Below are 57671 nucleotides of genomic sequence, written 5' to 3' on the forward strand. Positions count from 1 at the left end.
GATGGTGATGCCCGGCGACAACGTGTCTATAAGCGTTGAGCTGATCACGCCAATCGCGATGGAAAAAGAGCTTAGGTTCGCGATCCGCGAGGGCGGACGCACCGTGGGCGCGGGTGTGATAACGGAAGTTTTGGAGTAGGAAGATGCGGGACATAATTCACCTGCAATGCGTGGAGTGCAAGAGGAAGAACTACAGCGCGACGAAGAACAAGAAGACCAAGCCGGACAGGCTGGAGTTCTCGAAGTACTGCCGGTTCTGCGGAAAGCACACGGCGCACAAGGAGACCAAGTAAGTAAGGGGCATTAAAATCCCTTTTTGCAGGCCAGTAGCTCTAACGGCTAGAGCACCTCGCTCCAAACGAGGGGGTTGGGGGTTCGAATCCCTCCTGGCCTGCCAGTGAGATTTGATTTGGAAGAGTGAACAGGATGTTGGCTGATAAGATCGGGCAATTGACGCAGTTTTTCAAAGAGGTGCGCATAGAGACCAAGAAGGTGACCTTTCCGAGCAGGAAAGACACCTTGGTGACCACCTACGTGGTGATAGCGCTTGTGATAATCATAAGCATCTATCTGGGAATAGTGGACTTCGCGCTGTCCAAGCTGTTTGGCTTGGCGCTCAAGTAGGGCATATGGAGACAGAAGAAAAGCAGCAGGCCGGGGAAGACGCCGGCGTTCCGGCCGAGGCGGCCAATCCGGACATGAAGTGGTACATACTCCACACGTATTCCGGTTATGAGAAGAAGGTGATGGATCAACTGCGGAAGCGGATGAACCAGCATGGCCTGGGAGACAAGGTCGGCGAGATACTTGTTCCCGAGGAGGCCGTTGTCGAGATCAAGGGTGGAAAGAAGAAGACGAGCAAACGCAAGTTTTTTCCCGGTTACATAGTCATCCAGATGGTGATGGACGAGACCTCCTGGCACGTGGTCAAGGACACGCCCAGGATCACCGGGTTTTTGGGTGACGCGAATGCCCCGGTGCCGCTGTCGGCCGCCGAGGTGGACAGGCTCCGGGAGCAGCTTTCGGGCACGGCGGAAAAGCCTAAGCTCAAGTTCTCGTTCCAGGTGGGCGAATCGGTGCGGGTGAACGAAGGGCCGTTCGCGAATTTCACCGGGGTGCTGGACGAGGTGAATCCGGAGCGGGGCAAGGTAAAGGTCATGGTGAGCATCTTCGGCCGGGCCACTCCGGTGGAGCTGGAGTTCTCCCAGATAGAGAAAGTATAACTGGAATTTTATAGAGACGGGAGTCAGGTTTAAATGGCCAAGGAAGTCACAGGGAAAATAAAATTGCAGGTTCCGGCGGGGGCCGCCAATCCGGCGCCGCCGGTGGGCCCGGCTCTGGGCCAGCACGGCGTGAACATAATGGAGTTCTGCAAGCAGTTCAACGCCAGGACGCAGGGTCAGGAAGGGCTTATCATTCCGGTGATCATCAGCGTGTACTCGGACAGGAGCTTCACGTTCGAGCTCAAGTCCCCCCCGGCGGCGGTGCTGATAAAGAGGGCGGCCGGGATCGCGAAAGGGTCCGCCGAGCCCAACAAGAGCAAAGTGGGTAAAATCACCTGGGATCAGGTGCGGGAGATAGCCAGGACCAAGAAAGCCGATCTGTCGGCGGCCGATGAGGACGCGGCGATGAAATCGGTGGCGGGAACGGCCCGCTCTATGGGTGTGATTATCGAATGACCGCGCCGTTAATTGGAGTTTAACGAAATGCCAAGGAACAGTAAGAGATTCAGGGCCGCCGCCGCGAAGGTGGACAGGGAGAAGAAATATCCCCTGGCCGATGCCCTGGCGCTGGTGAAGGCGAACGCCGGCGCGAAGTTTGACGAGACGGTGGAGATCGCCGTCCGTCTGGGGGTGGACCCGGCCAAGGCGGACCAGATGGTGCGCGGGGCGGTGACCATGCCCAAGGGCACGGGGAAGAAACGCCGCGTGGCCGTGTTCGCCAAGGGAGAAAAGCTGAAGGAAGCGGAGGCCGCTGGCGCCGACACAGCCGGTGGCGACGATCTTGTGACCAAGGTGGCCGGGGGCTGGATGGACTTTGACATAGCGGTGGCCACTCCTGACATGATGGGGCAGGTGGGCAAGCTTGGCAAGGTGCTGGGGCCCAGGGGGCTTATGCCAAATCCAAAGTCCGGCACGGTGACTTTTGACATCGCCGGGGCGGTCAAGGAAATACGGGCGGGCAAGGTGGAGTTCCGGGTGGACAAGGCCGGCGTGCTTCACGCCCCCATTGGGAAGGCCAGTTTCGCCGCCGCGGACCTTTATGTGAACGCCCGTGCGTTGCTGGACACGATAAACAAGTTGAAGCCGTCCACTTCCAAGGGGACGTACGTTCGAAGCGTGGCTGTCAGCTCGACGATGGGGCCCGGTGTGCGCGTGGACGTCACCGAGGCTTCAGCGGGCCAGGCGGCTTGAAAGGGGGTGGCATAACATGGTGACCGAGGCGAAGAAAACTGAGGTTGAAGAGCTCCACAAGGCTTTCGATGAGGCCAAGGTGGCCCTTCTGGCCAATTTCTCCGGCGTTACGGTGGAGGATGTGGACGTTCTTAGGAGGAAACTGCGCGGGGCGAACACGCGGCTGAAGGTGGTGAAGAACACCTTGGCCAGGATCGCCGTGAAAGGGACCGGATGCGAGTCTGCCGGCGGGCTTTTCAAGGGGCCGGTGACGGTGGCGTTGGGCTATGGCGACGACATAAGCGCCACGGCGAAGGTGTTCCTGGATTTCGCGAAAGGCAAAGAGGAAAACCTCAAGATACTCGGCGGAGTGGTGGACGGTTCGTTTGTAGGCCCGGACGTGGTCAAGAAACTAGCCAGCCTGCCGCCCAAGCCGGTTGTCCAGGCGATGTTCCTCGGGTTGCTGCAGGCTCCGGCCCGCAATTTCCTGGGGGTTATGGAAGGCGCGGCTAGGAAGTTCCTGTACGCCGTGAACGCGATAGCGGAAAAGAAGAAAGAACAAGGCCAGGGCTGACAAGCTTGCGCCCGGGCTTTCAAGGAAATTTTAGAATCAGAACTAGGAGGATATAGGAAGATGCCAGCTACGAAGGACGATGTGAAGGAATTCATCAGGAACATGCCCGTTCACGAGCTTCTGGGCTTCGTGAAGGAGCTTGAGGAAGAATGGGGCGTTTCCGCCGCCGCTCCGGCCGCCGTGGCCGTTGCAGCCGGCGGGGCCGCCGGTGGCGCGGCAGCCGAGGCCGCTCCCACGGAGGTCAACGTTGTGCTTACCGCCGCTGGCGACAAGAAGATCCAGGTGATCAAGGTCGTACGCGAGCTGACCGGGCTTGGCCTCAAGGAAGCCAAGGACCTGGTGGACGGCGCTCCGAAAAACGTGAAGGAGAAGGTGTCGCCGGACGAAGCCAAGAAGATAAAGGAGGCGCTGGAGAAGGAAGGCGCCACCGTCGAGATAAAGTAGTTGACTCGAAGGTCTTTTGGCTGTCTTTTCGTGATCCGTTCATGCGGATGGGAGGCGCCTTGCCGGCGCTTCCCTTCCGTATCACTCAATAACGCGCGCGCGGCGCGGCTTTGATGCGCGCGATTGGGAGGTTTTATAGATAAATGGCGAAAGTCACCGGCTACAGGCGCGGTAAAGAACCCATCAAACGCAGGAATTTCTCCCGGATCCCCACGATAATGGAGATCCCGAACCTGCTGGAGATACAGACAAAATTTTACGAGAAGTTCCTGCAGAAGAACACGGCTCCGCAGAAGCGGCAGAGCGCCGGGCTGCAGGAGGTGTTCACCAGCGTATTCCCCATTTCCGACTACAACCAGACGGCGATGCTGGAGTTCAAGGGGTACGAACTGGGCATATGGGAATGCAAGTGCGGCGAGTACATGGACCTGGGCGGGCCCGGGGTGGTGTGCTCCACTTGCAAAAAAGAGGTCACGTACAAGGAGACCTACCGCAAGGAGGAGTGCCTCAAGCGCGGCCTGACGTACGCCGACCCGCTCAAGATCAAGGTGCAGCTCGTGGTCAAGGACCGCGATGAGGAGACAGGCGCCACCCACATAAGGGAGATCAAGGAGCAGAAGATATACCTGGGCGAAATCCCGCTGATGACGGACACGGGGACGTTCATCATAAACGGGACGGAGCGTGTGGCGGTGAGCCAGATGCACAGGTCGCCCGGGGCGTTTTTCACAAGCGAGAAGGGGAAAGGGCCCCAGTCTGGCCAGACGGCCTATTCGGCCAGGCTCATCCCGTACCGCGGCTCGTGGCTGGACTTCGAGTTCGACGTAAAGGACATCCTTTACGCGCGCATAGACAGGCGGCGCAAGTTCCCGGCCACCGTGCTGCTCAAGGCATTGGGGTACGACACTCCGGAGCTTCTGGGCTTTTTCTACCGGTTCATGGCGGTCAAGTACAACACCGGGACGGACGAATTTTCCACCCAGTTGAACCGCGACGCGCTTCCGATGGGCTTAAAGTCCCACGCGGACATCCATGACCCGAAGACCGGCGAGCTTATCGTGAAGGCCGGCCGCAAGCTGAACCGGAAGATCATGAAGGGGCTGGATGCGGCCAACGTCAAATCGCTCAAGCTCAGCGACGAGGAGCTGATCGGCCGTTTCATGGCCGAGGACATCGTCGACGAGCAGACCGGAGAGATACTCATCGAGATCAATTCGGCGATCAGCGCCGACACGCTCAAGATCATCCGGGACCGGAAGATCGAATCGGCGCAGATTCTGGTGGTGGACGAGCAGTTCCGGGACACCTCGATGCGCGACACGCTCATGCTCGACAAGATCGAGTCGCAGGACGAGGCGCTCAAGGAGATATACAAGAGGATGCGCCCCGGCGATCCGCCGACCGCGGACACCGCCAGGACGCTTTTTGACAACCTGTTCTTCAATCCGAAAAGGTACGACCTTTCGGAGGTGGGCCGCCACAAGCTCAACAGCAGGTTTGCCTTGGAACTGCCGCTTTCACAACGGCTGATAACCAAGGGGGACATCATCGGCACCGTGAAGGTGCTGTTCGACCTGCGGCGCGGCGCCGGTTCCGTGGACGACATCGACCACCTGGGCAACCGCCGGGTGCGCTCTGTTGGCGAGTCTGTTGAGAACCAGTTCCGGATCGGCCTTGTGCGGATGGAGAAAGCCATCGTCGAGCGGATGAACATGATGGACCTTACCACATGCATGCCGCACGACCTTATCAACTCCAAACCTGTGACCGCGGCGATAAAGGAGTTCTTCGGATCGTCGCAGCTGTCTCAGTTCATGGACCAGACAAATCCGCTGTCGTCGGTGACACACAAGCGCAGGCTTTCGGCCCTCGGGCCTGGCGGCCTTACGCGGGAACGGGCCGGATTCGAGGTGCGCGACGTGCATCCGAGCCATTACGGGCGCATATGCCCCATCGAGACCCCTGAAGGCCCGAACATAGGCCTTATCTCGTCGCTTTCGACTTTTGCGAGGGTGAACGACTTCGGGTTCATCGAGACGCCGTACCGCAAGGTGGAGAACGGAGTGGTGCAGGAAGATGTGCATTATCTTTCGGCCACGGACGAGGACAAGTATTCGATAGCTCAGGCCAACGCCCCGCTGGATGACAAGGGGAAGTTCCTGATAGACTTGGTCTCCGCCCGCAAGGGGGGTGACTACGTGCTGCTGCCTCCGGAGGAGGTGCAGTACATGGACGTTTCGCCCAAACAGCTTGTGTCGGTGGCGGCGTCGCTGATCCCGTTCCTTGAGAACGACGACGCGAACCGCGCGCTGATGGGCTCGAACATGCAGAGGCAGGCTGTGCCTCTGCTGCGGACGGAGACCCCGCTGGTGGGCACCGGCATGGAGGCCAAGGTTGCCAGGGACTCTGGCGCCGTGGTGTCCGCCCGGAACGCGGGCGAGGTGATAAGCGTGGATGCGTCCCGCGTGGTGGTTCGCGCCGAGGCGAAGGACCGGCACGAGTCCAAGGTGGACATTTACAGGCTGACCAAGTACAGCCGTTCCAACCAGAACACCTGCGTCAACCAGGTTCCGGTGGTGTCGCTGGGGCAGAAGATGCGCAAGGGGGACGTGATAGCCGACGGGCAGTCCACCGACCGGGGCGAGCTGGCCCTGGGGCGCAACGTGCTGGTGGCGTTCATGCCGTGGAACGGATACAACTTCGAGGACGCGATCATCGTCTCCGAGAAGGTGGTGAAAGAAGACATATACACCTCCATCCACATCGAGGAATTCGAGGTGGAGGCGAGGGACACCAGGCAGGGCAAAGAGGAGATCACCAGGGACATCCCGAACGTCTCCGAGGAGTCGCTCAAGAACCTGGACGAGTCCGGCATCATCCGGATAGGCGCCAAGGTGAAGACCGGGGACATCATGGTGGGCAAGGTCACCCCGAAAGGGGAGACGCTGCTGTCGCCGGAGGAAAAGCTTCTCAAGGCTATCTTCGGCGAAAAGGCAGGGGACGTGCGCGACACGTCGCTGACCGTGCCCCCCGGGAACGAAGGTACGGTGATCCACGTGAAGGTGTTCTCCAGGCGCGGCGCGGAGAAGGACACGCGCTCGGAGGCCATCGAGGCTGAGGACAAGGACCAGCTTGAAAAGGACATGGCCGAGGAGATCGAGATTGTCGGGCAGGAGAAGGACGAGAAGATCCGCTCCCTGCTTTTGAACAAGACCGCCTCCGCGGACGTGAAAAAAGGCTCCAAGGTCCTTGTGACCAAGAAGACCAAGCTTACCGCCGATATCCTCGCCGGGCTTGAGGGCAAGGACCTGTTGAAGGTGGAAGTGGACGCGGCCGGCGATATCGAGGATACGATCCGCCAGTTGGACGACGAGGCGAAGGAGGAGATAGATACCATCCGGGCCAAGTATGAGGACCGGATCACCAAATTCGCCCGCGGGGACGAGCTTCCGCCGGGGGTGATCAAGATGGTGAAGGTGTATGTGGCCATTAAGCGCAAGTTGCAAGTGGGCGACAAAATGGCCGGCCGCCACGGCAACAAGGGCGTGGTGTCGGTGATTGTGCCGGAGGAGGACATGCCGTTCATGGACGACGGCACGCCGATAGAGATCATCCTCAACCCGCTGGGCGTTCCTTCCCGTATGAACGTCGGGCAAATCATGGAGACCAACCTTGGGATGGCCGCCAAAAGGCTTGGCGACCATATGACGACCCCGGTTTTCGACGGGGCGCATGAGGGTGAGATAGCCGACCTTCTTGAAAAGTCCGGCTACCCGCGCAACGGCAAGATCAAGCTGACCGACGGGCGCTCAGGCGACAGGTTCGACCAGAGCGTGCTGGTGGGTTACATCTATATGTTGAAACTCCACCACCTGGTGGACGACAAGATCCACGCCCGGTCCACCGGCCCGTACTCGCTTGTGACCCAGCAGCCGCTGGGAGGCAAGGCGCAGTTCGGCGGACAGAGGCTCGGCGAAATGGAAGTGTGGGCGCTGGAGGCATATGGCGCGGCGTACACACTGCAGGAGATGCTCACGGTGAAGTCCGACGACGTGGAAGGGCGAAAGCGCATGTACGAGTCTATCGTGAAAGGCGACCATACGCTCCACCCCGGCCTGCCGGAGTCGTTCAACGTCCTTGTCAAGGAGCTTCAGGCCCTGGCGCTGGACGTGGAGCTTCTGCAGCATTCCGGATGAGGGCGGGCCTTTGGCCCGTTCTTTATCCGGCGGATCAGGATTGTTACAGAGAGCTTAAGAAACTTACAGCTTAGGAGATATGAAATTGGACACGTTCGGCAGCCCCTTTGGAGACAAGCCCAAAGACCCGATTTCGTTTAACGCCATCAGGGTCAGGCTGGCGTCGCCGGAGAAGATACGTTCGTGGTCGTTCGGCGAGGTCAAAAAGCCCGAGACGATAAACTACCGTACCTTCAAGCCGGAGCGGGACGGCCTTTTCTGCGCCAAGATATTCGGCCCGGTGAAAGACTGGGAGTGCAACTGCGGCAAGTACAAGCGGATGAAGTACAAGGGTGTGGTCTGCGAGAAGTGCGGAGTGGAAGTCACCCTGTCCAAAGTGCGCCGCGAGCGCATGGGTCATATAGAGCTTGCCAGCCCGGTGGCCCATATATGGTTTTTCAAGGGCCTTCCCTCGCGGATAGGCAACTTTCTGGACATAACCCTGCGCGACCTGGAGAGGGTGATCTACTTCGAGTCGTACGTGGTGATAGACCCGGGCGACACGGACTTGAAGTACAAGCAGCTTCTCACCGAGGATGCCTACCGCAAGGCGGCCGAGCAGCATGGTGAGACCGCATTCAGGGCCGGTATCGGCGCCGAGGCGATTGACGAGCTGATCAAGAGCATAAACATAGACGAACTGGCGGTGGAACTGCGCGAGGCGATCCGCGAGACCACGTCGCAGCAGACGCTTCGCAAGCTTGCCAAGAGGCTCAAGGTGGTGGAGGCGTTCCGCAAGTCCGGCAACAAGCCGGAGTGGATGATCCTCAAGGTTGTCCCGGTGATTCCGCCGGAGCTTCGGCCGCTCGTGCCGCTGGACGGCGGAAGGTTCGCCACCTCGGACCTTAACGACCTTTACAGGCGCGTGATCAACCGCAACAACCGCCTCAAGCGGATACAGGAGTTGAAGGCGCCGGACATAATAATCCGCAACGAAAAACGGATGCTGCAGGAGGCGGTTGCCGCCCTGTTTGACAACGGCCGCCGCGGCCGCACCCTCAAGGGGCCGAACAAGCGGCCGCTAAAATCCCTTTCGGACATGCTCAAGGGGAAGCAGGGGCGGTTCAGGCAGAACCTCCTTGGCAAACGCGTGGACTATTCGGGCCGCTCGGTGATCGTGGTGGGCCCGGAATTGAAGTTCAACCAGTGCGGGCTTCCGAAGAAAATGGCGGTGGAGCTTTTCAAGCCGTTCATATTCCACAAGCTCGAGGAAAAAGGATACGCCACCACGATAAAGGCGGCGAAAAAGATGGTGGAGCAGGAGCGCCAGGAAGTGTGGGAAGTGCTCGAAGAGGTGGTTGCCGACCATCCGGTGCTTCTCAACCGCGCGCCCACACTGCACAGGCTGGGCATACAGGCGTTCATGCCGCTTCTGGTGGAAGGAAAGGCCATAAGGCTCCATCCGCTGGTGTGCGCGGCGTTCAACGCGGACTTTGACGGCGACCAGATGGCGGTGCACGTGCCGCTTTCGCTGGAGGCCCAGACGGAGGCGAAGTTCTTCATGATGTCCATAAACAACATCATGTCGCCCGCTTCCGGCAAGCCGATCGCGGTGCCTTCGCAGGACATAGTTCTCGGCTGCTACTACCTTACAAAGGAGCGCGGCGGGTCCCTGGGCGAGAACAAGGCCTTCGCCGGGCCGTGGGAAGTGCGTTGCGCATATGACAACCGGGAACTGGCGCTAAACGCCAGGATACGGGTGCGCATAGACGGCAAGGTGTACGACACCACCACCGGGCGCGTTCTGATGTACGAGATACTTCCGGCGGGAGTGCCGTTTGACAAGGTGAACAGGCTGATGGTCAAAAAGGCGCTTCAGGACCTGGTGCAGGAAGTTTACAACAGCCAAGGGCGCGACGCCTGCGTGAAATTCCTGGACGACATGAAGGACCTGGGCTTTTCCATCGCCACCAAGGCGGGCATATCCATCTCGATGGACAATATGCTCATCCCGGCCAACAAGGAAGAGCTGGTGGAAAAGGCGCGCAGGGAAGTGGCCAAGGTGGACAACCAGTACCACGGCGGCCTTATCACCCACGGCGAACGCTACAACAAGATCATAGACATCTGGGCGCACGTCACCGAAGAGGTGTCGCGCGAGATGTTCAAGGAGCTTGAAAAGCAGGACGGCGCCATAGTCGCCGGCCAGGCGGTGAACATGGACTTCAACTCCATATACATCATGGCAGAGTCCGGCGCGCGCGGCAGCCAGCAGCAGATCCGCCAGCTGGCCGGAATGCGCGGCCTGATGGCCAAGCCCTCCGGCGAAATCATGGAGACCCCCATCACCGCCAACTTCCGCGAGGGGTTGTCGGTGCTGCAATACTTCATATCCACCCACGGCGCCCGCAAGGGCCTGGCCGACACGGCGCTCAAGACCGCCAACTCAGGCTACCTTACCCGCAGGCTCGTGGACGTGGCGCAGGACATCATTGTTCTCGAGCACGACTGCGGCACGCTCAACGGCATAGAGATATACGCCCTTGTAGAAGGCGGCAAGGTGATCCAGGAGCTGGGCGAACGCGTGCTGGGCAGGATAGCGCTCGGCGACGTGGTGGACCCGTTCAACAAAGAGGTGCTTCTCAAGGCCAACGACATGGTGGACGAGAAGGCGGTGGTGCTCCTCGAAGAGCGCGGCATCGAGCATATCAAGATACGCTCCGTGCTCACCTGCGAGGCGAAGGACGGCGTGTGCGCCCTTTGCTACGGGCGGAACCTGGCGTCTGGCCAGCTTGTGGAGAACGGCGAGGCGGTGGGTGTCATCGCGGCCCAGTCCATCGGCGAGCCGGGCACGCAGCTTACCATGCGGACCTTCCACATCGGCGGCACGGCGTCCAAAGTGGCGGAGCAGACGACGCTGCAGGCCAAGAAGGAAGGCGTTGTGCGATATGTGGACATAAAGAGCATAGCGCTCGGCGACGGCGGCCCGAAGGAATGGGTGGTGATGAGCCGCAACGGCGGCATTATCATCCAGAACGAGCAGGGGCGCGAGCTGGAGCGGCACAAGATAGTCTATTCGGCCCGCCTGAAGGTGGCCGACGGGGCGAAAGTGAAGGAAGGGGACACGCTGGCGGAATGGGATCCGTACACCATGTCCATCCTCACGGACACCGCCGGCCGGGTGGCCTTCGGCGACCTGATCGAGAATGTCACCATGCGCGAGGAGATCGACGACACCACCGGCCACGCCGAAAAAGTGGTGCTCGACCACCGCGACCCGACCAAGCAGCCCCGTGTGTCCATAAAGGACGACAAGGGAAAGACCATCGGCCGTTACATACTCCCGGCCGGGGCGCACATGGCGGTGCAGGAAGGCCAGATTGTCAAGGCCGGCGACGTGGTGGCCAAGATCCCGCGCGAGACGACCAAGACCAAGGACATCACCGGCGGCCTTCCCAGGGTGGCGGAGCTTTTCGAGGCGCGCAAGCCCCACGATCAGGCAACCATCACGGAAGTGTCCGGCAAGGTCTCCTTTGGCGGCATAGTCAAGGGCATGCGCAAGATCATCGTCACCACCGACACGGGGGAGGCGCACGAATACCTGCTGCCGCGCGGCAAGCACGTCAACGTCCACGAGGGGGACTATGTGCGGGCCGGCGAAGCGCTCATGGACGGCGCGTCCAACCCGCACGACATCCTGGCGGTGCTCGGCGAGAAGGAGCTCCAGAAATACCTGGTCAACGAAATCCAGGAGGTGTACCGCCTGCAGGGGGTGCAGATCAACGACAAGCACATCGAGGTGATCGTGCGGCAGATGCTGCGCCACCTTGTGATCGAGGACTCCGGGGACACGGACATGATGATCGGCGAGATGGCGGCAAAGGCCGTGTTCGCGGAGAAGAACAAGGCGGTGATCGCCGATGGCGGCAAGCCAGCCAAGGGCCGGCCGATCCTGCTTGGCATCACCAAGTCTTCGCTCTCCACGGAAAGTTTCATCTCCGCCGCGTCGTTCCAGGAGACGACAAGGGTGCTTACCGAAGTGGCGGTGTCCGGCAAGGTGGACACGCTCAAGGGGCTCAAGGAGAACGTCATCATGGGCCGCCTGATACCCGCCGGGACCGGCGCCAGGAGGCACTATGGGTACGGGCTTCGCATGACGGACCTGCCCAGGTTCAAGCGCAAGGAGGAGCCTGTGGCGGCCGCGGCCCCGATCATAGACGAGGACTTCGACGCCGAGGACGAGGCGCTGGAGGACACCGAGGACTAGACTTTGTAAAGTCCAGGTTCGATTTATGCTAAAAAGGCCGGTGAGCAAGTAGCCACCGGCCTTTCTTTTGGATTCGATCAGGCCACAGCGAGGCATATGGCGCGATTTGGGTGGATACAATCCAGGCTCGGTAAGGCGATGGAAGACGCCTTCATCAAAAAGCCGCAACATGAGCACACCGCGTTCCTAATCACCGCCGGAATCCTGGGGGCGGCCTGCGGCGCCACGGCGGTGCTGTTCGAGAGGATGATCGCCGAGTTCCGCTTCCTTTTTTTCGACGCCTCAGCCGCCCTGTTCACCGCCGATTCTTCGGTGTACCGCTACGCCGTCATCCCGCTGATACCCGCATTGGGCGGCCTTATCGTGGGGCTTATGACCTGGTGGTTCAAAATGGGGAACGAGACCGCATCCGCCGCCGAAGTAATGAAATGGGCGGCGGTGGACGGAGGGGTGGTCCGGCCCAGGACGGTGTGGTTCCGTACGCTTGCCACCTCCATATTCCTGGGCTCCGGAGGCTCCGGCGGAAGGGAAGGGCCAATCGCCCAGATCGCCGGCGCGTTGGGATCGGTGTTCGGCCAGGTGTTGCATGCGTCCACGGAGAGGCTGCGGGTGCTGGTGGGATGCGGGGCGGCGGCCGGCATAGCCGCTTCGTTCAATGCCCCCATAGCGGGCGTGATCTTCACCGTGGAGATCGTGCTGGGGGATTTTAACGTGGTCTCTTTCCTCCCCATAGTCATTAGCTCCGTGATGGCCACCACCACAAAGCACCTTCTGCTTGGGGGGGACATCCCCACATTCACCGCCCCCGCATACTCGCTGGTGTCGCCGTGGGAGATATTCCTTTATTTCCTGCTGGGCATTTTCTGCGGGCTTGCGGCAAGGCTGTATTTTGTCACCACATTCGCCGTGGAGGGCTTTTTCAAGACGAGGGTGAAGACCCATCCGGTATTCAAGCCGGCCATCGGCGGCTTTATCGTGGGGCTTATCGGCATATTCCTCCCCGAAGTGTTCGGCAACGGCTACCATGTGATAGACCAGATGCTGTACGGCAAGATGGCGATGAATCTGGCGCTGGTCCTTGTCTTCGCGAAGATCATCGCCACAGCCATTTCATTGGGCTCGGGGGGCTCTGGCGGCATATTCGCCCCGTCGCTGTTTATTGGCTGCATGACCGGCGGCGCCTTCGGCTATGTGGTGAACACCCTGGCGCCCGGTTCGGTGGCCTCCCCCGGCGCGTATGCCATGGTTGGCCTTGGCGCGGTGATGGCCGCGGTGGCCCACGCCCCCCTCACCAACATTTTGATGGGATACGAGCTTACCGGCAACTACCAGATCATCCTCCCTGTCATGACGTCGTGCATAATGGCCACTTTTGTGATGACCCGTTTTTCGGGAGAATCTTATTACACCGAAAAACTCAAACGGCGCGGAATCATGCTCTGGCGCGGGCGGGACCTGACGGTGATGGACCGCATCCGGGTGGGGGAGGTGATGACCGAAGGGGTGACTGCGGTGCCGGAAAACCTTCCGTTCAGGAAAATTATGGAGCTTATCACCACATCGCGGGACAGCTATTTCCCGGTGATCAACCCCTCGGGAGAACTTTCCGGCATCATATCCGTCCAGAACATACGGGGCATCCTGCTGGACTCGGCGGAGCTTGCGGACCTTGTCGTCGCCAAGGAAATCGCCACGGCAAACGTCATCACTGTCACCGTGGACAACAATCTCAACGAGGCCATGGAGCGGTTCGCGCTAAAGGACATAGAGCAGCTCCCGGTCGTGCGCCCAAACGAGCCGAAAAAGGTGATAGGGATGCTTCGCCGGGTGGACATCATGGCCGCGTACAAAAAAGAGGTGCTGAAAAAATCACAGGTGGAGGAGGTATAAGAACAATGACCGCCGCTTCTTTCCAGAAAGTTGTGTCATCCATTCCAGCCGCGCTCGCGCTTGTGGCCGCGCTTGCCCATGTGTCCTTCGCGCATGGCGGCAAACAGCACGATGAAGAAAAGAAAACGCCCGCCCCGGCCCAAAGCGTCAAGGCAGATGACACGCTAACGCAAATCAGTGAACGTTATGTGAAGGAGGTTTTGCCGGTCTTCAAGCGCGCCTGTTTTAACTGCCACTCGTCGCAGCCGGTGTTCCCGTGGTATTACGCCATCCCCGGCGTTAAGCAGCTTATCAACCATGATATCCGCGAAGCCCGGGAGCATATGGACATGACGGCCGGTTTCCCTTTCAAGGGGCATGGCAAACCGAAAGAGGATCTGGCGGCGATAATTAAATCGATGGAAAAAGGGACCATGCCGCCGTTGCGCTACCGGATATTGCACGGCAATGAAGCCCTAAGCCAGGCCGAAAGGGAAATCATAAAAAAATGGGCCGCCGACGGGCTGGCGCTTATGGAGCGGAAACGTTAACCTTTGTTAAGGACTTTTCCGGCGGCGCCGTAAACTTCGTCCACCGTCACCGACGCCATGCACCTGTGGTCCTCCGGGCAGACTCTCTCCCAGCAAGGGGCGCAATCGGCCTTGTGATAAATCACGGTCACGTTATCGCCCAGCGGCATGGTCTCCTCCGGCGATGTGGGGCCGAATATGGCCACCACGGGGACTCCGAGGGCGGAGGCAAGATGCATCGGCCCGGTGTCGTTTGTGATGTACAGCGACAGGCGGGACAGCGCCGCCGCCAGCGTGGCGAGCCCCGTCCTTCCCACGAGGGATAACGGGCGGGATTTTGCGTGGGCTTTTGTCCGCGCTTCCAACTCCTTGTCCGATGCGGCCCCTATCAATACCACGTCCGCCTGCCCGGATAGCCGGTCGATCAGCTCCGCGAATTTTTCAGCCGGCCACATTTTCGCCGAGCCGTAACTTGCGCCGAATCCTATCCCCACCAGAGGCTTTCCGGAAACCGGCAATAGCGAGGCCGCTTCATCATTTGCTTTGTCTGGAATCACAAGTTTTGCCGGGATAGCTTCCACTTTGGGGAAAAATGCTTTGACCAGGTTGGCGTAATAATCCTGCTGGTGGAGCGAATGTTTTGGCGGGCGCGGGGCGGCGTGGGTGAGGAGGATGGAGCGCAATTCACCCGCATACCCTATCCTCCGGGGTGAGCCCATCATCATGGAGCGCCAGGCGGAGTTGAACGAGTTTGGCAGTATAAGCGCCGTGTCATACCTCCCATTCCTTATTCCCCCAATCGCGCTTAAGTCATCCGATGGGTGCGTGGCGGCCACATCAGGCAGGAGCGAACCTAACTCCATGAATGCGGACTTCACCGCGATGGACATGGAAAGTTCCGGGAACGCTTTTTTCATTCCGTACAGGGCGGGCAGCGCCATGACGCAATCTCCCAGCCAGTTTGGCATCACCGCCAGCAGTTTTCGGGGTGCGGCCATGTCAGCCATTTGCGGCTGTCCCCATGCCGGTCTTATTTGTGGCGGAGCGGATTATCTCCATGTCGCGCTCAATTTCCTCAAGGTCGGCCACGCCGGGCCTGGTCTTCCAGCGTTTGTGTATCCATAGCCATTGCTCCGGCGCCTGGCGGATCGCCTCTTCCAATGTCCCGCTTATCCTTGTCATTGCAAGGCGGATGTCCGCGGACCTGTCTCCGGTGACGTTCAACTCCACCGGGGGATGTATCCTCACCGTGTATGTGTCCGCCGCGTCGTCCCGCGCGCAAAAGACCGGAAGCACCGGAGCCCCGGTCCGCATCCCCATCACCGCGGGAGTCATGAAAGTGGCGGCGGCCTTGCCGAAGAACGGGACGAAGATGTTGTTGAACCCCGCGTTCTGGTCTATGGCGATTGTCACCACATGGCCGGCCCGAAGGTGGCGCAGGATTTCCCCGGCGGAGTTTTCCTTTTTTATCACGCCAAGCCCCGTGGCGCACCGGTCGCGGTCTATCAGCCTGTCGAGCATGGGATTGTCCACGGTGCGGATCACCGACCACACAGGATATCCCATCACCGCCAATGCGCCGTTGGCCAATTCAAAATGGCCGAAATGCCCCGTGGCCAGGATCACACCTTTTCCCCTGGCGAACGCGTTGGTGAAATTCTCCAGCCCCTCGAACTTCACCAGCTTTGCAAGGCCCCCCCTGTCGAGCAGCGCAAACCGCCCCATCTCCAGAAGGAACCTTCCGAAATGGCGGAACACGCGGCGGAGAATATTTTCCAGTTCCCAGCGAGGCGCGTCCGGCCACAGGTTGCGGAGGTTTTCGATGGACGCATCAATCCTGTTGCGCGAAAGTTTTGTGATTTGCCACCCAAGCCAGCCCACCGCCGAACCGATGGCCAGCGCGGTCTTTCTGGATGCCGCGCGCGACAGGAAACTTAGCCCACGGACGAGTTGGTACGCCACAAAGTCCAGGGCGGCGTTCCTTTTTCGGCTCACGGCGTCATCCCCCGGCAAGCTTTGTGAAATTGCGCAGCAGCGCAAGCCCGGCATTCTGGCTTTTCTCCGGGTGGAACTGGGTGGCGAAAACATTCCCGCTTTCTATGGATGATGCGAACGTCTCGCCATACTCCGTCATCCCGGTCACGATGCCATCTTCCGGCACGGGGTAATATGAATGGACGAAGTAAAAATCGGTCCCGTCCGCGATCCCCTCGAAAAGTTTTCCTTTGTTGCGGAAGTTCACCTGGTTCCACCCCATGTGCGGGATTTTATGGCCGGGCGAAGGCTTAAAGCCGAACCTCACGCACCTGCCCCGGAATATCCCAAGCCCCTTGCACGAGCCGAATTCCTCGCTCTGCTCGAAAAGCATCTGGTAACCGACGCATATGCCAAGGAACGGCCTGCCGGAGGCGATGAAGTCCTTCACCGGTCCCGTCAACCCGTACTTTTCCAGGTTTCCCATGCACTCGGCGAAGGCGCCCACCCCGGGCAAAACAAGGGCCGTTGCGTCCTTGATGCCGGCTGGCGACCGGGATACGACGGCGGAAGCGCCCACCCGCTCGAAAGCTTTCTGGACGCTCCGCAGGTTCCCAACGTCGTAATCGGCGATGACTATCGGCATATTGTGCGCATTATTGGAAAAACGGCGCCGCCCGGCGGGCTACAGCGCGCCTTTTGTGGAGGGGATGGCCCCTTCAAGCCGGCTGTCCAGCCGCACGGCCTGGCCCAGCGCCCGCGCGATGGCCTTGAACATCGCTTCTACTATGTGATGCAGGTTCGTCCCCCTCCGCGCGTCCACGTGCATGGTCAGCCCCGCGCTGTTCACCAGCGCCCGGACGAATTCCTCGGCCAGCTCAGCGTCAAACTCGCCTACCTTGCCTTTAGGTATGCTCGCCTCGAACACGCAATAGGGGCGCCCCGAAACGTCCAGGCTCACCTCCACCAGCGATTCGTTCATCGGTATGGAGGCGAACCCATATCGGGTCATCCCTCGCTTGTCCCCCCAGGCCTGCGAAAGGGCCTGCCCCAGGGTGATGCCGATGTCCTCCACCGTGTGATGCCCGTCTATGTGCAGGTCTCCTTTCGCCTCCACCTTCATGTCTATGAGAGAGTGGCGCGAAAGATGGTCGAGCATGTGATCCAAAAAGGGCACGCCCGTGTTGATCGCCGACGTCCCGGCTCCGTCCAGGTCCAACTGGATGGATATGTCGGTCTCGTTTGTCTTCCTTTTAACCGATGCGGTCCGGCTCATTTTACCCTGCCAATTATTTACGTAAACTATATTAATAACACGTTATCACCGCATTGACAAACCCACACGCAACGCGTGCAAAAGGATGGCGTGGACTTCCTTTTCTTTGGAAAGAAAAGGAAGCGAAAAGAAACTTTATCTGCGCCGCCTGGGGGGGATGGAATCCCCCACAAGACGGCGCACACGGTTTTCTTTTGGTTCTTTTCTTTTTCCCAAAAGAAAAGAACGCCCCCGGCCCTCTTTTACGCATTGAATTATGGGGTGGAGGGTGGGATAATGCCGGAATTTTAACGGTGATCCAAATTGAGCAAGCTACCTGTTTTCGACTGGTTCTATCAGAAGGGCGACGTATTGATCACCGTTGACACGCGTTCGGCCGACGTGGCCGTGCCTGCGCACTTAAAAGACCGTGAATCGGTGGATTTCATCCTTGGCCAGGTTCCCACGCCCAAGCTCACCTGCGGCGGCAATGGTATATACTCCCCTATGCGATTCGGCGGCGCCATGTTCGACTGTTTTTTCCCGTGGGAATCCATCGTCCGCATCAGCGGGCACGACGCGGTGATCCAGTTCAAGATAAACACCGCCGCCCCCGGCCCCGTAGCCGCCGACGCCACGCAGGGCGTTGCCGGGGAAGTCCCCAGGAAAAAGGGAAGGCCGAACTTGCGGGTGGTCAAATAGCGGGTTTGCTATCTCCCTGAAACGGACTCCATCCTTTTCACAAACAGCTCCGCCTCTTCAAAACCTGTGAGCCGAAGTTCCGGTTTCTCGGCGCCGGATGAGTCTATAAATACGATGGTGGGGACACCGGCCACGTTATATCGCTTTTTCAATTCATCCATGCGCACGTCGCCGCCATGGGTGACGTCCGCCTTGAGCATTATGAAACCGGAAGAAAGCTCAATCACCCGCTTGTCCGTGAATGTGAAACGGTCCAGCTCCTTGCAGGGGAGGCACCACTCCGCGGAGAAGTCCACTATCACAGGTTTCCCGGCTGCGGCGGCGATGGCCTCGCTGGAAGCGGCGCGCCAATCAATGGCCGGGCCGGAGGTTGATTTTGCCGGATATGCGATATAGCCCCCCATCGCAATCAGGGCAACGCCCAGAGTCCATTTTGCTGTTTTAAGGCCAGCCCCGCCGGCCTTGACAGAGGATATCCACCCCAGGAAAACGCCGGTGCCGATGATGAACACGCCGATGGCGGGTTTGTACAAGGTTTTAGGGATAAGCGGTTCCAGGAAATAAATGGCCATGCCCAGCATGATAAATCCGAACACCTGCTTCACCCACACCATCCACACGCCGGAACGCGGCAGGGACGATAGTCCGCCGGAGAACAGCGCCAGCGCCACGAACGGCAAGCCCAGCCCCAGCGACAGCGCGAAGAACATGGTGAATCCCAATACAGGATCACCTTTTTCCCCCACGAACGTCAGAAGCCCCAGCACGAAAGGCCCGATGCACGGGGCGGCGATTATTCCCACCGTAAGCCCCATCATGAACGTCCCGCCAAGCCCCTCGCGGTTCTTCCCCCCCATGTCCATAAGGAAGGAAGGCATCCTTATCTCGTAAAAACCGAACATGGCGAAGGCCAGCCCCGCCATGACCCCGGCGATTAACAGCACCACGGCCCAATGCTGCAGGGCCCCGCCGAACAGGCCGCCTGTGAGCGCCGCGAACAGCCCAAGGGACGAATACATGGCCGACATGCCCAGAAGGTAGAGCAGCGCATGGACGAACAGTTTCCCTTTTTTCTTTTCGCTCTGCCCGCCGAAATAGGAGACCGTCACCGGGATGAGCGGATACACGCACGGCGTAAGGTTTAGCGCCAGCCCGCCGATGAACACGAAAAGGTAAGTGAGCGCCAGCCCGTGCTTTGCAAGATAGTCCTCGATCTGGTTCTTTGATCCTGTGGAGGCTCCATCCCCGGCGGATTGCTTAAAAAGCCCTTCGTTGGCGCTATATATATCCTCATTTAATGGCGCTCCCTGTTTGCCCGGTTCGGAGACTTTCAGCGGAACGGAGATTTGCACGTTGGAAGGCGCCAGGCAAGACTTGTCGTTGCACGCCTGGATCGTAAGCGTGGCGCGGACGGAATGTTCCCCGGCGGGAGCGTCCTGCGCGATCGCAAGGCTCGATCCGATATAAGTGTCCCCCTCGTAAACGGAAAGAGGCTCCGGTGAAAAGGAGAATTTGGCCATCTTCCCGGAGGGGTATATCACCCTGCCGGGGCTTATCTTGTCCGTCCCGGCCAAGGCGATGACAGTGGGGACCAACCCTTCCATCGAAGGAGTATGCGACTGGCCGTGCCAACCCTCCTTGAAACGCAGCCGGAACAGGACGGGGAAAGAAGAGCCCCGCTCGTGGCTTTCGCGCGCGGGGACGTATGAGAACTCCACCACGCTTTTGCTCGGCACAAGCTGCGCCCAACCGGCCTGGGCGGCCAGCGCAACGGCGAAGAGCGCCAGAAGAAACCTTTTCATCATGCTTCCGGAATTAAAAAAACAATTATCCCATGTGAAACGGCGTACCGCAAAAATAAGAGGGGCGGGGCGCCGCTTTTGTAGCGCCGGCATCTTGCCGGCAATTGCCACCGGGACGGTGGCGTTACACAGGAAAGTCCGTGGCGACCGCCCTTGCGGGCTACAACACCCCGGACAGCGATTCGTTCCCCTTGGGAGCGGTATTACGCTCACCGGGCAACTTGGCTCAAACACACCCAGCCAACGATTAAGCTGATATAATGCCCGCCAAGGCCGATCTTGATTGGTAGATAAAAACATAAATATTTCGAATCCGGCTATATGGGGCAGATGACAGATCACACAGCGGAAGTTTCTCCGGGCGGCAACGAGACGCCAAAAGTCCGCCCACGTATAGCCGTTGTGATTCCTTGCTACAAGGTGGGAGATATGGCGCTGGGGGTGATCGAAAGGATCGGCCCGGAGGTAAATTCAATCTATGTGGTGGACGACGCATGCCCGGAAAAAATCGGCCAGAGGGTCCAGGAAAAATGCCGCGATCCAAGGGTGCGGGTCCTATTCCACGATATCAACCAGGGGGTTGGCGGGGCGGTGATGACCGGATACGCAAAGGCCCTTGAAGAGGGCGCGGACATCATCGTGAAGCTCGACGGCGACGGGCAGATGGACCCGGCCATGATCCCGCGCCTTGTAAAGCCGCTTATAGACGAAGAGGCGGACTATTCCAAGGGGAACCGTTTTTTTTCATTGGAGGCGGCGCGCTCCATGCCCGCGGTGCGCTGGTTCGGCAACATCGGCCTGTCATTCCTGGCCAAGCTTTCGACAGGTTATTGGGACATATTCGACCCGGCCAACGGATTCACCGCCATAAACGCCACGGTACTGCGGCTTTTGCCCATGGAAAAAATAAGCCGCCGTTATTTTTTCGAGACCGACATGCTATTCCGGCTCAACACCATACAGGCCGTGGTGGCGGACATGCCCATGAACGCAAAATACGGCGACGAGAAGAGCGGCCTTAGCGTCACCTCCTCTTTCTTCGAGTTCTCCGCCCGGCATATCGCAAACCTGTTCAAGCGGATAATTTACAACTATTATCTGCGCGACTTTAACATCGCCTCGCTGGAACTTGCCGCCGGGCTTGCCATGGGCTCCTTCGGGACCGTTTTCGGGCTTTACCACTGGATCACAAGCGTGGCCAGGGGCGAGGCGGCCACGGCAGGCACCGTGATGCTTGCGGCGCTGCCTGTGATCCTGGGGGCGCAGTTGATCCTGGCTTTCCTCTCGTTTGACGTTAGCGCAAGGCCCGCATGGCCAATCTCAAAAAAGCTGAAGTGATTGCGGACGGCGCTTCCATGGGCCAGGAGACGGTGGAGTATGTCAAAGGGAGCCTTACGGACGAGGAGATCGGCAAAACGGTCTCATTGCTAAAGGTTGTCTGGCCGGACGCGGGCTTTACCCGGGAATATATAAACTGGCTGTATCGTGAAAATCCCTCCGGGCGGGCTGAAATATTCAATGCGTGGGACAAGGGGGAGATCGTCGCCCATTACGCGGCCATCCCGGTCAAGGCGCGCCTTTTCGGCGAGCTTGAAAAAGGGCTGCTGTCGCTGAATATCGCCGTGAGCCCCGCGCACAGGGCCAGGGGATACTTCAAGGCATTGGGATCTCGGACGTTTGAGAGCGCTTGTGAACGCGGTTTTGGTTTCGCCGCCGGTGTAGCCAACGCAAACAGCACCTTGCTTTTCAGAAGACAACTGCGCTTCCAACTGGTCTGCCCCCTTGACGTGAAGATCGGCGCTGGCCCAATCGCCCGATCTCCGGGGCGCGGCGGGGAGGAGCGGGACTATATCCAAAGCTGGGACGGGCAAACGCTCTCATGGCGTCTGCGCAGGCCGGGGGCAAAGTACAGGTGCATCAAACGAGTTGGATCCATGTCCGTATTCGCCCACACCGGCAAATACGGGATATGGGCCGTCATGAATGATATTGACCCCGCCGGAGTCGCGCCGCCGGAGGCAGGCCATTTGCGATGGAATCCGCTTAACGTATGGATAGGACTAAATCCTGAATACGACTGGGCGAAATCGGCGTATATAAATCTTCCGGAACGGTTCAAGCCGTCACCACTTAATTTGATTTTCAGGGATTTGACCGGGCGTGGCCGCGTCCTTGATCCGCAAAAGACCGTTTTTTCCCTTCTCGACTTTGACGCGTACTGACATGAGCGCCGGCAAGTCCGCGGCCCTGTTCTTCTTCCCCCATCAGGACGACGAGTACGGAGTCTTTCAGCAGATCGCCGATGATCTGCAATCAGGCCATCGTGTTTGTTGCGTCTATATTACCGATGGCGGCATGGTTATAAGTGAACGCCGCAACGCGGAGTCTCTGGCCGTGCTCAAGCGGTTGGGAGCGCAGCGGCAGGATGTCTTCTTCGCTGGCACGGAACTGGGTATCCCCGACGGCGGACTGCCGGAGCATCTGGAGACCGCCGCCGGATGGATACGCGGCTGGCTGACAGGCTTTGAGCGCGTGGCGGCGATATATGCGCCGGCATGGGAGGGGGGGCATCCCGATCACGACGCGCTTCATGCGTTAGTGGCTCATATCGCGCGGGAGCGGGGAATGCTGGAAATCGTCCGGCAGTATTCGCTATATAACAGCTATCAGCTCCCCGGCCCTCTGTTCAGGGTGTTTCTCCCGCTGCCGGAAAACGGCCAGGCCACAAGAACAAGGATTCCATGGAAAAACCGTTTCCGGTTCCTGCGCCTTTGCCTGTGCTATCCATCCCAGGCTAAAACATGGCTTGGGCTTTTCCCATGCGTCATGTTCCATTATCTGACCAAGGGCTCCCAACTGCTTCAGCCGGTCTCGGCCGGGCGGATCGGCCAGCGCCCCCACGAAGGGAGGCTGTACTACGAAAAGCGGAGTTTTTTCACATGGGAGAAAATGAGCGCATGCCTTGCCAACTGGCAGTCCGCCCAAGGAATTGGCGTGGACGCGCCCGGCGGTGGTAAAATCGGCAAATGAATATGCGCGCAAGGGCCGTCATGCTGGCCGTTTCAGGGGCATTATGCCTGGCCCTTTTCACCGCGGTTTTCCAGATGTATAACCATTCCATTTACTACCCAGACCAGAATGCGCGCGGTGATTTCTGGCGGGGGATATCGGAGTATGCGGCCGATCCTTCGACCGGGAAAATACCGTTTCAAATTCCCGGCCCGCAGGACCAATGGGCCGGCCCAGGGGCCAAAAAGATTGCGCTTCCAGTCCATTCCTTGGCCGGCGCGGAGCTTGTCATTAAACTTGCCGACACCCACCCCTCCCAACCTCCGGAGCTAATGGTGGAAGCCGATGGCCGCGTTTTGAGAATGTTTCAAACACCCGCCGGAAGCGGCCAGTCCGAAGGCAAGTGGCTTGAGGCCGGCGGAAAGTCCGCGTTCACGGTGCATGTCCCCGCCAACTTGCTCCGGCCCAACACCATAGTCCACTTAAGCTCGGCGAAAGGTTCATGGGCGGCCATCGAGTCCATCGAAATAAGCCCGGACGTCCCTTTGTGGAGCGTTATCGGCTCCTTGACGCTGCTGCTTGCGCTGCTTTACTCGCTCAGGTCATACCCGCCACGGATCCGCGGCTTTATCGTGTCCGTGGACTGGGCCATCCCGGGGCGGATATTTTTCGCGGGGGTCATCGCCCTTACCGTGCTCAGCTTCGAGGCTCCCGATTGGGACAAAGTCTCCTTGCAGCCCGATTCGTCCGGGTATATGCCTCCGGCCGACAGTTACCGCACATACGGCTATCCGCTGTTCATAAAGCTTGTGGCCGGGGACAACCTCAGGGAGGACCTGCATGATTTCAACGCGAAACGCGGCCGCTTCGTGGCCGTGGCAAGGGCGCAGAAGATTGTTCTGTTCTTTTCGTTGCTGGCCCTGTTTTTCAGCCTTTCCGCCGTTGTGACCACATTCCCGGCGTTCGTGTTCTGCTATTGGTTCTACCTGTCCGGATTTCTTGTCAATCCTTACTCCGGCGGGAGCGCGCTGCTGGCCGAGACGCTCACGCAGTCATTTGTTCTGCTGGCCGTCTCGTCCCTTTTACTATCGTTGCGCTGGCCCGGCCTGATTTTGTCCACTTCCTGCGCCCTTTTCTCCGGGCTTGCCATGACCGCAAGGCCGGACAGCGCATATACCGTCCTTTTCCTGGGGGCGGTGGCTGTCATCCTTTACTCAAGAAAGCGCGGACGCTGGCTTGCATACAGCCTGATCCCGGCGCTGCTCTTCGGGGGCATTTATGTTTCCATGTCTGGTTCCGTGTCCTCGATGCAAAGCCAGACACAGATGCGCGTGGCCCTTCAATTTGTCACCGAGGAGGACATCGCCAATCTGCCGGACGAGGAAGCGAAGGCTTTTATCAGGAAATGCCTGGAGTTTAAAAAAGAAAGCGATTTGAAAATATTGCGCGGCCGCGACCGCCGCGAGGTTCCCGATTTCGAGTTTTATGACCCGAATTTTTTTGACGTGGCGGGCAAGGCCTTTGCGCAGACGCCGGGAAAAGACCCGGAGGCGCTGATGAAAAAGACCGCGCCGCTGATATTGGCCGCCCACCGCATGGAATGGCTGCGTGTCACATATGAGGGATTCTATTACGGCGCCAGACTGATGACCCGTTTTGGAAGCGAAGCGCTGGGGCTGTCGCTGGTCAATTACATCCCGTATATTCTGCTGACGCTGGCGGCCCTGGCCCTCCTTGAAGCGGAAATCGGAGCCGTCTGCCTGGCCCTTTTTCTTGGGCACCTTTTGCATTCGTTCATATGCTCGGTGTATCTGCATCCGCAGGAAAGGTACATCTTCGCTTCCGAATGGCTTGTGGTTCTGGCGGCGTACCTGGCGGTGTTCGCGTTTTACGATATCGGAATAAGGCGGGCCCGTTCCGGGGCCGCCCGTTAGACAGCCAGACCCTGGCGGGCTAAAAGCGCGGGAAAATCACTGCGACAGCGCCTTCCAATACCGCGGGCGCGGACCCGGCGCATTGAAAAATGGTGCGCCCGGCAGGATTCGAACCTGCGGCCTACGGATTAGAAGTCCGTTGCTCTATCCTGCTGAGCTACGGGCGCCACGTTTGTTTATTTCAAACCATCGCGGCGTTTAATTCAAGCCGATATTCGCTCAGACCCGTTTTTTGCCGCCGTTTTCAGCCCTGTTTCGCGTTTCACGCGCCGCGCTGTGGATATTATCCCTAACATCGGGATGTCCGCAACGTTTATCGGGGACGGGAAAGGAGGCATAAAACGACTATCATGAAAATATAGTTGAATTTCATGGCGCACTCTTATATATATAGCGGGGTAGAGCGCGAGGGGGGAGCAAAAACGCTTGTCAAACATTGGAGACGGAACATGAACGAGACTCTGGAAAACAAACCTTCGGCGGTGAGTGGTAATTTGGAAGATGATGCCATGGGAATAGTCCGAAAGCACGTTTACGCGGCCATGGGTTTCGGGCTTCTGCCAATCCCCGGTTTTGACATTGTGGCCATGACCGGCACACAGCTGAACCTCGTGAGGATGCTGTCGAACCTTTACGGCGTCGGCTTTAAGAAAGAGGCGGTCAAGGGGATCATCGGTTCGCTTGTGGGCGGGTTCACTCCGGTCGCTTTCGCGGCTCCGGTGGCATCGCTGCTCAAGCTGATACCCGTGGTCGGCCAGACGGCCGGCGGGCTTTCCCTTTCACTCACCGGCGGCGCATCTACGTACGCCCTGGGCAAGGTGTTCATCCAGCACTTTGCGTCCGGCGGAACGATGCTCACCTTCGATCCGGCCGCGATGAAGAACTATTACACCGAGAAGTACTGCGAGGGGATCAAGGTCGCCTCCGAAATGAAGGAAGCGAAGGCCAAAGGCGCCTGAGCGAACACTGTTGAACGTTCCCGCCGGTGTTTTTGCGCCGGCGGGTTTTTATTTTTGCGCGCCCGGCGGCCAGCCTTGAGCGCGGCTTTTTGTCTGGCCTGTTTTTCTCTTCCGGCGTTGACCAGCCAATCCGCGCGTAATATCATTAGGAGCCCTTGGGGGCTTCATTGGTGGCGTGGCAATCAGCATAATTAAAGATGACGAACATAAACCGCGGTTACGGATTCTCCACGATCGTTAATTTCTACAGGAGGGAGGTGGAGTCCCCCGGAACCAGGATACTGATAATGGCCACGGTGTCCGGCATTTCCGGAGCCGTGCTGCTGGGCCTTATCAACATGGCGGCGCAGATGGCCTCTGAGCGGGAGATACACGCCCGGCTGTTCTCGTTGTTCATCGCCGCGCTCCTTCTTTACATATACACCAGAAGATTCGCCCTCGAAGAGGCCACCAGCGGGGCCGAAGTGGCGGTGAACAAGGTTCGGGTGCGGATCACGGACAAACTGCGCCGGGCGGACCTGCAATTCATCGAGGGAGTCGGGGACACCAAGATATACACCCGGATAAGCCAGGAGACCGCGCTGTTGTCCCAGGCCGCGTTCATCATCGTGGACGCGCTGCAGTCGGTGATACTGCTTGTGGCGTGCTTTGCCTACATATTCATTATATCCGGCCTTGCGTTCATGATGACAGTCGCGGCGATCGCCGTGGGCATTTCCCTCTATTTCGTGAACACCAAGGAAATAAACAGGGAGATGCGGCAGGCCGCCGCCAAGGAAGAGGAGTTTTTCGAGCTGCTCAGCCACGTGCTGGCGGGATTTAAGGAGATAAAGCTAAACCACAGGCGCAACGAGGAGATTTACCGGGTCATAAAGGGAGTGGCGGACGAGACCCAGCGGCTCAAGCTGAACACCAACAGCAAGTTTCTTGTGGACTACATGTTCGGCCAGGTGTTCTTTTACGCATTGCTGGGCGTAATGGTCTTCGTGCTGCCGGCGATGGTGGAGATAGACGCAAAGGACGTGGCCAAGCTTGCCTCCACGCTTCTTTTCATCATCGGGCCGCTGACGGCGGCGGTGTCGTCCGTGCAGATATTCTCCAAGACCTCCATTTCCATAGAAAACCTGTACTCGCTGGAGGAAATGATAGACAACTCCACGAAGCTCGCCGCTTCCGCCCCCCCGCCCCCCGTCACCCCGGCCTTTGAGCTGATAACCCTGGAGAACCTGGTGTTCAATTATATGGACCAGACCGGCGCGAGCGCGTTCCAGGTGGGGCCTGTGGACATGGAGATAAAGCGGGGAGAGACCATATTTCTGGTGGGCGGCAACGGATCGGGCAAGTCCACGCTGTTAAAGCTTATGACGGGGCTTTACAATCCGCGGTCGGGCAAAATAAAGATAGACGGGAAATTTGTGGAGGCCTCCGGAATGCAGGGATACCGGGAGTATTTCACCGCGATCTTCGGCGATTTCCACCTTTTCGACAGGCTTTACGGGCTTGAGGGGGTGGCCGACGGGAGGGTGGACGAGCTTTTGCGCCTGGTGATGCTGGAAAAGAAGACCGAATTCAGGGACGGCAAGTTTTCCAACCTGGAGCTTTCCACCGGGCAGCGCAAAAGGCTGGCCCTGGTGGTGTCGTTCCTGGAGGACAAACCCATATATGTGTTTGACGAGTGGGCGGCCGACCAGGATCCGGAGTTCCGCCGGTTTTTCTACGACACCATCCTGTCCGGGCTCAAGGAGCGGGGGAAGACCGTGATAGCCGTCTCGCACGACGACCGTTATTTCAAGCACGCCGACAGGACGTTGCGCATGGACTACGGCCGGGTTGTGGAAGCCACCGATAACAGATAACATACTTTGACCAAAGCGGACGGAAAAATGGAAGAAAAGAAAACGCTAAGACAAAGGATCAGGGAACGGCTGTACCGGAACCTGCCTTACCTGATAATACTTTCCATAACCCTGATATTCCTGTTCATATTATTCTTCCCCAGGATTGTGATAACCATCCACGCCGGCCGGGCCGGGGTGCTGTACAAAAGGCTGACGGTGGGAACCGTGACCGACTATGTGTACCCTGAAGGGCTGTACCTTATCGCCCCATGGAACAGGATGTACATCTACAACGTGCGCAAGCAGGTGGTGACGAAGGACTACAGTTTCATGACGGCCAAGGGGCTGCCGGTGACGCTCACCATATCCATACGCTATCAGCCGGACTACGATTTCCTCGGGTACCTGCACAAATCGCTGGGTCCGGACTATCTGGACGTGGTGGTGTGGCCCAGCGTGGAGGCGACGATAAGGCAGGTCATCAGCAAGTTGAACGTGGAGGAGGTCTATTCCACGCAGGAATCGGTGCTAAGCAAGCTTGTCAACGAGGCGCTGGACGACGCCGCCAGCGGATTTGTGATGATCGACGATGTTCTTATAAGGAAGGTGAGCCTTCCCGCCAACATCCAGACGGCGGTGGAAAAGAAGCTCACCAACGAACAGGAGTTCCAGGCGTATGAGTTCATCCTGAAGAAAGAGGCGCAGGAGGCGGAGCGCAAGCGCATAGAGGCGCGAGGCATAAGAGACTTCCAGGCGACCGTGAAGGAGACGCTGAACGCCGACGTGCTCAAGCTTCGCGGAGTGATGGCCACCGAGCAGCTGGCGACATCCCAGAACGCCAAGACGATAGTGATCGGCGGAGGCAAGGACGGGCTGCCTGTGATATTGAATGGCAAAGAATGACATTTCCACCTGAAGGCCGTTTGCGGCCCTGGCCCCTTTTGGCCGCCGGATATACGGGAAGAACGGTTTACGCATGCCTGGTTTTGGCGGCATGTTTTTTCATTATGTCGTGCCAGGACGGGCAGTCAACCGGGGCTGTCCGCAACGCCCGCGTGATGGACAGCGGGGAGGCGGTGATCGGCATTGTCTATCCCCGGGAGAAGACCGGCGAATCCTTCGCCAACGGCGCGCTTCTGGCGGTGGATGAGATTAACGCACGCGGCGGGATAATGGGAAAGAAGCTGGCGCTGGAGATAATGGACGACCGGGGGGACCCCAGGGTCAGCGTGGAGATGGCGAAAAAAATAGCGAAAGACATGGACATCATCGCCGTCATCGGCCATCTTTCATCCGACGCGGCCATAGCCTCATCGCTGGCATATCATATCAATGACATGCTGTTCATGGCGCCCCAGGCCGCATCGCCATACCTTACGATGCACAAGTTCGAGACCGTTTTCCGCACCATTTCCAGCGACAGGCTGGTGGCGGCTAAGGCCCTTGAGTACATGAAGAATAAAGGACTGACCAAGTTGATCATCGCCAACGAACAGTCCAGGTACGGAGTTGACCTTTCGCACTTGATGATCGCGCATTCAAAGGAGTTCGGGATTACCGTGGTATCGCAGAAAAATTACTTTAACGCCGACACGGATTTCCGGCGCGGGCTGATCGGGATGCAGGACATGGACTTTGACGCGGTTTTCATAGCCGGCGGCTTTCCGGCGGGGGCGATCCTGATCCGGCAGATAAGGGAGATGGGCTTTAATCAGCCGATTTTCACCGGCGGCGCCCTGAACTCCCCGAAACTTATGGAGATCGCCGGAAAAGCCGCCGAAGGGGTGGTGTCCGCCAGCCATTTTTCCATGAGCGACCCCATTCCGGAGATGGCGGCCTTCGTCGCCAAATACAGGGCGCGCTTTAAGGAGGAGCCGGAGCAGAATTCCGCGCGCAGTTACGAGGCGGTGTCGTTGCTGGCGCAGTCGCTTGAAAAATCGAAAAGTTTCAATCCCGTGGTAGTGGCCTCCACCTTCAAGGTGTACAAGCAGTGGCGCGGGCTCACGGGGCTGTATGATTTCACCCGTTACGGAGACGTAACAGGGCACAAGCTGTATCTGGAAACGGTGAAGAACGGCAAGTTTGAGCTTTTGATCGACTGATTATACGGCGGGGAGATGGCGCCCCGCAAAGGCGCAGGGAGGAAAGACATGGAAATAGTTGCTTTGATGGTCGCGTTGAGCGGGATTGTGGGCCTTTTGGGCATCAACAGGAAGTTCGGCTTCTGGGGTTATTTTTTCGCCTCCCTGTTGCTGACCCCGGCTATCGGGCTTTTGCTGGTGCTCGCGTCGTCGCCGCCGCGCAAGTGAAAGCCGGGGCTTAAAAGATTTGGGCCTGTTTGACGATGACAGGCTCGCCATGCCTGTCAAAAGCGGCGTGGCATATGTGACCTTCCCCCACGCTGACGGGGGTGATATACCATAGTTTGCCGTGGATCCGCGCCGCGCCGTCCATAAGCCGCACTTCCTCCAAAGGTATCGAAAGCCCTCTGCCGTCGGCCTTGATGGCGCTCTCTTTCATCGTCCATATCCGGAAAAACCGGGCCAGGGGGTCTTGCGCCTTTTTGACTGATTCCATTTCATCGGCGGAGAAGTATCTTTCAAAACCGGAAATGTCCACATCCCGGACAATTTCCACGTCCACTCCCAGCCGGCAAGTTGAACTTATCGCGCACACGGCGATCTGGCCGGAATGTGAAAGGTTGAAATCAAAGTTCCCGCTGATAAACGGCCGGCCGAACTCGTTTGTTTTTACCAGCCGTATCTCTTCCGGATCGCGGCCAACAAGTTCAAGGGCCTTGGCGATCAGAAGTTTTCCCGCCAGCGCAAGATGCCGGTCCTGCCATTTTCTGAAACGTTCCACATCCGCTCTCATTTCAGCCGAGAGTTTGTTGACAAGCCGCTCCCATTCCCCCCCTTCAATCCGCCGCTGGACACGGCTGACCAGAATCTCCATCCGTTGTTTCCCTGATGATACACAGCTTACCGGGCCCGAAATCCCAGTTTATACGATATGGATGCTGACAGGAGCATAAATTAATAGTAACAAAACGAAATTTCTTTAGTAATTTCAGCTTGTTGTCAGATTTTAGACCCGTTATAACAAAGTTCTGTTGCGTCAAATTATTTAATGGGTTAGATTATTAAGCTGATTGGTGATCGTGGGGGGACGCATACTTTACCTTGATGGGGGAAACGTGTCCTCAAACGCGGTTAAAAAGATGATTGTCCAAGCAGTTGAAATGGAAAAAGCCTTGAAATTTTCCTCGATCACCGAGGTTTTATCATGGCGGGCCTCCCGCAATGGCGATAAAACAGCCTTCACGTTCCTTCATGAAGGCAAAACTCCGGAGCGTTCCATTACATTCCGGCAGTTGGACGAGCAAGCATGCGCATTGGCCACAACACTTAAAGACCTGGGCGCCGAGGGGGAAAGGGCGTTGCTCATATATCCCGCCGGGATCGAGTTTGTGGTGGCGTTCATGGGATGCCTGTATGCGGGCGTCATCGCCGTCCCCCTCCCGCCGCCGGACTCGGCAAGATTGAAAAGGAGCCTTCCAAGGCTCAACCTTGTGGCGGAGGATTCCGGGGCCAAATTCGTCCTTTGCCTGGGAAACATGGCGCAAACGCTGGAATCTTCCCTGGTGGACTACAAATGGCTTAAAAGCATGCGCCTGATCGCCACTGACGGCCTTGGGATGGCGGGGCAAACCGGATTTAAGGGCGCCGCCGCGCCGGAAGGCATAGCTTATCTGCAATACACCTCCGGCTCCACCTCCGATCCCAAAGGGGTGATAGTGCGGCATGAAAACATCATGGCCAACTCCATGTGCGTACAACGCATGTGGAGCTATTCGGAGGAGAGCGTATCGCTTGTGTGGATGCCCAATTTTCACGACTACGGGCTTGTGGACGGGATTATCCAGCCCATATTCTCCGGCGCTTCGTCATATTTAATGTCCCCGATGGCATTCCTGAAAAATCCGCTGCGGTGGGTGGAGGCGGTGTCGCGGTTCGGGGTGACAAACAGCGGAGGTCCGAACTTCGCCTTCGAATACTGCGCCGCCAAAATCACACCGGAGAAAAAAGCGGGGCTGGACCTTTCACGATGGAAGGTGGCCCATTGCGGCGCCGAACCGATCCGCAAGGTTACTGTGGACAGTTTTACGAAAGAATTTTCCATATGCGGATTCGACAGCCGATCGTTCTACGCCGGATACGGCTTGGCCGAGGCCACGCTGATGGTCACCACCAAACGCCGGGGGAGCGAACCGCCGTTTTTTACCGCCTCCGCCGCAAGCCTGGAAAAAGACCTGGCCGTTCCGGCGGATGGAGGGCAAAAGGCCCGTCATATCGCCGGATGCGGCGTCCCGGCGGGGGATATGGACGTGGTCATCGCCGATCCAGACAGCCATGCGCGGCTTGAGCCTGGAAAGATCGGCGAGGTGTGGGTGGCTGGCCAGCCGGTGTCGCCCGGCTACTGGGGGAAAGAAAAGGAGAGCGGCGATACTTTCCGCGCTCAACTTGCCGGGGAATCGGCCGCAAAATACCTTCGCACCGGCGACCTTGGATTCATGCTCGACGGCGAGTTGTATATCACAGGACGCCGAAAGGACCTGGTGATCATAGGCGGGGTGAACCATTATCCGCAGGACATCGAACTGACGGTGGAAAGCTGCCACCCGAACCTCCGCAAGAACGGGTCGGCCGCGTTTTCCGTGGACGTGGAGGGGGAGGAGCGGCTTTGCGTTGTGGCGGAGGTGGACAGCGCCGCCAAGGAATTTGGCGCGATACTCCGGCAAATCATCTCGGCGGTCTCGGAAAACCACGAGTTGGAAGTCTTTGCGGCGGTCCTTATCAGGAAGGGGACGTTATTGAAGACCACCAGCGGCAAGGTCCAGCGCGGCGCCTGCCGTAAAGTGTTCCTCGAAGGGGGGCTGGAGGAGGCCGCCGTAATGCGGAAGAAAGCCATCGGGCACGCGTCCCACCCGGCAGGCGGTGGAACTGGCGCGGCTGGAAAAATTATGGCTAAAGAGCAGGCGGTAAATTCAATATCCGTACTGCTCGCCCAAAGGCTTGGCCTGCGGTTGGAGGAAATCGTCCCCGCCGAAACGTTCTCAAGTTTCGGCCTGTCGTCGCGGGAGGCGGTACGTCTTGCCGGCGAACTTGAAGAGGCCTTCGGAATGGAGCTTGCGCCCACCATTCTCTGGAAATATCCGACGGTGGACTCTCTGGCGGGGCATTTATGCGGGGAAGCAGACCTGGCGCAGCCTTCATCTTTGGAGCGGCGCAACAAAAATTCAAGCAGCGAGCCCATCGCCATTGTGGGGATTGGCCTTAAGTTCCCGGGGGCGGACGATCCGGACTCGTTCTGGAGGATGCTTTTGGAGGGGAAGGACGCAATATCGGAAGTTCCCGCCGGAAGGTGGCCCATTGAAGATTATTACGATCCGGCCCCGGCCACACCCGGGAAGATGAACACCCGATGGGGAGGGTTCATCGACGGGGTGGACATGTTCGACGCTGAATTTTTCGGGATCACCCCCCGCGAGGCGGAAGCAATGGATCCGCAGCAGCGGCTTGTTCTGGAAACGGCATGGCGGGCGCTGGAGAACGCCGGGATTCCACCGGCGGGGCTTGCCGGATCGGCTGGCGGAGTGTTCATTGGCGTAAGCGCGGACGATTATTCCAGGCTCCAGTTCAATCAGTCGGCGTCGTCGAGCGCATACGCCGGCACAGGCTCATCGCTAAGCCTTACGGCCAACCGCCTGTCGTATTATCTGGACCTTAAAGGCCCTTCTCTGGCGGTGGACACGGCTTGCTCGTCATCCCTTATGGCCGTGCATCTTGCGGTGGGCGCCCTGCGGCGCGGCGAGTGCGATCTGGCGCTGGCCGGAGGGGTGAGCCTGACGCTCACACCGCACGCCACGGTGGCGTTGTCGCAGGCGAAAATGCTCTCTCCCACGGGGCGATGCAGGACTTTCGGCGCGGATGCGGACGGATACGCGCGCGGCGAAGGATGCGGCGTCGTGGTCATGAAAAGTCTTTCTGATGCGCTGGAAAGCGGCGACAGGATAATTGCAATTGTCCGCGGCTCGGCGGTGAACCAGGACGGCAGGAGCAACGGGCTGACCGCGCCAAACGGGCTTTCCCAGGTGGAAGTGATGCGCCGCGCGCTGTCGGACGCAGGTGTGGAGCCGCGCAGCGTGGGATATGTGGAGGCCCACGGCACCGGCACTCCTCTGGGCGATCCGATAGAGATGGAATCGATAAAGACCGCCTTTGGCGGAGCGGATGGGGATGAGGCTCCATGCCATACCAGCTCCGTGAAAACGAACATAGGCCATCTGGAGGCGGCGGCTGGGGTGGCAGGGCTTATCAAAACGGCGCTGTCTCTGTGGCACGGGAAGATACCACCCCATGCGAATCTGAAAAAAATCAATCCGCTGATAAAGCTTGAAGGGACGCGGTTTGCCATTCCCGAGAAGGTGGAGACATTCCATTCGCATAACGGCGTCCGGCGGGCGGGGGTGAGTTCTTTCGGATTCGGCGGGGCGAACGCCCATGTGATACTTGAAAGCCACGATCAGCCGATTGATGCGCCATCAACGCCGGAAAGACCCTTGCACGTCATCGCCATCTCCGCCAAGAACGGCGCGGTTCTTATGGAACTTGCCGCAAAATATCTGAACCTTTTGGAAAGTGATCCGGCGATCCGGCTTGCCGATCTGGCCTGCGCGGCCAACGCCGGGCGCTCCCACATGCCGGTGCGGGCGGCGTTTGTGGCCGGGTCCTGCGCCGAACTTGCGGAGAAACTTCGCGTATTTATCAGGGAGGGCGCTCCGGCGAAGAAAAGCGCGGGCGTGAAAACCGGCGATACGTCCAGGCTCCCGGCCCATGATGAGGATATGTTTGCAAGCAGGGAGAAACTCGAACAACTGGCGGCCGCATACAGGGACGGCGTCAACGTGGACTGGACGAAGTATTATTCAAGGCGGCGGTGTACTGCCTTTGGCGCCCCTTTATATCCGTTCCAGCGCAAGCGCCATTGGGCTTTAACCGAACATCATGGAACACAGCCCGGCCGCGCCGCCACGGAGCTTCCGGGGGAGAAGATCGAATTGGCCGATCCTCCCGGCGGCTGTGTCTATCAAGGCGCGATATCGGCTGCGGCGACTCCCTGGATCGCAGGGCACATAATAAACGGTGAAATGGCGCTTCCCGGCGTAGCGTACATGCTTATGGCCCTGGACGCGGCTTTCGGAGAAGGGGAATCCGTGGCCGGCGTCGAAATGAACGATATACGGTTTGACAACCTGATCATCGTCAGGGGGGCGGGGCAAAAGGATATTTTCACCCAATGCACTCCGGATGGGGATGGCCACTCAATCGCTATTTACTCCGCGCCAGATATCAACCACATGAAATGCGGGATTCGCAAATATCCGCGGTCCGGCCAATCCCGCGGTCTGTTGCCTGTGGATGAAATAAAAGCGAGGCTCGGCGAACCATCAACAGGGGCCCGATTCTATGAGGCATGGGTCGGCCGGGGTTTCAGCTGGAGCGAAGGTTTTAACAACGTTACAGATTTGTGGACAGGGGAGGGGGAGGCGCTGGCGTTGGTGGAAACGCCATCGGGCTCCGGTCTTGGCGTACGCGCCGGAATTCTTGACGCCTGCGGCCATTCTTTGGCCGAGATCGCCGGGGGGATGAACAAGGGAGTCTTCGTCTTCAAATCGGCGGACTCGTTCAGGATGCACCTGCCCATCGCCGGGAAGAAGTTTTGGTCCCACGCAACGGGCAATTACAGCGCGGTGGAAAATGCGCTGACCGGGGACATCACCATCGCTTTGGAGACAGGCGAAGTGGCCGCGGAATTTCGCGGGGTGCGATTGGTGTTCATAAACGCCATGGCGGAAGCCGCGGCCGTACCCGCCGCCAAAGAGGCCGATCCGATCAATGACGATCTTCTCCAGACCTACGGCGCGGACATGGAAAAGGCGATCCGCGCATGGCTGGCCTCGGAAGCGGGCCGGATATTCATGATCAAGGAAGACGAAATTGATATAGACACACCGCTGGGGGCGCTTGGGATGGACTCCCTCATGGCGATGGACCTGGCCGACTCGATATCCGCCAGGTTGAAAATCAAAATCAGCGCTGTGGAACTGATGGGGGACGATGTGAGCCTTGCCGGGCTTGCAAAGCATCTTGCCGGGCCGCTTCCGGACACTGCGAATGAAGCGGCCGGGCTTATAATCCCGGAGGCACCCACGGCGGAAAATTTTTCTCCCCTTTCATACGGGCAGCGCGCGCTGTGGTTTGTCAGCAAAATGTCGCCGGACAGCGCGGCGTACAATGTGGCCTTCGCCGCCGCCATCCGTTCGCAAATCGGCCATGGAGCGTTGCGCGCCGCCCTCGATACGCTGGCGCAAAGGCATCCGGCTTTGCGGACGGTGTTCACGATGGCGGGCGGGGAAGTCAAATGCAGGGAATTGGAGGAGGGAAGGATCGAATTCAACGTCACGCAAGCGCTGGGATCCGATGACGCGGCTGTCCGGGAACAGGTGAACAAAGCTTACGGGCGTCCCTTTGACCTTGAGAACGGCCCCCTGGCGCGGGTGGACATCTTCACCCGCTCGCCCAAAGATCACGTCATGCTCGTCACGGTGAGCCATATCATCTGCGATGGATGGTCGCTGTGGCTGCTGATGGACGAGATGGGCAAGCTTTACGGGGCGCAAGTAAAAGGGACAACGGCGGACCTGCCTCCGGTGGCCAAAACGTACGGCGATTTCACCTCGTGGCAAAAGGGGATGGTGGACGGGCCGGAGGGGCGCAAGAGCCTTGAATACTGGACGAAACGGATTTCCGGGGACATCCCGCCACTGGATCTGCCCGTGGACAGACCAAGGCCGGAGGTGAAAACGGAGAACGGCGCCACTGTCAATTTTGATATGCCGGGAAACGTTTCGGAAGGGATCAAAAGGCTGGCCAGGGAGGCGAACACCACCCCCTATACAGTGGCGCTCTCCGCCTTTTTCGCGTTTTTATACAGGTACACCAACCAGGAAACATTGCTTGCCGGATCGCCGATGGCCGCGCGCCCTTCCTCCGGGTTTTACGGAGTGGCGGGTGATTTCGTCAATCCGGTGGTGATGCGGGCGGACATCAAAAAGGGGCAGACCTTCAGGAGCCTTCTGGATCAGACGCGCGCCGTTGTGATGGAGGCGATGGAACGGCAGGACTACCCGTTCGGGCTGCTGGTGGAAAAACTGAAAGTCCGGCGCGACCCGGCCCGTTCGCCGCTGTTCGATGTCATGTTCATCTACCAGAAGCCGCAGCAGTCCGCCGGGATAATCGGCATGATGGCCGTGGCAGGGAACGGAGCTTCCTTCGAATGGGGAGGGCTTGCCATGGCCCCGTTTGGCGTGGCGCAGCAGGAAGGGCAGATGGACCTGGCCCTGGAAATAGCCGAGACTCCGGACGCAATGTTCGGCTCCATGAAATACAACACGGACATTTATGGTTCGCAGACCGTTTCACGCATGGCTTCGCATTATATGCGGATGCTGGAAGCCGCGATAAATTCACCGGACACGCCAATCGCCGCCGCCCCGATGATGCGCGACGAAGAGCTCCGGGGGGAGATAGACACGTGGAACGCCACGGACATCCGGTTTGACATGCCGCGCCCTGTTCACGAAATATTCGAGGAAGCGGCGCGCCGGGCGCCACAATCGCCAGCCGTGATTTCTGAAACAGGCCGGATTACTTATGGAGAGCTGGACGCCGCTTCGGACAGGATCGCTCTAAGGCTCGTTGAAGAAGGATGCGTTCCCGGAGGGCTTGCGGCGGTGTTCATGGAACGCTCGCCGGAGGCGCTGGCGGGGATCATCGGCGCGATGAAGGCGGGGCTCGCCTATGTCCCGGTGGACCCGGAATACCCGGCGCAACGGGTGGAGTTCATGCTTGGCGACGCTTGCCCGGCGGCGGTGATCGCAAACAGCCGGACGGCGTCAAGGCTTGCTCCCGGCAAATGGAAAATCATCCCGGCCGATTCACCATTGAACGGCGCCAAAGGCCCGGCAAAGGCTAAAACTGAGGCGAAAGTTGCGATGGACTGTCTGGCATATGTGATATACACCTCCGGCTCCACGGGAACGCCTAAAGGAGTGATGGTCACGCACGCCAATCTTTTCAACTCCACCATGGCCCGGATGGCGTATTACGCCAAAGCGCCGGAACGATACCTTCTATTATCGTCATTGTCGTTCGACAGCTCCGTGGCGGGGCTGTTCTGGACATTATGCTCGGGCGGGGCGATTGTCCTGCCGCCGAAGGATTTTGGCAAAGACATCGGTTCGCTGGCGGACTTGATCGCGCGGGAGAAAGTGACGCACACCCTGGCGCTTCCTTCGCTTTATTCGCTCCTGTTGGGCGGGCCGGACGCATCAAAGCTTGAAAGCCTCAAGGTGGTGATAGCCGCCGGGGAGGTGATCCCGCCATCCCTGCCTGTCCGGCATCATGACCTGGCGCCGGGAGCGGATTTTTACAACGAATATGGCCCCACGGAAGGGACGGTGTGGTGCTGCGCTCATAAATGCGAAGCGGACAACGGCGCTTCGGCCGTTCCCATCGGGCGGCCCATCGCCAACGCGAAGCTATATGTCCTCAATGAAGCGATGGAACCTGCGCCGGCAGGTGTGGCAGGGGAGCTGTACATCGGCGGGCCGCAGGTGGCCAAAGGTTATTTGAACCAGCCGGAACTTACGGAAGAAAGATTCGTGGCGGACCCGTTTTCGCGCGGCGGCCGGCTTTACAGGACCGGGGACATCGCGCGGCGTTTAAAAGACGGCGCCCTGGAATTCATCGGCAGGATGGACGGGCAGGTGAAGGTCCGTGGATACAGGATAGAACAGGGAGAAATCGAGGCGGCGCTGCTTGCGCACCCTTCCGTAAAGGAAGCGGCAGTGACTGCGTGGAGCGATCCGTCCGGCGGCAAGCGAATCGTCGCATACATAACCTCCGCCAATGGGGCGCTGGACGTGTTGCGTATAAAGGAATACCTGGGAGGAAAGCTCCCTTCATTCATGGTCCCTTCGGCGATTGTTACCCTGGATGCGATGCCGCTGTCGCCAAATGGCAAGCTGGACAAAAAGGCGCTCCCCGCCCCGGACATGGACACCTTGCGCGGGGAAAATGAATACACTCCTCCGTCCAACGAGATGGAGACGCTCATCGCGTCTGTGTGGGGCGGGCTGCTGAACATGGAAAAAGTGGGGGCGCGGGACAATTTTTTCGATATGGGGGGCCATTCGCTGCTCATGGCGCGGGCGCACGCGGCCTTGCAGGAAAAAATGGCGAGGAACTTCTCGATAGTGGAAATGTACAAGAATCCGACCATAGAGTCGCTGGCCGCCGCCCTTGCCGGGAACGGTGATGACGGCGCACCTTCCGCCAAACTTGCGGAAGCGGCGGCCCGGGGGGGACTGCGGGGCGAAATGAGCCGGATGCGGGCGGCCAGGCGCGGGATGAAAAAATGACAGGGGCGCAAGCGGGAGGACATCCGGAATACTCCGGAAAGGTTGCGGTGACAGGCATGGCGCTTCGCATGCCCGGGGCCAATACTCCGGCGGAGTTCTGGGCGAACATCTGCGACGGGAAGGACTGCATAACGGCATTCAGCCGGGAGGCGCTTATCCAAGCGGGGGTCAAGCCCGCGATAGTGGACAATCCGGACTACGTCCGCTCCAAAGGGATTATTGATGCGGTCGAAATGTTCGACGCGGCCTTTTTCGGATATTCCCCCCGCGAGGCGGAGCTTATGGACCCGCAGGGGAGGATATTCCTGGAATGCGCGTGGGAAGCGATGGAAGACGCCGGATACGCCCCCGGCTCGTTCCATGGCGCGGCGGGCGTCTTCGCCGGGGCGGGGATGAACACATACCTTGCCAGCAACGTATATCCGTGCGCGGACCTTTCGGAAACTTCGGCCATGTACCTTGCCATGACCGGCAACTCAAACGACTTTCTGGCCACCCGGGTCTGCTACGCCATGAACTTCACCGGGCCGGGAGTCACCGTGCAGACCGCATGCTCCACGTCGCTTGTGGCGGCGCACATGGCCTGCCAGAGCCTTTTGGGAATGGAGTGCGACATGGCGCTGGCCGGCGGCGTGGCGATAAGGACTCCGTACATCGCCGGGTACATGTACCAGGAGGGGATGATCCTCTCCCCGGACGGCAAATGCCGCGCCTTCGACGCGAAGGCCAAAGGGACCGTGCCTGGCTCCGGCGCCGGGGTGGTGGTCTTAAAAAGGCTGGAGGACGCCATAGCGGATGGCGACCGGATATACGCTGTGATATCAGGCTCCGCCATAAACAACGACGGATCGGCAAAGGCGGGCTACACGGCGCCGGGGGTGGAGGGGCAGTCCTCCGTTATCCGGGAGGCGCACGCCGTGGCGGGGATCGAGCCTTCGTCCATTACATATGTGGAGACCCACGGGACAGGGACGACGGTGGGAGACCCGATAGAGATATCGGCCCTGAACATTGCCTTCGGCGCTGGCGCCGGCAAAAGGGGATGCGCCATAGGGTCGGTGAAATCGAACATCGGCCATCTGGACGCGGCGGCGGGAGTGGCCGGGCTTATAAAGACGGCGCTGGCGCTTCACAACAGGAAAATCCCCCCCAGCGCGCATTTTAATACGCCGAACCCGGCCATAGATTTTTCCTCCGGGCCGTTCTACATGAACACTTCACTTTGCGGCTGGATTTCAGCAAACGGCGCTCCAAGGCGCGCCGGAGTGAGCTCATTTGGCGTTGGGGGGACCAACGCCCACATGGTATTGGAGGAGGCGCCGCAAGGGGCCGTTTCAGGCCCTTCACGGCCATTGCAGGTGATCACCGTGTCCGCCCGGAGTTCCGAGGCCCTTGCCCGGGCATGTTCAAACCTTGCGGACAGGTTCCGCGATGAACCTTCAATCTCGCTTCCGGACGCGGCGTACACGCAGGCCGCCGGCCGCAAGATTTTTGGGCACAGGAGGGCGTTGGTGTGCGGATCGGCGATGGAAGCTGCGGACGCGCTTGAACAGGCCGCAAACGGGCCGGGGGTGGAATCCGTTGATGACGCAGACATACCGATAGTCCTGATGTTCCCCGGCCAGGGGGCGCAGCATGTGGACATGGGGCGCAAGCTGTACGAAGCGGAGCCTGTTTTCCGGGAGGCGATGGACCGGTGCTTTGCGATACTGAAAAAAACGGCGGGGTTCGATCTGCGCGGCGTCATGCATCCGGAACGGGCGACACCGGAAGCGGCGGAGCTTATCAACAAAACGGAATACGCACAGCCCGCCCTTTTCGCCACTGGATACGCTCTCGCGGAATTGTGGGCCGAATGGGGCGCAAAGCCTTCGGCGATGATCGGCCACAGCGTGGGCGAGTACGTGGCGGCATGTATCGCCGGAGTGTTCCCGCTGGAAGAGGCGCTGCCGCTTGTGGCCGGACGCGGCAGGCTGATGGGGAGCATGGAGCCGGGGGCTATGGCGGCGGTGATGGCCGGGGAAGATGCGGCGCGCGCCGGGCTTATGGACGGACTTTCCATTGCGGCGGTGAACGCTCCGGAGGCCTGTGTGGTGTCCGGGCCGGAGAAGTCGGTGAAAGCTTATATGGATGCCGCCGCGAGGGACGGACTTGCATGCGCTCCGCTCCACGTGTCCCACGCATTCCATTCGGCGATGATGGAGCCAGCCGCGGCGCCTCTTTGCGATCTGGCCGGAAAGCTGAAACTTAACGCGCCAACTATTCCATTCGTATCCAACGTCACCGGCGGTTGGATCACCCCGGCCCAGGCGCAAGACCCCGGATACTGGGGGACGCATCTTATGAAGACCGTGATGTTCGGCGGCGGGATCGCCACAATCGCCGGCAAATTAAAAAACGCCGTTTTCATCGATGCGGGGGCTGGCCGGACGCTTTGCTCCCTTGCGGCCAGGAACATCGGACCTGCCGCCGGATTTGCCATTATCCCTTCCATGCCCCATCCGAAGGACGGAAAGGATGGCCACAGGTTCATTCTCGAAGCGCTCGCAAAAGTGTGGCAGGCGGGGGGCGGGGTGGACTGGACCGGTTTTTACAAGGGAGAAAAAAGACAAAGGATCGCGCTCCCCACATATCCGTTCGAACGCAAGCGGCACTGGCTCGAACCTGCCGGGCGCGGCGGTGATGCGAAAAGCGGCCGGGCCGATATATCAAAATGGCTTTACGCCCCGTCGTGGACCCCATCTTTGCCGCCCGTCATCGGAAATGAACGTGCGCCGGAGCTTTGCGTTGTTTTCGGCGCCGCCGGATTGGGCGAGGATTTAATAAAGAATTTTAGCGCCGCAGGCCGCAAGACAATCTTCGTTACAACCGGCGATGGTTATGCGGAAAACGCCGGCGGATCATACACGGTCAATCCAGCGTCCAAAGATGATTACGTAAAACTGTTTTCGAGAATCCAGCCGGACGGCGGGATTCTCGTCGCGCACACGTGGCTTGCCGAAGAGACAGACGGTGAGGAAGCTGATTTAAAGCTTGGCTACTACAGCCTTCTTGGCATCGTCCAGGCGCTGGACGAAACCGGAATTATTGGGCGCGCATCCGTGTGCGTTGTGACGCGCGGAGTTTTCGATGTGACCGGTAAAGAAGACATCCACCCCGCCCGTGCGGCGGTATTAGGCCCGATTTTGAGCGCCCCCAGGGAATATCCCGGACTGACCACCAGATGCGTGGACATCGGCGGCGTGAGACCAGATGTTGAAAGTATCGCGCGCGAAATCCTCCACGGGCATGGGCAAGTGGCGGCCATACGGGATGGAAGAGGCTGGACGCAAGGATTATCCCCGGTTCCGCTTTCATCAAAATCAATCCAACCTCTCCGGGAAGGCGGGGTGTATGTGATAACCGGAGGGCTGGGGGCCATCGGCCATGCGCTGGCTGTGCGGATGGCCAAAACAGCGCGGGTGAAGCTGGCGCTTATCGTCCGCTCGCCGCTGCCGCCGAGGGAACAATGGGCTGCTTATTCGGACGGTCATCCACTGGGCGATCCTGTATCGCTAAAAATCGCCAGGGCGATGGAGATTGAAAAACTGGCGGAGCGGACGCTTGTGATCGCGGCGGACATGGGGGATGAAAAGGTTGTTGCCGATGCGTTGGCCAAAGTGGAAAAATATCTGGGCGCGGTCAACGGGGTGGTCCATTGCGCCGGGGAGACCGGTGAGATATCGCTTAAGACCCTAAGCCAGACAGATTTTCAGATCAGCGAGGCCAACTTCGCCCCAAAGGGGCGCGGTGCGTTGGCCATAGAAAAAGCGTTGCGGGGCAAGAATCCCGATTTTTGCGTGTTGATGTCGTCATTGGCCTCCATGACAGGCGGCGTGGGCTTTACCGCGTACTCGGCGGCGAACGCATATATGGACGCGGTGGCTGTGAAGGCCGGCCGCGAATCGGCCGCGCGGTGGATCACGATCAACTGGGACGGCTGGCGCCATTCCGCCGGAAAAGTGTTGGGTGGAATCGGAAACGCCGAGGCGGAGAGCCTTTTGATATCGCCGGACGAAGGAGTGTATCTGTTTTTTAAAATAGTGGCCGATCCCTGGTCTGCAAGGATGGTGGTGTCCGTTGTCAATCTGGCGGAAAGGGACGAAATAATTGGCGGGATGCGAAAGCGTGCCTTCACGCACACTGCCGTGGCGCAAAACGGGAATGGCCGCAAAACCGCAACGCATCCGCCACGCAACGAGGTGGAAAAAAGCCTGGCACTGATGTGGACGAACCTTCTGGGAGTGGAGACGGTGGGGATCCACGACGATTTTTTCGAGATGGGAGGCCATTCGCTGCTGGCCACTCAGATCATATCAAGGGTAAAAAAGGAATTTGGCGTGGAATGCCCGCAGTCGGCCATTTTCCAGTACCCAACAGTGGCCAGGCTGGCCGGGACGATAAGCGGAATGCAACTGGCGGAGAAGCTTGCCGGAGTTGAAACCGGCGATCCGCCTGCCGCCAGGGAAGAGATGGAACTGTGAGCGTAAAAGAGCTTTTGGAAAAACTCGGCGGGCTGGACGTGCGAGTGCGCGCGGACGGCGGCAGGCTTAAGATAAGCGCGCCGGAAGGGACGCTCACGGAAATGCTGCGCGGGGAGATCGCCGGACGCAAGGGGGAGATAATCGCCTTTCTGGCGGAAGCGGCGGGAACCCGCAAGAGCTCCAGTATCGTCCGCGTCCCACGCGAGGGCCGGATTCCGCTCTCCTCGGCGCAAAGACGGCTGTGGTTCATGGACAGGATGGAGGGGCCCGGCGCGGCGTACAACATGCCAGCGGCCTTTAAGCTGACCGGCCGGTTTGACGAAGCGGCGTTTTTCAAGGCGGTGGACGCGATAGTAATGCGCCATGAGACGTTAAGGACGGCGTTCCCATCGGAAGACGGCGAGCCGTACCAGAATATTCAGGGCGCGAGCAGGGCTCCTGTGGCATATGACGATCTTACGGCGCTGCCGCATGAAGAGCGGGAGGCGAAAGCATTGCGCTCGATAAAAGAACTGACCGCAAGGCCTTTTGACCTTTCCGAGGGGCCGCTTCTGCGGACACACCTGATTAGGACAGGCGAGGATGAAAGATACCTGGCCTTTTCGATAAGCCATATCGTTTCCGACGGATGGTCGGCCGGGGTCTTCACGCGGGAGATTGAATGGCTGTACGAAGAGCATCTTTGCGGACGCGGCGCCGGGCTGCCGGAGCTTGAGGTCCAATATGCCGATTATTCGGCGTGGGAACGCGTGGAACTCGCGGAAGGAAAACTCATGCGGCAGGTGGAGTATTGGCGCGAGACCCTTGCAGGAGCCCCGCCGTCGCTAAACCTTCCGGCGGACAAGGCGCGGCCGGCCATTCAAAGCTCGCGCGGCAGGACCATTGGCTTTGCGATAGGGGACGATGTACGCGCAAGCCTGGCGAGGATATCCGCCCGGAGCGGCTCCACGATGTTCATGACCCTGGCGGCGGCATACGCCGTCACGATGGGCCGTCTTTCAGGGCAGGAGAGCGTGGTGATCGGCGTTCCCGCGGCGAACCGGAACACGCCGGAGTTGGAGGGGATGATCGGCCTTTTCGCCAACACACTTCCGTTATGGATAAAACTGGACGGCAATCCGTCTTTCACAACTCTGTTGGAACGCGCCAGGCTTGCCGCCATCGGGATGTTTGAGAACAGCGAAGCTCCTTTTGAAAGCCTGGTTGCCGCGTTGAATCCGGAAAGGGATTTGAGCCGCAACCCGATAGCCCAGACCCTTTTCGCCCTGCACAAGTCGCCCCGGCACTCCATGTTTCCGGAGCTTAATTTCCCAGGCGTGAAATCGGACACTGTGGAGATCGAAAACGAGCATGTGCGGTACGACGTGGAAACGCACATGTGGGAGACCGGCGGCGGGATAGGCGGGCTTCTTATGTACAACACGGGCATTTTTAATGAATCCACCGCACGGAGGCTGGCGGCCCGATACGTAATGCTGGCCGAATCAATAGCCGCCGATCCGGAGAAGCGGATATACGACTACGGCCTGCTGACGGCTGAGGAGATAACGCTTGTCTCGGATTGGGGAGGGACTGTGTCCGCCAATCCCGCGGGGACTGTCCATGGACTGTTTGAAAAAATCGCGGAGCAAAAGCCGGACGCGGCGGCGGTGATATCAGGCGATGAGACAGTCAACTATGCTCAACTAAATAGCCGGGCCGATGCGCTGGCCGTAAGGTTGGCCGCCGCTGGCGCGGGGCGCGGGGCGGCCGTTGGGATATTCATGGAGCGCGGGGCCGGTATGGTGGCGGCGCTTTTGGGCGCGCTGAAATCCGGCGCGGCTTATGTGCCGGTGGACCCGTCGTACCCGAAAGAGCGGGTGGAGTTCATGCTCGCCGATTCGGGGATCCGCGCCGTGGTCACGAGCGCCGCGCTGGCCTCTTCACTTCCAGCCGGTGATTTTAGCGTTGTGACGATGGAAGGATTGTCCGGCGCCGTGGCGGCCGAAGAGGATCGCCCCGCTGAAAAAATATCGTCCGATGATCTGGCGTATATCATCTACACCTCCGGTTCCACAGGCAAGCCCAAGGGAGTGATGGTGACACACTCCAACGTGGTCAACTTCCTTTCGTCCATGGCCGAGGCGCCGGGGATATCGCCGGAGGAGACGGCTCTTGCGGTCACAACAATATCCTTTGATATCGCGGCGCTGGAGATATTCCTGCCGCTTACATCCGGAGCCCGGGTGGTGATCGCCTCCACCGGGCAGGCGCGGGACGCGGCCAGCCTCATGGCGCTGATGGAAAAACATTCCGTCACCTTCGCCCAGGCCACGCCGTCCACATGGCGGATGCTCATCGAGGCCGGATGGAACGGCGGGACAGGCCTTAAAGTCCTTTGCGGAGGCGAGGCCCTTTCAACGGAGCTTGCGGCGAAGCTTCGCGCGCGATCGGGCGCGTTATGGAACATGTACGGACCGACAGAGACCACAATCTGGTCATCCATATATCGCGTGACGGATGCGGACATGGAAGGGGGCGTTGCCACACAACCTGTCGGCAAACCAATCGCCAACACGGTCATGCGGATTCTCGACGCCGTCCTCAAGCCTGTTCCCATCGGCGCGGCAGGTGAACTTTACATCGGGGGGGCTGGAGTGGCGGCCGGGTACAAAAACAGGCCGGAGCTCACCGCCGAGCGGTTCATACCTGATCCATCCGGCGCCACTGGGGCAAAGTTGTACAGAACCGGCGACCTGGCCCGCTACCTCCCCTCCGGGGATATTGAGTATCTGGGCCGCAGTGATTTTCAGGTGAAATTCCGGGGACACAGGATCGAGCTTGGCGAGGTGGAATCGGCAGTGGCCTCCGCCCCGGGGGTGGCGCGGGCAGTGGTTGTTGTGCGCGAGGATGCGCCGGGGGACAAGAGATTGGTGGCGTATGTCACCCCAAGCAAAGCTGAACACGCCGAGGACGCTATAAAGGTGGCCGTGAAAGCGAAGCTGCCAGACTACATGGCGCCATCGGTTTATGTTTTCATGGACGATCTGCCGCTAACGCCAAACGGCAAGGTGGACCGCAAGGCGCTTCCCGCGCCGCGGAATAAACATCGCGCCCCTTCGGCGGATGCTCGCCCGGCCAACGATCTGGAGCGGGACATGGCCGCCATATGGGGCAGGCTGCTGCAAAAGGAAGACGTGAGCGTAACAGACAACCTTTTTGACATCGGAGCGCACTCGTTCTTGATCGTGAAGGCCCAGGCGGTGATAGAAAAAGAACTGGGGATCAGAATGGAGACGATAGAGATGTTCCGCAACCCCACCATCCGCTTGCTGGCAAGGCGGCTTGGCGAAGCTTCACCGGGAACGGCCACTTGCGCCACCTTGGATCATTCGTCCACGGCGGAAAAGAGCAGGGGTGCCATTGCAAGGCAACGGGCGTTGATGAAAAAAATAAGAGGAGCCAATGGCTGATAAGTACGAGCAGACGGGGCTTGAGCCTATCGCGGTGGTGGGGATGGCCATGCGCTATCCCGGCGCCGCCACAGCCGAAGGATTCTGGGCGAATCTGCGCAACGGGGTGGAGTCCGTCCGGCGTTTCACCGATGAGCAGCTTGCCGCCGCTGGAGTGGCCCCGAAGCTTGTGAAAGATCCTCGGTATGTGAAGGCGCGCGCGGTGCTGGACGGGATAGACATGTTCGACGCCTCTTTTTTCGGATTCACGGAGTTGGAGGCGCGCCAGACGGACCCGCAGCACAGGCTGTTTCTCGAATGCGCGTGGGAGGCGATGGAGGACGCGGGGTATGACTCCACCAAGTACTCCGGAAGGATCGGCGTTTTCGGCGGGTGCGGGTTCAACTCCTACCTTGCTCTAAACTTGTCCGAGGGACTCGATGCCGGCGATCCGGCCGGGGCCTATGGGCTTTACATTGGCAACGACAAGGATTTCCTGTCCACGCGCGTGGCGTACAAATTAAACCTCACGGGGCCGGCCGTCACCGTGAACAGCGCGTGCTCCACCTCCCTTGTGGCGGTCCATTTGGCCTGCCAGAGCCTTCTTTCATACCAGTGCGACATGGCGCTGGCCGGAGGCTCCTCTGTCAACGCCCGGCAGATGGAAGGGTACCTTTACGAGGAGGGGATGATTTTAAGCCCAGACGGCCATTGCAGGGCCTTTGACGCAAAAAGCTCCGGCATCGTGCCGGGAAGCGGGACGGGGATCGTCGCGCTCAAACGGCTGGAGGACGCGCTGCGCGACGGCGACACGGTGAACGCGGTGATATTGGGCTCCGCGGTGAACAACGACGGCGCCGTGAAGGCCGGGTACACCGCCCCCAGCGTGGACGGGCAGGCGAAAGTGATAAGCGAGGCCATCGCCATCGCCGGGGTCGAGCCTGAGACCATAAGTTATGTGGAGGCGCACGGCACCGGTACGCCGATGGGCGACCCGATAGAGATCGCGGCGCTCACGCAGGCTTTTGGGACCGGGAAAAAAGCATATTGCGCCATAGGTTCGGTGAAGACTAACATCGGCCACACCGACACGGCGGCGGGGGTGGCCGGACTGATCAAGACCGCGCTGGCGCTTAAAAACCGCGAAATCCCGCCAAGCCTGAACTACACGGCTCCAAACCCGGCGATTGATTTTGCGAACGGGCCGTTTTTCGTGAACGCCAGATTGCGCCCGTGGGAAGCATTGACCGGGCCGCGCAGGGCCGGTGTAAGCTCGTTGGGGATAGGGGGGACGAACGCCCATGTGATCATGGAGCAGGCTCCGGCGCAAAGGGATGCGGGAAAATCGCGCAAATACTATCTTGCCCCCATGTCCGCCAAAACCGGCAAAGCCCTTGAGACGATGCAAGGCGCCATTGCGGAACGGTTGTCCGCCAATCACGTGCCCATCCAGGACGCGGCGTACACCCTTGGCGTGGGCCGCAGGGATTTTGCGGACCGCTCGGCGGTGGTGTGCGCGGGAGCGGATGACGCGGCGCGAAAGTTGAAAAGCGGCGCGGTCATCACAGGCGAGGCGGGAAGCGGGGCTCGGCCTGTTGTCTTCATGTTCCCGGGGCAGGGGGCGCAAAGCGCGAACATGGCGCGGGGACTGTATGAAACGGAGCCTGTGTTCAGGTACGCCATGGACGAATGTTTTGCGATCCTGAGCGGCGTGATGGACACCGATCTTAAATCCATACTCTACCCGTCTCCGGGCATGGAAGCCGAGGCGGCGTGCCAGCTGACTCGCACAAAATACGCCCAACCGGCCCTTTTCGCGGTATGCCGTTCGCTTGCCGTGGTGTGGAGGAAATGGGGCGTGACGCCATGCTGCTCCATCGGGCATAGCGTGGGGGAATATGTGAGCGCGCATCTTGCCGGGGTGTTTTCGCTGGAGGACGCGCTAAAACTTGTTGCGGCGCGGGGAAGGGTCATCGAAAAACAGCCCGGGGGCGCCATGACGGCGGTGTTCATGGACGAGCGGGACATCGCGGGGATCGTCAATGGCGAAATCTCTATCGCCGCAGTGAACGCGCAGGACGTTTGCGTGCTCTCCGGCCCGGTGGCGGCCGTGGAGCGGATTGAGGCGCAGTTCGGATCGCGCTCGATCTCGTTCAAAAGGCTCCACACCTCGCACGCGTTCCACTCGGCGATGATGGAGCCTGCGGTGGCGGAGTTTGAAAAAATCGTCCGCGATATGAAGCTTGACGCTCCGCGCTTTGCGTTCATCTCCAACGTCACGGGAACCTGGATCACCAAAGAGGACGCGGTTGATCCTGCGTACTGGTCGAAACATATCCGGGCAACGGTGCGCTTCTCCGGGGGAGTGCGGGAAATAATGAAAAAGTACGAAGACGCGGCGTTCCTTGAGGCCGGGCCGGGCCGGACGCTCTCGGGCCTCGTTTCGCGGCACGGCGCGAAGTTGTCCGTGGCGTGCCTGCCTCATCCCGGCGAGGAGGTGGACGATGTGGAGAAGGCGCTGGACGCGTTGGGGCGCCTTTGGGTGAATGGCGCCCGGGTGGACTGGCAAGGATTTAATGAAGGCCGGGAGGGGTGCCGCGTGAGCTTGCCGAAATATCCATTCGAGAAAAGACCCTATTGGGCCGGAGGCAAGGCATCCGGCCATGCGAAAGCGGCGCTGGTGAAGGAAACCGACATGTCGCGCTGGTTTTACGTCCCCTCTTGGAAGCGGACTCCTTCTTCGCCAAAGCAGGAAGGAACGGGCGACATCCTTGTATTCACGGACAGGGAAGGGAGCGGCGCTTTCCTTGCCGCCCGGCTGGCGGAGCGCGGGATGAGGGTGACCACCGTATATGGCGGCGAAGCTTACGAGGCGGGCGATGGACATTTCACGGTGCGGCCCGATTCGCCGGAGGATTGCCGGAAACTGTTCGGGGCGCTCGGAACGGTCCCCGGCAGGATCGCCCATCTTTGGGGGATGTCGGCGCAGTCCGGTGAGGAAAGCGTGGACGATGCGCTCGGGCGGGGATTTTACAGTCTGGTCAATATCGTCAAACAGGTGGAAAGCCTTGGCAGGAAGATTGAGATATCTGTTTTCACGCGGGACTTGTGGCGCGTCACCGGAGACGAAAACCTGCGCGTGAATTATTCCACCGTGATGGGGCCGGTGCGGTCGGCCTGGCTGGAGAACGAAAACATAAGCATGCGCAACATTGACTTCGATTCGCGCACCATCCACTCGAAAGGATTCACCACCACGGCGCTGGGGGAGATACTTTCCGGATCGGAAGACCGGGTGGCGGCGTACAGAGGCCGCAGCAGGTGGGTGGAGACATTCGCAAGGCTCCCTCTCGGCCCTGTGGATGCGCGGCCCGGATGGATCCGTGAAAACGGGGCGTACCTTGTCACCGGCGGACTTGGCGCCATCGGGCTTGCGGTGGCCGGGCGCATGGCAGGCGTGCGCGGGGTGAAGCTGATATTGGGGGGGCGCGGGACACTCCCGCCAAAAAGCGAATGGGACGGCATACTGGCGGGCCGGGGAGGGGACCAGGCGGCGCGGCTTGGCGCGTTCATCGCCGGAACCGAGCGCCGGATCAAGGACGCCGCCGGCATACGCACCATAGACATGATCGAAGGATTTGAAGAGCGGATGAACGCGCTTTGTTCGTCCATCGTGGTGGACTATCTTGCGTCGTGCGGGGTGGCGGTCCGCAAGGGCTCTTCCACCTCGGCCGAATCCGTCAAGGCCACTCTTGGGATCATACCTAAATTCGAAAAATTCTATCTTGCCTTCCTTAGGATGCTCGGGGAAGACTCCATCATCCGCGTGGAGCGGGGGGCATTGACGTTCCTGAAAGACGCCGATGAAATTCCACGGTCAAAAGAAATGTCCGCAAAATTGCGCGCGGCCTATCCCGGATTTGAGGGGATGTTGTCGATACTGGAGCATTGCGGCGCAAGCTATAAGGACGCGCTGTCGGGCAAGATCGAGGCGATAAGCGTGCTTTATCCAAAGGGCGGGGCTGGCCTGATGGAAAGCGCGGTGGCCAACACGGAGAAACATACCCAACATGACACATACATAAGCCTGCTGGCCGAAACCGTGGCGCATCTGGCCGCCAAACAGGGCGGAGCGCGCATCCTGGAGTTCGGCGGTGGAAACGGGGCCGTCACGCGCAAGCTCGTCCCGCTTCTTCGCGGGATGGACGTGGAGTATCACTTCACGGACATCGGACGGGCGTTCACAGTGGCCGCCAGAAACAACGCAAAAAAGCATGGCCACGATTTCATGAAATTCGGCGAGCTGGACATAAGCCGCGACCCGGCCTCGCAAGGCTATGAGCCGGGTAGTTTTGACGTTGTGTTCGGGCTGGACGTGGTCCACGCCACCCCAAAAATAGAAGAGACGTTGCGGCAGGTGAAAAAACTGTTGAGGCCCGGCGGCGCGCTTTTATTGGTGGAGTCCACATCTTTCTGTCGCTGGTTTGACATGGCGTGGGGGCTGGCGGAAGGGTGGTGGTATTTTAATGACACTCAGTACCGCGCAGGTTCGCCGCTTGTGCGCGCGGACAAGTGGGAGCTGGCGCTGGCGCGTTGCGGATTCACCGGCGCGCAAGCCTGGCCCAAAGAGGAAACGGAAAGAAACACCAGCGGATGCGCCATGATAACGGCCTTTAACGGAGTTGCGGACGCGCGGGAAGAAGGCCATGGTCTCATTGGCAAGATACAGGCCGTCAGGCGGCTGGAAAGTATGGGCGCCACAGTGGAGACGCTGGGCGCCGATGTGGCCGATTGCGCCCGGTTTGCGGAGGCATTGGCGGCGGCGGAGGAGGTGACCGGCCCCGTATCCGGAGTGATACACGCCGCCGGGCTGGAGGCGAGCGGGACAATCTGCGGCGCCGCGGCGCACAACGCGGCGCGCGAGTTCGCCCCTAAAATCCACGGCATGATCACTCTGGACAAATATTTCGCCCACCGGCGGCTTGATTTCATGGTCCTGTTCTCGTCCCTAAGCTCCGTGACAGGAGGGGCGGGCCAGGCCGGATACGCGGCTTCGAACGCGTATATGGACGCATACGCCCAAAAGCGCCACGCATCGGATGGAGTGACCGTCAGCGTCAACTGGGACATGTGGCGCGGCATGGGCCTGGCCCGGCGGCTGCTTGACCGGATGGAGAAAGTGGCCGGCGGCAAGCTGGACGCCGGGATGAGCGGCGCTCAGGGGGTGGACGCGTTTGAAAGGATCATGAACGGGACTTGCGAGCCGCAGGTGATCGTCTCGACGGCGGACATCCGCCAGGTGATCGCAAAGTCAAAAGAGATGTACTCCAGCCTACTTGACGGAGCGGGTGGCGGGGCTGGACGCAGGCCGGTGAATGACAACCTGGACGCCCTTAGCCAGACGCAACGCGCCGTCGCACGGATATGGATGGACACTCTGGGCGCCGATGTGGCCGGCGTGTCCGACAATTTTATCGAATTGGGCGGGGACTCTTTGACGGCCATAAGGATCGTCTCCCGGATACGGGACGAGTTCGGGGTGGAGGCTCCGGTGCGCATCGTGTTCGAGCGCCCCACCATCGGCCAGTTCGCCGGATGGATTGAAACGGCGATGGGCCCAAGCGGTGGAAACGTTGTTGTGGACGAACTGGAGGAAGGCGAGCTGTGAAATCAGCCGAAGATATAATCCGGGAACTGGATGGGCTGGGGGTAAAGCTCCGGGTGGAAGGCGAAGCCCTGCGCTATAAAGGCCCCAAAGGCGCAATCACCGGGCGGATGCGGGAGATCATCGGCGGGATGAAGGCCGAAATCATGGCGGCCGCCGCCCGCATGGCGGATGACATACTGCCGCCTGTCATAAACCGTGAAAGGGGGGAAGGAGAGGCGCTGCCGCTGTCATTCGCGCAATTGAGACTATGGTTCCTGTACCGGATGGAGGGGCCCAGCCCAACTTACAACGTCCCATCAGCGCACAGGATTAAAGGGAAGCTGGACATTGGCGCGTTGACAAAAAGCGTCAACCATATCATTGCTCGCCATGAGCCGTTGCGTATGCGCTTTTTCGAGAAAGATGGCGAGGCGTACCAGGCCGCGCGCCCGGTGATGGAGATAGATATACCAGTGGTCCGCCTTGCGGCCGATTCCCATGACGCGCGGATGGAACAGGCGCGGCGCATGGCAAGCCAAGAGGCGCTAAGGCCGTTTGATCTGGCCGCGGATCCGCTGATCCGGGTGTCCATGGTGGAAATAAGCGAGGACGACCGGCTGTTGCTTATAACGCTCCACCACATAATCGCCGACGGGTGGTCGGCGACAATTCTCACAATGGAACTGGAGAGACTGTACGATTCGTATTTAAACGGCGCCTCTGTCAATCTACCATCGCTCGGGGTGAAATATTCCGATTACTGCCAATGGCAGAAGGATGTGCTAGTGGGTGAAAGGCTGGACAGGCAGGTCGCCGTTTGGACAGAAAAGCTGAAGGGGGCCCCTGCGCTTCATTCCCTGCCGCTGGACAGGCCACGCCCGGCCTTGCAAAGTTTTAAGGGTGAATCGGTATATTTCACCATCGGCGCGGACTTGACCGGACGGCTCAAGGCGTTCTGCCGCCAGGAAGGGGTGAGCCTTTTCATGGCCACACTTGCGGCGTTCGCGGCGATAGTGGCGAAGTACGGCGGGAAGGAGAGCATGGTCATCGGCGTTCCGGCGGCCAACCGGCTTCGCAAAGAGCTTGAGCCGCTCATCGGGCTTTTCGTCAACACGATTCCCCTGAGGGTGGAGGCCGGACTGGCGCTTTCGTTCAGGGAGCTTGCGGCGCGCACAAGGGAAGTTACGCTGGACTCTTTTTCCGGCCAGCAGGCCCCGTTTGAAAAACTGGTGGACGTCCTCCAGCCGGACCGGAACATGGCGTACAATCCCCTTACGCAGCTTTCGTTCATCCTGCAGGACAAAAACATGGGGACGCTAAAGCTCGGCGGGATCGCCATCGAGCCTTTCCCCACGGAGTGCAACACCGCCAAGTGCGACCTGACCCTTACCGTGCAGGAGGGCGCCGCCGGGCTGGACTGTTTTATCGCCTACGCCTCGGACATTTTCTGCCGCCCCTTCATCACCGGCATGGCCCGCCATTATCAAAACCTGATAGACCGCGCCCTCGGCGAACCGGACCGCCCCGTGGGCCAACTCGACCTTATGGACGGCGAGGAGCGGCGCCTTGCGCTAACGCAATGGAGCGGGGCCGCCAAATGTTCGAGGCACGACGGGCCTCTCGCCCATGAAATGATCGGCCAGGCCGCCAAACGCCATCCTGACGCAATGGCGGTGTCCGATGGAGCGTCGAGCCTCACGTACGCCCAGCTTGACGCGCGGGCGCTTGCCATCGCAAAAAGCCTTGCCGCCCGAGGCGCAGGCCCGGACAAAATAATCGGGATATGCCTGGAGCGTTCAGTTGACCTTATCGCCGCCATACTGGGAGTTTGGAAGGCAGGCGGGGCGTATATGCCGATAGACCCGGATTTCCCTCCGGCCAGGATGAAGTACATGGTGGAGAACTCTGGCGCGGTGGCTGTGATCACATCGTCCACTCTGGAACATGCCGCCGTCGAGGCTGGCGCTCCTCTGGTTTTTATTGATCGCGCATTCAAAACTTCTTCCGAGCCCGTATTTATCCATTCTGCGCGGCCCGAAAACCTGGCGTATGTCATATATACCTCCGGCTCCACGGGCCAGCCCAAAGGGGTGATGATAGAGCATCGCTCCTTAAGAAACCTCGTTCATGCGGTAAATAAGAGCATATATGAACCGTATGAGGGGCGGTTGAACGTGGCGCTTCTCGCTTCGGAAGCTTTTGACGCCTCGGTAAAGCAGATAGCGACGGCCCTTTGCCTTGGCCACACCCTGTTCGTGGTGGACGGGGCCACAAAAAGGGACGACAAGGCGCTCAAGGAGTTCTTCCGCAAACACAGGATAGACATGACCGACTGCACACCGAGCCTTCTTTCCGTGATGATCAACGCCGGGATACCGGGTGACGTGGAGTTGCGCCTGAAACATATAGATGTGGGGGGTGAAGCGCTGACAAAAACCCTTGCCGCAAACTTCCATCGGCGAGCGCTCGGCACGGGAGTCACCCTTACCAACGCCTATGGGCCGGCGGAATGCTGCGTGGACGCGGCGAATTTCAATATTGATTCCTTCGCGCCGGGAGAACGGGGGATTGTGCCCGTGGGGGCTCCTCTTCAGAACGTCCGGATTTACATCCTCGACGGGGAACTTGCGCCTGTCCCGCCCGGTGTGCCCGGGGAGATATGCATCGCCGGCGAGGGGGTGGGCCGCGGTTACATAAACAATCCAGCGCTCACGGCGGAACGCTTCATAGGCCACGGACCGCTGGGCGAGGCGCGGCTTTACCGCACCGGCGATATCGGCAGATGGTCCCATGACGGAATGGTGGAGTTCATCGGGCGCGCCGACGGCCAGGTGAAGGTGCGCGGTTACAGGATCGAGCTGGGGGAGGTGGAGGCGGCGCTAAAGAGCATACCCGGCGTGAAGTCCGCGGCGGTGGCGGCGGTGGAATTGGAGGACGAAACCCGGCGGCTGGAAGCGCTCTTGCAAGTGTCAAGTCCGGTGACCCCCGGCGGGCTGCGCGCAACGCTGCTGGAAACGCTGCCGGAGTACATGGTCCCGTCCCGGTTTTACGTGGTGGACTCCATTTCGCTGAACACAAGCGGAAAACTGGACAGGGGCGCGCTGGCGGCAATGAAAAAAACGGCGCTGGACAGCGGCGAGGAATTCATGGCCCCACGCGGGCAGCGGGAGGAAATTCTCGCGGAAGTGTGGCGGTCGGTCCTGGGGCTTGACAGGGTAAGCATCCGCGACAATTTTTTCACCATCGGCGGCGATTCCATAAAAGCGTTGCAGATAGCCGCCCGGCTGCGCGAAAGGAATTTCGAGATCGCCATACGCGATCTGTTTTCCCGCCCCACCATCGAAGGACTGGAGCCGCTGCTAAAGGCCGTGAAACCCGAGGTGGACGGGGAAAATTCCGCCGATGGCCCTGTTCACCTTACCCCGATACAACTATGGTTTTTCGGCCAGTTCGGCGGGAACAAGGCGCATTTCAACCAGACCCTTCTGCTTGCGGCCAAGGAACGGCTGGACGAGGCCGCCCTGCGCAAAGCGCTGGAGGCCGCGACGGGAAGGCATGACGCGCTGCGCTCCCGGTTCTTCGGGCATGACGGGAAATGGACACAAGAGATTGGCGGGACTGACCGGCCTTTCAGATTGGACGTGGTGGACCTGACGGCCGAGGAGCATCCGGCCGGGGCGCTGAAAAAGCACGCTTCACTTTTGCAGGCCGGGATTGACATGGAACGCGGCCCGCTGTTCAACGCGGCGATCTACAGATTGAAAGATGGCGACAGGCTGTTTATGACCTGCCATCACCTGGTGGTGGACGCCGTCTCATGGCGTTTTATTTTGGAGGACCTTGCCGCAGCTTACCAGCAGGCGTCCAAAGGCATGGCCCCAAAACTGCCGCCCAAACCTTTCCCGCTGAAAAAATGGGCCGCGCAGCTTTCCGCCTCGGCCAGCTCGATTGCGGCAGGCCAGATGGAGCACTGGAGCGAAGTGGAGGCGGAGGCGGTAAAAGCGCCGCGGCTGGCGCCGTTCAAACGCGGGCTTTATTCGGAACGGACGGAGGCCACCCGCTTGCTTGGCGCGGACGCCACATCAAAAATGCTGGACGGGGCCAACAAGGCATTTAACACGCGGCCGCAGGAACTTATGCTTACGGCGCTTCTGCGGACTTTTCAAAAGCTCGGCGGCGGCGATTCGATGGCTGTGACCCTCGAAGGCCACGGCCGTGAAGGTATCTTGCCCGGCGCCGATGTGAGCGGAACAGCCGGGTGGTTCACATCCAAGTATCCGGTGGTGTTCACCTCACCGGATGGTGAAGATATCGCCTCGCAGATTAAAGCGGTGAAGGAAGCGGTGCGGCGGACGCCCCATGGCGGAGCCGGGTACGGTGTCGCCCGGTATATGGCGGGGCAAAGCCCGGACGGCGGAATGTGGAGCGACCCTGAAATCCTTTTCAACTACCTTGGCGGCTTTGAAGAGCTGGACAACGATCTTTTCGGCAGAGCGTTCGAGGATGTTGGGCCGCACGCCTCGCCGGATGCGCGGGTGGGATGCGGCATCGAGCTGGTCTCGTACGTCTCGCGGGGAAACCTGGAAATATCGGTGTATTGCGACGGCCCGTCTTACACGGAAGGTTTTGCGGGGCATTTCGCGGAACGGTATATCAGGGAGCTGGAATCGGTGGCGGAGTTTGCGCTGTCGATGGAGAATCCGCAGCTCACTCCGTCGGACATAGACTACGACGGGTTCGGCATCGCCCAACTCGACGAATTCATCAATAAGCTGTAGGCGGCGGGAACAATGGCCATAG

34 protein-coding genes and 2 tRNA genes (1 of these 36 running past the window's edge) are annotated in these 57671 nt (G+C 59.5%); 29 read left to right on the forward strand and 7 right to left on the reverse strand.

Annotation, left to right across the window (positions count from 1 at the left end; translation table 11 throughout):
- The 13 genes from tuf to HZB29_08470 form a co-directional block, all read left to right on the forward strand.
- The coding region (tuf, locus tag HZB29_08410; protein ID MBI5815616.1) for an elongation factor Tu at positions 1-139 on the forward strand (139 nt) is incomplete at its 5' end.
- Positions 140-143: 4 nt separating this feature from the next.
- Positions 144-293 carry a 50S ribosomal protein L33 gene (gene rpmG / locus HZB29_08415; GenBank protein ID MBI5815617.1) on the forward strand — a complete coding sequence of 50 codons (150 nt, stop codon included), beginning with the start codon at positions 144-146 and terminating at the stop codon, positions 291-293.
- A gap of 27 nt (positions 294-320) precedes the next feature.
- A tRNA-Trp gene (locus HZB29_08420) sits at positions 321-397 on the forward strand.
- Between the two features lie 29 nt (positions 398-426).
- Entirely contained in the window at positions 427-624 is a 198-nt protein-coding gene (gene secE / locus HZB29_08425) for a preprotein translocase subunit SecE (protein MBI5815618.1), read from the forward strand.
- Positions 625-629: 5 nt separating this feature from the next.
- The gene (gene nusG / locus HZB29_08430) at positions 630-1223 is read left to right on the forward strand and encodes a transcription termination/antitermination protein NusG (GenBank protein ID MBI5815619.1); all 594 of its coding nucleotides are present in this window, start codon (positions 630-632) and stop codon (positions 1221-1223) included.
- Between the two features lie 33 nt (positions 1224-1256).
- A complete protein-coding gene (rplK, locus tag HZB29_08435; protein MBI5815620.1) occupies positions 1257-1679 on the forward strand; it encodes a 50S ribosomal protein L11 in 423 nt (140 codons plus the stop codon).
- Positions 1680-1706: 27 nt separating this feature from the next.
- Positions 1707-2414 carry a 50S ribosomal protein L1 gene (locus HZB29_08440; protein MBI5815621.1) on the forward strand — a complete coding sequence of 236 codons (708 nt, stop codon included), beginning with the start codon at positions 1707-1709 and terminating at the stop codon, positions 2412-2414.
- A 16-nt stretch (positions 2415-2430) separates the two neighbouring features.
- Complete coding sequence (locus HZB29_08445) at positions 2431-2967, forward strand: 50S ribosomal protein L10 (protein MBI5815622.1); 537 nt, start codon at positions 2431-2433, stop codon at positions 2965-2967.
- Positions 2968-3027: 60 nt separating this feature from the next.
- A complete protein-coding gene (rplL, locus tag HZB29_08450; protein ID MBI5815623.1) occupies positions 3028-3411 on the forward strand; it encodes a 50S ribosomal protein L7/L12 in 384 nt (127 codons plus the stop codon).
- A gap of 143 nt (positions 3412-3554) precedes the next feature.
- Positions 3555-7607, forward strand: coding sequence for a DNA-directed RNA polymerase subunit beta (gene rpoB / locus HZB29_08455; protein ID MBI5815624.1), 4053 nt, complete (start codon positions 3555-3557; stop codon positions 7605-7607).
- Positions 7608-7686: 79 nt separating this feature from the next.
- On the forward strand, positions 7687-11853 hold the full coding sequence (gene rpoC / locus HZB29_08460) for a DNA-directed RNA polymerase subunit beta' (GenBank protein ID MBI5815625.1): 4167 nt from the start codon (positions 7687-7689) through the stop codon (positions 11851-11853).
- Positions 11854-11991: 138 nt separating this feature from the next.
- Positions 11992-13743 carry a chloride channel protein gene (locus HZB29_08465; GenBank protein MBI5815626.1) on the forward strand — a complete coding sequence of 584 codons (1752 nt, stop codon included), beginning with the start codon at positions 11992-11994 and terminating at the stop codon, positions 13741-13743.
- 5 nt (positions 13744-13748) lie between these two features.
- Entirely contained in the window at positions 13749-14273 is a 525-nt protein-coding gene (locus HZB29_08470) for a heme-binding domain-containing protein (protein ID MBI5815627.1), read from the forward strand.
- Here HZB29_08470 and waaF read toward each other — a convergent pair.
- Genes waaF through hisB form a run of 4 tightly spaced genes read right to left on the reverse strand, consistent with a single transcriptional unit; the run spans position 14270 to position 17502 of the window.
- Entirely contained in the window at positions 14270-15259 is a 990-nt protein-coding gene (gene waaF, locus HZB29_08475) for a lipopolysaccharide heptosyltransferase II (protein MBI5815628.1), read from the reverse strand. The genes HZB29_08470 and waaF overlap by 4 nt on opposite strands.
- A complete protein-coding gene (locus HZB29_08480; protein MBI5815629.1) occupies positions 15252-16247 on the reverse strand; it encodes a lysophospholipid acyltransferase family protein in 996 nt (331 codons plus the stop codon). Before HZB29_08480 ends, waaF begins: the two co-directional genes overlap by 8 nt.
- A gap of 4 nt (positions 16248-16251) precedes the next feature.
- Positions 16252-16872 carry an imidazole glycerol phosphate synthase subunit HisH gene (hisH, locus tag HZB29_08485; protein MBI5815630.1) on the reverse strand — a complete coding sequence of 207 codons (621 nt, stop codon included), beginning with the start codon at positions 16870-16872 and terminating at the stop codon, positions 16252-16254.
- A gap of 39 nt (positions 16873-16911) precedes the next feature.
- A complete protein-coding gene (hisB, locus tag HZB29_08490) occupies positions 16912-17502 on the reverse strand; it encodes an imidazoleglycerol-phosphate dehydratase HisB (protein MBI5815631.1) in 591 nt (196 codons plus the stop codon).
- Positions 17503-17805: 303 nt separating this feature from the next.
- On the opposite strand from hisB, the gene HZB29_08495 reads away from it, so the two are divergent.
- Positions 17806-18183 carry a hypothetical protein gene (locus HZB29_08495; GenBank protein ID MBI5815632.1) on the forward strand — a complete coding sequence of 126 codons (378 nt, stop codon included), beginning with the start codon at positions 17806-17808 and terminating at the stop codon, positions 18181-18183.
- A gap of 8 nt (positions 18184-18191) precedes the next feature.
- Here HZB29_08495 and HZB29_08500 read toward each other — a convergent pair whose 3' ends face one another.
- On the reverse strand, positions 18192-19985 hold the full coding sequence (locus HZB29_08500) for a thioredoxin family protein (GenBank protein ID MBI5815633.1): 1794 nt from the start codon (positions 19983-19985) through the stop codon (positions 18192-18194).
- A 330-nt stretch (positions 19986-20315) separates the two neighbouring features.
- Here HZB29_08500 and HZB29_08505 point away from each other — a divergent pair, with 330 nt between their 5' ends.
- Genes HZB29_08505 through HZB29_08520 form a run of 4 tightly spaced genes read left to right on the forward strand, consistent with a single transcriptional unit; the run spans position 20316 to position 24928 of the window.
- On the forward strand, positions 20316-21323 hold the full coding sequence (locus tag HZB29_08505) for a glycosyltransferase family 2 protein (protein ID MBI5815634.1): 1008 nt from the start codon (positions 20316-20318) through the stop codon (positions 21321-21323).
- Positions 21296-22207: a GNAT family N-acetyltransferase gene (locus HZB29_08510; GenBank protein MBI5815635.1), complete on the forward strand. Its 912-nt coding sequence runs from the start codon at positions 21296-21298 to the stop codon at positions 22205-22207. Before HZB29_08505 ends, HZB29_08510 begins: the two co-directional genes overlap by 28 nt.
- Position 22208: 1 nt before the next feature.
- Positions 22209-23015 carry a PIG-L family deacetylase gene (locus HZB29_08515; GenBank protein ID MBI5815636.1) on the forward strand — a complete coding sequence of 269 codons (807 nt, stop codon included), beginning with the start codon at positions 22209-22211 and terminating at the stop codon, positions 23013-23015.
- Positions 23012-24928 (forward strand): hypothetical protein, encoded by a 1917-nt coding sequence (locus tag HZB29_08520; GenBank protein MBI5815637.1) that lies wholly within the window; start codon positions 23012-23014, stop codon positions 24926-24928. The genes HZB29_08515 and HZB29_08520 overlap by 4 nt, the downstream gene beginning before the upstream one ends.
- A gap of 90 nt (positions 24929-25018) precedes the next feature.
- On the opposite strand, the gene HZB29_08525 is transcribed toward HZB29_08520, so the two are convergent.
- Positions 25019-25095 (reverse strand) — tRNA-Arg (locus tag HZB29_08525).
- A gap of 282 nt (positions 25096-25377) precedes the next feature.
- Between HZB29_08525 and HZB29_08530 the strand changes: the two genes are divergently transcribed.
- The 5 genes from HZB29_08530 to HZB29_08550 all read left to right on the forward strand — a co-directional run bounded on the left by HZB29_08530 (position 25378) and on the right by HZB29_08550 (position 30034).
- Positions 25378-25887 carry a DUF697 domain-containing protein gene (locus HZB29_08530; protein ID MBI5815638.1) on the forward strand — a complete coding sequence of 170 codons (510 nt, stop codon included), beginning with the start codon at positions 25378-25380 and terminating at the stop codon, positions 25885-25887.
- Positions 25888-26084: 197 nt separating this feature from the next.
- On the forward strand, positions 26085-27743 hold the full coding sequence (locus HZB29_08535; GenBank protein ID MBI5815639.1) for a cyclic peptide export ABC transporter: 1659 nt from the start codon (positions 26085-26087) through the stop codon (positions 27741-27743).
- A gap of 27 nt (positions 27744-27770) precedes the next feature.
- A complete protein-coding gene (locus tag HZB29_08540; protein MBI5815640.1) occupies positions 27771-28628 on the forward strand; it encodes a prohibitin family protein in 858 nt (285 codons plus the stop codon).
- Between the two features lie 104 nt (positions 28629-28732).
- Positions 28733-29827, forward strand: coding sequence for an ABC transporter substrate-binding protein (locus HZB29_08545; protein MBI5815641.1), 1095 nt, complete (start codon positions 28733-28735; stop codon positions 29825-29827).
- 48 nt (positions 29828-29875) lie between these two features.
- Positions 29876-30034: a hypothetical protein gene (locus HZB29_08550; GenBank protein ID MBI5815642.1), complete on the forward strand. Its 159-nt coding sequence runs from the start codon at positions 29876-29878 to the stop codon at positions 30032-30034.
- Between the two features lie 10 nt (positions 30035-30044).
- On the opposite strand, the gene HZB29_08555 is transcribed toward HZB29_08550, so the two are convergent.
- Positions 30045-30680: a 4'-phosphopantetheinyl transferase superfamily protein gene (locus HZB29_08555; protein MBI5815643.1), complete on the reverse strand. Its 636-nt coding sequence runs from the start codon at positions 30678-30680 to the stop codon at positions 30045-30047.
- Between the two features lie 298 nt (positions 30681-30978).
- Between HZB29_08555 and HZB29_08560 the strand changes: the two genes are divergently transcribed.
- The 6 genes in view from HZB29_08560 to HZB29_08585 are tightly spaced (at most 12 nt apart) and all read left to right on the forward strand, a layout consistent with a single transcriptional unit that may run on beyond the window.
- Entirely contained in the window at positions 30979-39270 is an 8292-nt protein-coding gene (locus tag HZB29_08560; protein ID MBI5815644.1) for an amino acid adenylation domain-containing protein, read from the forward strand.
- Positions 39267-43793 carry an SDR family NAD(P)-dependent oxidoreductase gene (locus HZB29_08565; GenBank protein ID MBI5815645.1) on the forward strand — a complete coding sequence of 1509 codons (4527 nt, stop codon included), beginning with the start codon at positions 39267-39269 and terminating at the stop codon, positions 43791-43793. The genes HZB29_08560 and HZB29_08565 overlap by 4 nt, the downstream gene beginning before the upstream one ends.
- Complete coding sequence (locus tag HZB29_08570; GenBank protein ID MBI5815646.1) at positions 43790-47245, forward strand: amino acid adenylation domain-containing protein; 3456 nt, start codon at positions 43790-43792, stop codon at positions 47243-47245. The genes HZB29_08565 and HZB29_08570 overlap by 4 nt, the downstream gene beginning before the upstream one ends.
- Positions 47238-52892: an acyltransferase domain-containing protein gene (locus HZB29_08575; GenBank protein ID MBI5815647.1), complete on the forward strand. Its 5655-nt coding sequence runs from the start codon at positions 47238-47240 to the stop codon at positions 52890-52892. Before HZB29_08570 ends, HZB29_08575 begins: the two co-directional genes overlap by 8 nt.
- Positions 52889-57649 carry an amino acid adenylation domain-containing protein gene (locus HZB29_08580; protein MBI5815648.1) on the forward strand — a complete coding sequence of 1587 codons (4761 nt, stop codon included), beginning with the start codon at positions 52889-52891 and terminating at the stop codon, positions 57647-57649. The genes HZB29_08575 and HZB29_08580 overlap by 4 nt, the downstream gene beginning before the upstream one ends.
- A 12-nt stretch (positions 57650-57661) precedes the next feature.
- Positions 57662-57671, forward strand: partial view of an AMP-binding protein gene (locus tag HZB29_08585; protein MBI5815649.1) — the start only. The gene runs 6191 nt beyond the window's last position; the window shows 10 of its 6201 coding nt (coding positions 1-10); it begins with the start codon at positions 57662-57664; its stop codon lies off the right edge, out of view.

Source organism: Nitrospinota bacterium (assembly GCA_016235255.1).
In the GTDB taxonomy this organism is placed as follows: Bacteria; Nitrospinota_A; UBA7883; order UBA7883; family JACRLM01; genus JACRLM01.

What these genes read in the sequence shown, in the direction of transcription:
- rpmG (MBI5815617.1), top strand. Translation starts at nt 144, where the DNA reads ATGCGGGACATAATTCACCTGCAATGCGTGGAGTGCAAGAGGAAGAAC.
- secE (MBI5815618.1), top strand. Translation starts at nt 427, where the DNA reads ATGTTGGCTGATAAGATCGGGCAATTGACGCAGTTTTTCAAAGAGGTG.
- nusG (MBI5815619.1), top strand. Translation starts at nt 630, where the DNA reads ATGGAGACAGAAGAAAAGCAGCAGGCCGGGGAAGACGCCGGCGTTCCG.
- rplK (MBI5815620.1), top strand. Translation starts at nt 1,257, where the DNA reads ATGGCCAAGGAAGTCACAGGGAAAATAAAATTGCAGGTTCCGGCGGGG.
- HZB29_08440 (MBI5815621.1), top strand. Translation starts at nt 1,707, where the DNA reads ATGCCAAGGAACAGTAAGAGATTCAGGGCCGCCGCCGCGAAGGTGGAC.
- HZB29_08445 (MBI5815622.1), top strand. Translation starts at nt 2,431, where the DNA reads ATGGTGACCGAGGCGAAGAAAACTGAGGTTGAAGAGCTCCACAAGGCT.
- rplL (MBI5815623.1), top strand. Translation starts at nt 3,028, where the DNA reads ATGCCAGCTACGAAGGACGATGTGAAGGAATTCATCAGGAACATGCCC.
- rpoB (MBI5815624.1), top strand. Translation starts at nt 3,555, where the DNA reads ATGGCGAAAGTCACCGGCTACAGGCGCGGTAAAGAACCCATCAAACGC.
- rpoC (MBI5815625.1), top strand. Translation starts at nt 7,687, where the DNA reads ATGAAATTGGACACGTTCGGCAGCCCCTTTGGAGACAAGCCCAAAGAC.
- HZB29_08465 (MBI5815626.1), top strand. Translation starts at nt 11,992, where the DNA reads ATGGAAGACGCCTTCATCAAAAAGCCGCAACATGAGCACACCGCGTTC.
- HZB29_08470 (MBI5815627.1), top strand. Translation starts at nt 13,749, where the DNA reads ATGACCGCCGCTTCTTTCCAGAAAGTTGTGTCATCCATTCCAGCCGCG.
- waaF (MBI5815628.1), bottom strand. Translation starts at nt 15,259, where the DNA reads ATGGCTGACATGGCCGCACCCCGAAAACTGCTGGCGGTGATGCCAAAC.
- hisH (MBI5815630.1), bottom strand. Translation starts at nt 16,872, where the DNA reads ATGCCGATAGTCATCGCCGATTACGACGTTGGGAACCTGCGGAGCGTC.
- hisB (MBI5815631.1), bottom strand. Translation starts at nt 17,502, where the DNA reads ATGAGCCGGACCGCATCGGTTAAAAGGAAGACAAACGAGACCGACATA.
- HZB29_08500 (MBI5815633.1), bottom strand. Translation starts at nt 19,985, where the DNA reads ATGAAAAGGTTTCTTCTGGCGCTCTTCGCCGTTGCGCTGGCCGCCCAG.
- HZB29_08505 (MBI5815634.1), top strand. Translation starts at nt 20,316, where the DNA reads ATGACAGATCACACAGCGGAAGTTTCTCCGGGCGGCAACGAGACGCCA.
- HZB29_08510 (MBI5815635.1), top strand. Translation starts at nt 21,296, where the DNA reads ATGGCCAATCTCAAAAAAGCTGAAGTGATTGCGGACGGCGCTTCCATG.
- HZB29_08515 (MBI5815636.1), top strand. Translation starts at nt 22,209, where the DNA reads ATGAGCGCCGGCAAGTCCGCGGCCCTGTTCTTCTTCCCCCATCAGGAC.
- HZB29_08520 (MBI5815637.1), top strand. Translation starts at nt 23,012, where the DNA reads ATGAATATGCGCGCAAGGGCCGTCATGCTGGCCGTTTCAGGGGCATTA.
- HZB29_08530 (MBI5815638.1), top strand. Translation starts at nt 25,378, where the DNA reads ATGAACGAGACTCTGGAAAACAAACCTTCGGCGGTGAGTGGTAATTTG.
- HZB29_08535 (MBI5815639.1), top strand. Translation starts at nt 26,085, where the DNA reads ATGACGAACATAAACCGCGGTTACGGATTCTCCACGATCGTTAATTTC.
- HZB29_08540 (MBI5815640.1), top strand. Translation starts at nt 27,771, where the DNA reads ATGGAAGAAAAGAAAACGCTAAGACAAAGGATCAGGGAACGGCTGTAC.
- HZB29_08545 (MBI5815641.1), top strand. Translation starts at nt 28,733, where the DNA reads ATGTCGTGCCAGGACGGGCAGTCAACCGGGGCTGTCCGCAACGCCCGC.
- HZB29_08550 (MBI5815642.1), top strand. Translation starts at nt 29,876, where the DNA reads ATGGAAATAGTTGCTTTGATGGTCGCGTTGAGCGGGATTGTGGGCCTT.
- HZB29_08555 (MBI5815643.1), bottom strand. Translation starts at nt 30,680, where the DNA reads ATGGAGATTCTGGTCAGCCGTGTCCAGCGGCGGATTGAAGGGGGGGAA.
- HZB29_08565 (MBI5815645.1), top strand. Translation starts at nt 39,267, where the DNA reads ATGACAGGGGCGCAAGCGGGAGGACATCCGGAATACTCCGGAAAGGTT.
- HZB29_08575 (MBI5815647.1), top strand. Translation starts at nt 47,238, where the DNA reads ATGGCTGATAAGTACGAGCAGACGGGGCTTGAGCCTATCGCGGTGGTG.